Below are 57671 nucleotides of genomic sequence, written 5' to 3' on the forward strand. Positions count from 1 at the left end.
CAAGCGCAACACAATGCAGGGCCCCAGCGACATTATTGGCAATAGTATGGTTTTCAAAAACCACATGCTCTGCGCCACGGGTCGCTTTATTTATCTTTGACAGGCCAATTGAGGCCACGGTGTCAAAAACACACAAATATACTTGCTCATTTATTAATGGCTCTAGGCATTTAGCAAAACGCCTTGCTAATGCAGCGCCTCTGCTAAAACCGGTAAGTAGAACAGTATCGCCACTTTGATAATGCTGCTTAAAATCTGTGATAGCCTGAGTCAAAATGCTGGCCACATCTTCAGATCGTGGGGCAAGTGTTTGATTTAAAATTCGTTTTAAACGACTGCCTTTGGTGCCTATGCCTTGGTAATAAAAGCTTAGTTGCTGTGAAAATGGGGTAGTGGGTGAATCATCAAGTTTACCGCCGAGCAATAAGTGTAGTTTTAGAATATTAGAAATACTGGCGTCTTCTTTAAAATGCTCTGTACTGAACTGATCTGCGTCGCGGGGTTCACTGCCAGTACCATCAAAATTAAAAATAAGCGTTTTAAAGGTCATTACTAAATTCCGTGAGTGGTTTATGTAAATTTATATGGGAATTGTGAAAAATTAAAGACGGCGGTAATAAATATTTGTTTAATCTTATTTATTACCGCGGCTGATGTAGCTATTTAACCTGAAATCTAGTTAAGAGATTTACTAACATATTTAATCAAAATGATATTTATGTTTATTATCCGGAGTTCAGGTTATTTAGTGTAGTTTCATTTTTGGGCGAACAACACGCAGCACCTTTTCGCTGATCCACAAAGCAAAGGTTTTGGCACTGCCGTGGATAGCGCGCTGATGCATTCTATATAGTGAAATATACATAAAGCGGGCAATTTTACCTTCAATAAAAAAGCTACTACTGGTTAGGTTACCCATTAAGCTGCCCACCGTGCTGTAGCGCGATAAATTTACCAGTGAGCCATGGTCATTATATTCAAACTTTTTCAGGGGCTGCTCACGTAATGTAGCAATTAGATTTTTTTCAACGCATTGCGCCATTTGATGAGCCGATTGTGCGCGTGGCGGCACTTGCGTCCCATCGTCTTGGGTAAACGCGCAGCAATCACCAAGCACATAGATTTGAGGGTCTAGGCTACTTTGTAAGTAATCATTCACTTTTATTTGATTGCTACGTGTCAGCTCAAATATGTCTAGCTCTTTAATGAAGTCAGGGGCTTTTACCCCTGCTGCCCACACCATAATATCCGCATTTATTTGCTCGTCATTATTAGTGATAAAGCCATGCTCGGTTGCTTGTTTAACCTGGGTGTTTTCTCGTACGGTAACCCCTAATCTTAATAATTCACGTTTGGCTGAGCTAGCAATTCGCTCAGACAGGGCAGGTAAAATTCTGGGACCCGCTTCAATCAAATGTATGTGCAAGCGTTTCGCCGACATATTGGTTAAACCGTATATTTTGAGTAAATCAGAAACATGATACAACTCAGCTGAGAGCTCAACGCCAGTTGCCCCACCGCCAACAATAGCAATGTTTAATGAATGCAATGGGTCGTCGTCTTGATGAAGGCGAGTAAAGTTATCTAGTAAGGCGTGTTGAAAACGCTCGGCTTGTTGGTTTGAATCAAGGTAAAAGCAATGGTCTTTAATACCCGGGGTGTTGAAGTCGTTACTGACACTGCCAATGGCAATAACTAAATGATCATAGTGAACGGTTCGTTTAGGTAATATTTGATGCCCTAACTCGTCATATAGAGGGCTTAAGGTAATGGTTTTATTATTGTTGTCGAGGTTACAAAAAGTACCAAGTTGGAAGTTATAGTGGTGCTTGGCCGCATGCGCTGAGTATACAACGCCATCTAAATCCGCATCAATAGAGCCGGTTGCTACTTCATGCAATAACGGTTTCCATATATGAGTGCGGTTTTTATCAATGAGTAATATATTTGCGTGTTGTTTCTTTCCTAATTTGTGCCCTAATTGAGTTGCTAGCTCCAGCCCACCAGCGCCACCGCCTATGATGACAATTTTTGGTATGGTTTTGTCCATGACTATGCCCTTAAAAATAATATACCGAAGCAATTTCTGTACGTTGATTTTTAAAATGACTTGGGTATCAAAAAATTATTTTGGCAAAGCATGCTTTTATAGGACTATAGTGTGCGCCTAATTGAAGGATATGTCAGCAATAAATCCAACGATATGCTGTATACTGATATGCAAATATTTCATCTACTGCGCATTTACAGTATTTATGGGCACCGACATAAAAAGGACGCTTTTATGAGTACCTCGCTAGTTCAGTCTCTTGAGCAACATTTTGGTTTTAATCAGTTTAGAGCAGGGCAACAACAAACCATAGAGCAATTGCTAAATGGCCAATCATCACTGGCTATATTCCCAACTGGATCGGGTAAATCCTTGTGCTATCAACTTACTGCGTTACATTTACCGCATTTAACCTTGGTGGTATCGCCATTATTAGCGTTGATGAAAGATCAAATAAGTTTTTTAAACAGTAAAGGCATTTATGCCGCAAGTCTTGATTCAAGCCAAGATCAAATGCAAAGCAGTACCGTAATGAACGACGTGCGCAGTGGTAAGATTAAAGTGTTAATGGTGTCAGTTGAGCGCTTTAAAAACGAACGCTTTAGAGAATTTATTAGCCAAGTGGCACTTTCTATGTTGGTAGTAGACGAAGCGCATTGTATTTCAGAGTGGGGTCATAACTTTAGACCCGATTACTTAAAATTACCGCGTTACCGTGAAGAGCTAAATATTCCGTTAGTGCTACTATTAACCGCCACCGCGACTAAAAAAGTTAAACGCGATATGGCAGAGCGATTTGCTATTGATCCAAAATGCATTGTGCAAACGGGGTTTTATCGCGCTAATTTAGATTTAAATGTACTGAGTGTTAAAACGGCTGATAAAAATACTGAGCTTACTGGAATTGTCCGTACGCAAACCGGCCCCGGTATTGTGTATGTTACGCTGCAGCAAAGTGCTGAACAAGTGGCCAATATGTTAAGCGCACAGGGCCTGCAGGCGGTGGCGTATCATGCAGGGCTTGAAGACACCCTACGCGGACAAATTCAAGATGATTTTATGGCGGGAAAAATAAATGTAGTGGTCGCCACTATTGCCTTTGGCATGGGGGTTGATAAATCAGACATTCGTTTTGTAATTCACTACGATTTACCTAAATCAATTGAAAACTACAGCCAAGAAATTGGCCGTGCAGGACGTGATGGCAACCCATCGAATTGTTATACGCTGGCTAATCTAGATGGCTTAAATACAGTCGAAAACTTTGTGTACGGCGATACCCCAGAGCTCAGCGGTATTGAATATGTTATTAACGATATTCGCCAAGCTCAACAGCAATGGGAAATGCAAGAATATAGCTTATCGAGCGAGAGTAATATTCGCCAGCTTGCCCTTAAAACCTTACTGGTACAATTGGAAATGCAAGGTGCAATAACCCCGCAATATGCGTACTACGCCGATTTTAAGTATAAATTTCTAGTTGATAAAAATGAGTTGCTTAATCAGTTTGATCAGCAGCGCCAAGCTTTTTTAACGCAAATATTTAGCCATACCGACTTTAAAAAAATATGGGGTACACTTAACTTTGACTCTCTAACGCAAGCCGCACAGGTTGACCGTAAACGTGTGGTAGCCGCACTTGATTACTTAGCAGAAAAAAACCTTATCACCCTTGAAACCAAACGTATTACTCAAGTGTACAAAGTGCATAGCGAGGTGATTAATAACCCTGCACTTGCCCAGCAGTTACATGATTACTTTACCGATAAAGAGCAAGCTGAAATAAAACGGATTGCTGCTTTGGTGCGCTTTTTTGAGCTGCAATCTTGCTTAAGCTATAACTTAGCCCGTTACTTTGATGATGCAAATGCGCCACAGCAATGTGGGCATTGTAGTGTGTGCCGTGGACATGCGGTCAAGCTTGAATATTCAATCACTCCTGCAAAAATTGATACAGTACTTATATATCAAAAGGTGGATGAGCTTTTGGCGCATATGGCAACGAAAGGGGTGCATAATGTTGGCATTGAAACCCAATGTCGGTTTTTGGCGGGAATGAGTGTGCCGCTATTTGCACGCAATAAAGTACGCCAACTAAGTGGTTTTGCATTGTGTGAGCAACAGCGCTACAGCGAAATTAAAGCAATATTGCTATCAAGGTCGGCGCCTAATTAATATTAAAAAATCAGTCTAAAATAAAAAGTGTTAATTTTTTGTTTCTTTTTCTCGCTTTACTATACTCAATTTGGCTATGACGGCCATTATAATAATGAGGTGATCAATGAAACTGCAAAAAATTATACTATTGGGGGTATTTGTATCAGCAAGTAGTTATGCTGAAATTAATATTTCAGGTTTTGCGAGTATTAATGCGGGTAAAGTGCTAAGCGGCACCGGTGTCCCGCAATATGGCGTTGAACCAACCTTTCTAGCGGACTATCCAAATGTAAGTGCCTACACTGAAGATTTATCCTTTTCGCCAGAGTCTTTGATTGGATTACAGGTATCAGGCGACTTAGGTGAAGGCCTTTCTGTAACTGGTCAGCTAGTTGCCAGAGGAGTTAACGACTTTGAGGCAAATTTTGAATGGGCTTATATTTCTTACGATATTAACGATAATTGGACTGTTCAAGCTGGTAAGAAGCGTTTACCACTATTTTACTACTCAGACTTTTTCGATGTAGGTTATGCATATGTATGGATGCGGGCCCCTGCCGACAATTATACATGGCAAGTATTTAACTACGAGGGGGTTAATTTACTTTACTCAGGCTCTGTAGGTGACTGGGGAGTATCCGCGAACATTTATACCGGTAAAGAAGATGATGACGATAACAAGCTTTTGTCAGACTTCTTCTTTCAAGAGCCGACAAGAGAAATTTGGGAAGATATGTTAGGCGGCGTACTGTTACTTAATCGTGACTGGCTCGAACTAAGAGTGACCCACATGCAATATACCAACAAGCGTTTTCGCGCGGGTGAACCCGTTTTGTGGGATGGTAAAGACAGCAGAGATGGTAAATTTTATGGCTTAGCTGCAAACCTTGATTTTGGTGATTTTTTTGTTTTAAGTGAACTGAACCGCTTAGACCTAGATGGTAATCTCGATACTTATATGATCAGTGCGGGCTATCGTTTTGATTCAATTACACCCTATGTCATGTTTTCAGACTTTGAACAAGAAGGTGAGGGTGATACAGAGCAGCATAATACATTTGCTGTTGGTGTTAGGTGGGACTTTCATCCGTCAGCTGCATTTAAAGTGCAATACGATAGAGTCAAAGATGACTCGTTTGATTTAGCTGTGGCCGGTGATAGTAAAGCAATCACCCTTGGTGTCGATGTTGTATTTTAAGGAGAAGTAAAATGAAAAAATTAATATTATGTGTAATATTCTTGTTTACTAACTTCGCCTATGCAGAATTTGCTATTATCGTGCATCCTTCAAATGAAAGTAGTTTTGATGAGTCTGTTATTAGTCGAATTTATACAGGAAAAGAAAAGTCATTTAGCAATGGCAATAAGATCATTCCAATATCTCAAGAATCAAGCAGTGCTGCAACCGAGCAATTTAATAGTAAATTACTCAATAAAACGTCTTCTCAGTTAAAAGCATATTGGTCAAAACTGATTTTTACAGGAAAGGGCACACCGCCTAAAGAGTTAGAAAATGACAGTGAAGTAATCAAAATGGTCGCAGCGAACCCTGACACCATTGGCTTTGTTTCTTCATCAGCAGTATCGGATAACGTTAAAGTGGTTTTCACTTTTTAATCTACAACTAATAAGCGTGCTGATTAACCAGCACGCTTTTTTAGTAATTGGTTAATTACATATGACGATGTTTAAAATCTGACAGTTATTTTACTGTCACCGCTGCCTCGCTCGTGTATCCTATAGGTTGTATACCATTTATCAAAAGTCTGTATGTCAAACTCAATCATTGCTGTTGAAAATATCGATACAACCGCCGTCACTTGTGCTAATTGCCAAGCGTGTTGTTGCCAATTAGAAGTGCGTATTGTTAGTGATACTGGTGTCCCTTTTCAGTATATTGATTACGATAAATGGGGCAGCGAAGTAATGAAGCGCGGCGACGATGGTTGGTGCCAAGCACTCGATAGAAATACGTTAATGTGTACTATTTACGAAAATCGCCCATTAACGTGTCGAGAATTCGAAATGGCGTCTGATGAGTGTATTACCGAACGTGAATTAGCGGGTATTTAAAATGCGGGCTGATTAACCCGCGTTAGTGTTGTTAACCAATAGAGAGTTGCGCGCTTGGGTATCTTAGTTTTTTAGTGCGTGGACTTGCTAAAAAGTAGGCGAGAGTGAGCGGGCCTATTCTGCCCATAAACATTAAAAACATAATGATAAACTCCCCCAGCGGTGATAACGATGACGTTAAACCGCGTGAAAGCCCTACCGTACCCAGTGCCGATACCGCTTCAAAAGCAACATCTAAAAAAGGTGCATCTTCAACGACCAGTAATGTAAAAATAGCCAACCAAGTGACTCCCGCTGAAATAACGGTTAAGGCTAATGCTTTATACACTGAATCTTTGTCTATTTCTCGGCGTAACACGGTGACGCCTTTATCACGTCTTAAGTAGCTATAGGTTGCTAGTATTAAAACGATAAATGTAACGACCTTTATGCCACTTGCTGTACTCAAAGAGCCGCCACCGATAAACATAAGCATCATAGTTAAAGCGGTACTGGCATTTTTTAATTCTTCAATAGCAATGGTATTAAACCCCGCAGTACGGGGAGTAACGGCTTGAAACCAAGCTGCTAGCCATTTACCTACTTCAGATAACGGCTGCAGTGTTTTTGGATTATCGTATTCAATTACGTAAATAAGCAACAATGCAATAACGTTAATAATAACAGTGCTGATCAGCATTAATTTACTGTAGGGACTGAGCTTAGCCCAACGCTTTGACTTATATAAATCTGTTAATACGGTAAAGCCAAGGCCACCAATAATAAACAAACAGGTAATTGTTAAATTCACAACAGGGTCTTCTACATACTGCATTAAGCTGTTAGGACTTAATGCAAACCCTGCATTGTTAAAAGCGCTAATAGTATAAAAAAGTGCATGAAAAAAGCTTTTTTGTAAGCCCATTTCGGGTAGCCAATACAGCGTTAAAATAATAATGCCTACAGATTCAACGATTAGCGCAAACAGCAAAACAGACTTAGCGGTATTTACCAAAGTAGATGTATCTGTTTGATTAAAAGCAGCTTTAGTCACTGTTTTTTGAATAAAGCCAACTTTATTACCCAGTGCCATTAAAGTTACAACCGCAAAGGTCATTAAACCTAGACCGCCTAGTTGAATTAATAGCGCAATAACGCCTTGTCCAAAAGGAGTAAACACTGAACCTGTATCGACGACAACCAGTCCAGTTACAGTCACCGCAGAGGTTGCTGTAAACGCACTTTGTATCCATGAAATAGGCTCATAGGTTGCAAAAGGCAGTTTTAACGCCAATGCCCCAAGCGTTATTAATATTAAAAAACTGCAACATAAAATAAGCGGTGGAGCCGCATTGAGTTTTTTATGCCCACTGACTTTTCGCTCAATAGGCGTTTTGAGGGGATGCCATAAAACCATGATTATAAAAGCCTTGGTGCAAGATAGTTTAGTTCGACTCGATTACCTGATAACAGTAAGGTGTCGTAGGTAAGTAACTCAAAGTCATCATCAAGTTTGGCAAACGTTTGCTTGGCGCGCTTAACCAATAATGGGTCTACAGTGCGTTTCATTTCTTTTAGTAAATGCCCTAGTTTTGTTTTATGTAAGTGCGCTTTTATACTTACTTCAACAACGTATATGCCATTGCCTAGGGAAATATAGTCGTTCACTACAGGGTAATTAAGCGCTTGTGCAACTCGCACGCCCATTTCTTCTTCAGGATGAATAATGCGTGTTACACCTAATTTAGAAATAATTGTGTGATGGGCTTTAGTGCTCGCTTTTACCCATATTTGCTTAACAGCTAGGTTTTTTAATGCAAGGGTGCACAGAATGCTCGATTGCATGTCTTCTCCTATTGCCACTAAAACGGCCTGACTGCTCGCTAAATCAAGCTCTTTAAGTGCGGCTTCATCAGTGGAGTCGCAAACAACGGTTTCTGATAAATGCTCAACATATTTTTCAGCTAGTTTAGGGTTACTATCAACCCCAGTGACTGTATGCCCTAAATGAATTAACTCAAGGCTTGCTGCAATGCCAAATCGACCCAATCCGATCACTGTAAAATGTGCCATGTTGATACCTAAATTAAAGTTAAAAGAGAGAAGTGGTAAAGTTCATTTGGTCAATAAACAGTTAATACATAGGCTGTAAGCATCACTATTTTTATCCAACCCAACATACGTATTACTCCTTCTGCTGAAGTTAGAATATGAGTTATTAAAGTAACAATGTAGGTAGGCGTTAAAAGCTTTATAAAGATTTAACGAATCAGATAAAAAACTTTATAAAAACTTTATAGAGGCAATATCGAAAAGGCAGTAATCTAGGTTCTCAAATGTTAGAGGAATAATTAATGAATCAGGCAGAGGCTAAACCACGTTGGTATAACGCATTGTTTTTGGCAGTAATAATGCCATTAATTGTGGTTATTGCCATTTACCCTGTACGTAATTGGTTTACTACCACCGATATCGTGATGCTTCAGTTATTGTGGGTGACTTGGGTTGCTGTGCGCAGTAATCGTCGTCTTGCCATACTGACCACCTTAGTGAGTGTGGCGTGTACAGATTGGTTTTTTGTTGCCCCAAATTTTACTTTTCATATTGAAAACATAGAATATTTAGTAACCTTTATGGTTATGCTGATTGTTGGTTTTGTGATCAGCCAATTGGCAGGGGAGCTCAGTACTAAAGTTAGGGATGTGCAATTACATGCAAGTAATAGTCGCACCTTGTACGAACTGGCCAAAGACTTAAACAGCCTAGATACGCTGGATGAACAAAAAAAGCACTTTGTGCAGCGGATCAGCAAGCATTTAAACGCATCTTGTACATTTATACCTGCAGCATCGCAGGGCAATAGTGAGTTTATATTGCTTAGTGAAGTTAACCCTAGCTGGGGCGGGTTTAATTTTACTAAACGGTTAACGCAAGGGCAAAAATCCTTTGCGGACACCGCTATTTCGCTTCTTTATCAGGTACATGAAAAAACATTATTACGCCAACAGTCGGCTGCTATTTCGGTGCAAGCGGAATTAGAGCGCGCTAAAAATGCACTTTTACGCAGTTTGTCTCACGATTTACGCACACCACTGGCGACTATTATGGGCGCATCGAGCATGCTTGCAGATGATGAGATTACCCTCAGTGACAGCGTGATAAAAGAGCAAGCGAGTAATATTTATGAGCAAAGTAAAATACTAAATGAGCACTTTGATAAAGTAATGGAGTTAAGCCGAGTTAATAAAATGGGTGAAAATCTAAGTTGGCAAACAATAAACTTACAAGCACTACTTAGTGAAGCTAAAGCTAGAAGACAGCAGCAACTCACTGATTTTATCATAAATACCAATATAGACGCTCAGACAACATGCAAAGGGGATGTGACTTTGTTAGAAATTGCGCTGGCTAATATGCTCGAAAATGCATGGCGTTATGGTGATAAAAAGGTGAGCGTTGAATTTACGCAAAGTACTAATCAGCAAAAGGTAGTTTATCAGTTACTTCTAACTAATAACTTGGTAATTAAAGGGCAAACAAGTAACGATGAAGGCGTTGGGTTAGGCAGCATTATTTGTGATGTGGTTGCTAAATTTCACCAGGGCACATTTACATTAACAATTAATAACGAAGCAAATATGGCGCACGCAAAGTTAATCTGGGAAAAAAGTAATGACTAAAATCTTGATATTAGAAGATTCTCCCCCTCTACAAAGCTTTTTAAAAACCTTGTTGCAAGCCAGTGGTTACGAGCTAAGTATTTGTGATAAAGGGTTAGATGGTTTTGCACGTTTAAGTGAGCAAAGTTACGATCTTGTATTGTTAGACTTAGGCCTGCTAGACATGGATGGTCAAGACTGGTTAATTGAGTTTCGACAATGGAGTGCCTTACCTGTTTTAGTGCTATCAGCTCGAGATGGCGAAGTTGAAAAGGTCACTGCGCTTGATAATGGGGCAAATGACTATATTACCAAACCGTTTAGCGCCAATGAGTTGCTAGCCCGGATTCGGGTTTTATTACGTACCCAGAGCCAGCCGAGTGTGGCATTTACCTGCGGGAATATAAAAATAGATCCACAAAAGCACAGAGTAACCTCTTCTGGAAATGAGATAAAACTCACTAAAAAAGAGTACGCAATATTATTATTACTGTTTCAAAATAAAAATACAGTACTCACCCATAATGCAATCTTAAGCCATATTTGGGGAGCGCAGTACATAGACCGTCCTGAATACGTACGAGTCCATGTGGCACAGCTCAGACAAAAATTAGAGGCTAACCCCGCTAGTCCAAAATATATCTTAACTGAACCAGCTGTGGGTTATCGATTGGCCGATTAAAAATAAAAGTTTTGCAGAGTGTTTTTGTCTTTAAACCATACCCTATTTAACAATCTTATCTACTAGGCAGCTGGTATTTTAATACCCTTCTTTCACATTTATTTCTACACAATTCATTTGCCTAGAAAGTTTTTATAGTCTAATTTTTAAGCTTACTACTTCAAATCCTCAGGACATTGGCTTGCTTGTTTAAGCCTAAAATTATGCGACTAACACTCATACATTCTTTGCAAGGAAAAATGCTGCTGTATTTGGCATTGCCCGTTATGCTCATCATCGCGGGTATTTTGAGTTACTGGTATTCAACCAGCCTTAATCAGGCTGTTATGCAAGCAAAGCTTAACTTGAGTCAGACCGCCGATACTATTTCTGCAAAAGTAAATGAAGAGACGCAATTGGCAGTACGCACTACCGAAATTATGGCCTTAGCACAGCAAAATGGGTTGTTTGGTGATAGAGAGGCAAGTATTAATTTTGTTCGTGCAGTGCTTAAAATGAATCCTTCATTCGTGGGGGCTTCTTTTGGTTATGAGCCTAATGCCGATAATCAAGATCAAGCCTATATTAATGCTCCGTCATTAAAAGAAGGCGTTTATGTAAATCAAACCGGTCGTTTTTTACCTTATTGGCACCGTGACTTTAATGATTCTGAACGCTTGTTACTTGAGCCCTTGGTGGACATGGAATCTAGTCTTTATTATGAGGGAGTACGCCAACAGTTTTTACGTGATGGCAATACAGAGACGATGATCACTGAGCCCTATGTTTACGAGGGAAGAATGCTGGTTGAACAAAGTTCGCCCATTATCATTAATGATAAATTTGTCGGTATGGCAAGCGTAGATAGAGCGCTCGCTGACATCACTGAATTCTTGCAAACCATAAAGCAGCAATTAAAAATAGATGTTTTGTTACTCAGTCAGCGCGACAACGTGATTGCAACGACATTAAATCATTCAGGATTAAAAACGAAGGCCATTTTAGATACAGATTACGCAAGTATAGCCAAACAGCTAAAGTTACAGGGGCAAGAAAGAGAGATACTATCTGCGAACGATCCTTTTGATTCCGGGGTTTTCTATTTTGATAAAGCCAAGGTTGCCACTGGTAATTGGACAGTGATAGTGCGCCGCTCTGAAGCCGATATTATTGGGCCTATTCAAGCGCAATTTAAACCATTACTGGCAGCGGCTTTTGCAAGTGTATTACTGGTTTTTTTACTCTTTTGGTATTTTATTAACCGAACAACTAAGCGTATTAATATTGCTATTAAATCTGTTGAACAGTTAGCTAATGGCGATTTATCCATTCATGTTCAAAAATATATGACTCAAAATGATGAGCTTGGCACTATGTTTAGAAGTTTTGAGCGTTTAATTAAAGCCAGTAAAGATATTGATCAGGTTTGCTCTGCGATTGCAGCAGGTGATTTTTCTAAAACAGTTTCAAAGCGCGGTCCTTATGATCGTTTAAGTGATTCTATTAATTTAATGTCGAGTAAACGCCACGAGGCAGAGCAGGCTCTAGTTGAGCAAACCATAGAGCTTCGTCGCACTCAGCAAGAGCTTGTTGAAGCAGAAAAAATGTCGTCACTTGGAAGTTTAGTTAGTGGTGTAGCCCATGAGGTGAATACGCCGTTAGGCGTTTGCGTAACTGCGACGTCGCATTTAAGAGAAATGCTGATTGAAACTAAAAACAAGGTGGCTTCTGGCTCCTTGAGTAAAACGCAGTTTAGCGAGTTTATTAGTGAAGTTGATTTAAGTTGTGACATTTTACTAAAAAATATGCAGCGCGCCGCAGGTTTAATAAGCAGTTTTAAACGTGTTGCGGTTGATCAAACAACCGAAGAATTACGTAATTTATATATAAGTAGTTATTTAAATGAGGTGCAAAAAAGCCTTTACCATACCCTCAAAGCAACACCCGTTGACATTACTATTAGTGCGAAAGAACCTGAGCTTGAAGTGTATTCTGATCCTGGTGCTTTAGCACAAATCTTCACTAATTTAGTAATGAATTCAATTATTCATGGTTTTAAAAATGGCAGCCAAAAAGGGCAAATAAGTGTTCATATAGACTACTCAGATTCTGTTTGCATTCATTATCAAGATAACGGAAGAGGCATGACTGAAGAGGCAGAGAAAAAAGTATTTGATCCTTTTTACACCACAAATAGAGCAGGTGGTGGCAGTGGTTTAGGAATGAACATTGTGTACAACCTTGTTGTACATCGGCTAAAGGGGCAAATTTTTATAAAGGAAAAACAATCAACGGGAGTTTATTTTTTTATTCAATTCCCCTTAACGCTACCGAATTAATAACTAGTAGAGTGTGTTTATGGATTGGTTACAAGATGATGAAGTTGTAAAACAAGCGGTCGACAGCAAGCATGTTGAACCATGGAAAATCTTAGTGGTTGATGATGATGAATCTGTACATCAAGTAACTCAACTTGCAATGAAGCGCTTTGAATTTGAGCAACGACCTATTGAATTACATAGTGTCTACAGTGCGGCAGAGGCCAGAGAGAAACTACAAAGCTCAGAGCGCTATGCATTAATTTTATTAGATGTAGTAATGGAAACTGAGCATGCAGGATTAGATTTTGCACGATTTGTTCGCCAAGACTTACAAAATGTATATAGCCGAATTATTTTACGCACAGGTCAGCCAGGGGTTGCGCCAGAGCGCAGTGTTATTCGCGATTATGATATTGATGGTTATAAAGCGAAGAGCCAACTGCAAAGCCAAGATCTTGAATTGATTTTTTATACCTCTTTGCGCGCCTATCGCGATATTTGTATGCTACAAAACCATCGGCACAACTTAAAAAGGCTAATAATAGCAATTTCTACTATTACCCAAATTGGTGACTTGGTTGAGTTTACCTCTGTTGTAATGGAAGAGCTAAAACTAGTACTGAATATGAGCTCCGCCAATTTGTATATTGATGCGCCTAAGGTCTTTGGTATTTGCCAGTTAGATGAAAAGCTGCAGATGATTGAGGGAGAGCTTTCTGGCATACATTTATTCACGGGCAATGGAATTGACAGTATTCCACAAAAACATCAAGAGTATTTTTTAAGGGCAAAGCAAACTAAGCAGAATTTTATAGCAGAAGATCATTATGTTTATTTTCATCATTCGCAAAAAGGTTTAGATTCCATCTTAGCGTTTCAGTCGCTGCAGCCGGTAAAAAAAGAAGCTCAACAGCTAGTAGATTTATTTTTGGGTAATGTAGTACTGACCTTTGAAAGCCTCTTATTAGCTAATTCAATTGAAGAAACCCAGCAACTGGCTATTTCACTGATGGGAGGAGCGATGGAGTCACGCTCCAAAGAAACCGGCTCACATGTAATCAGGGTTGGTTTATATGCAAAACTATTAGCGCAGCTAAATAATCAAAATCAATCATATTGCGATAAAATTAGTTTAGCAGCACAGTTACACGATGTAGGAAAGGTGGGAGTTCCAGATTTAATTTTAAATAAGCCAGCTAAATTGGATGCTGATGAATGGGAAATTATGAAACAGCACACCACCAAAGGCTGGGAAATCCTCAAAGGAACAGCTAATCCTGTAATTGATATGGCTGCTAACATTGCAATTGATCATCACGAACGTTGGGATGGAGCTGGTTATCCACACGCAAAAAAACAGCAAGAGATCAGTTTAGAGGGGCGAATTACTGCGATTGCTGATGTATTTGATGCGTTATGTTGTCGTCGTTGTTATAAAGAGCCTTGGAGCATGGATGAAGCAAAGGCGGAAATAATTAAAGGCGCAGGTAATCATTTCGATCCGACGTTGGTTGAATTATTTGAATTGAATTTTAATGCGTTTAAACAAATTTATTTAGACAGGCCCGAGTAACGAGGTTGTCGCTCTGATTGCGTTAGCCACAATCAAAGCGAACATAAAATTAATCGTATTTAGCTTCAAGCTCGTTGGCAGTATGAAACTTTTCGTGAGATTGTAATTGCTTATCGTATTTAACTAGGTTTTTAAAGTGCCCTAGTTGGCCAGCGTTTTTAACGATTTCAACAATAAACGACATCATAAAATCGGCACCAGTGAGAGTATCGCCCACTAAATAACGTTTGCCTTCAAGGCGGCTGTTAAAGTAGCTAATTACTTTAGCGGTTTCAGCATCGGCATAGCCCTCTAAAAATTGCGTTTTAGCACCATCTTTCTGGACAAACATTTTTAGCAGAAGAGGTAAAATTGCAGAGCTTTCTGCAAAGTGAAGCCATTGTTGATAGTCTACAAATTCTGCAGTTCCTGTGGCTGGTGCAAACTTACCTTTGCCATATTTAGTGATCAGGTAATCTGTGATAGCGCCAGACTCGGCGATCACTAAGCCATCATCTTCTATAACTGGCGATTTGCCCAGCGAATGCACATTTTTAAGCTCATCAGGGGCTAAAAAAGTTTCAGTATTGCGCTGATAAGCAACAATTTCGTAATCAACCTCAAGCTCTTCTAATAACCAAATAATACGTTTAGAACGAGACTTGTTTAAGTGGTGTAGTTTAATCATTTTCTTCCTTATTGAGCTGTGTTGAATTACAACACAGCCTGAATGTTATTATAGGGGGCTGTTAATCTTTACTACGGTTTTACCGAAGTTCTTCCCGCTGATCATGTCGTTAAATGCGCTGATGGTTTTTTCGAAACCATCTACAAGATGTTCGCGGTATTGAACTTTTCCGTCTTGTAGCCACGTTTGCATGTCTTGTGCAAATTCGTCATAACGATCGCCATAGTCATCAAAAATTATAAAGCCCTGCATTTTAATTCGCTTAGTTAACAATTGTCCCATTAACATACCTAATCTATCTGGGCCTTCAGGCAAGCTGGTGGCATTATATTGCGATACCAAACCACAGATAGGCACGCGTGCTGAGGTATTAAGCAAAGGTAATACGGCATCAAACACTTTTCCGCCCACATTTTCATAATAAACATCAATGCCTTGCTCACATGCTTTTTCTAACTGCTCGGCAAAGTCATCCGCTTTATGGTCAATACATGCATCAAAGCCTAGATTTTCAACAGCATGCGCACATTTTTCGCTGCCTCCGGCAACGCCTACTACTTTACAGCCTTTAATTTTAGCTATTTGACCAACCGTTGCGCCTACTGGGCCTGTAGCTGCTGCAACAACAACGGTTTCACCCGCTTTAGGTGCGCCAATATCTAGTAATCCCATGTAGGCGGTAAAGCCAGGCATACCCATAATACCAAGTGCGTATGACGGATTTGTTGGCTCTTTACCTAATGACATTAAGCCCTCGCCATTTGAGATAGCGTAAGTTTGCCAGCCTGTATATGCTAATACCCATTCGCCTTCGCTAAACTTATCATTTTTAGATGATTCGACTTGGCAAACCGTTGCACCAACCATTACATCACCAATTTCTACAGGGTCGGCATACGATTTAGCATCGCTCATGCGGCCACGCATATAAGGGTCTAGTGATAAATAAATAGTACGCAGCAATACTTCACCATCTTTTAATGATGGTAACTCTACGTTTTTAAGTTCAAAATTTTCATTGGTAGGAGCGCCATGTGGGCGCGATGCTAAAGTAAATTGACGACTGGTTGTGGACATAAAAATCTCCATGATAGAGTGAAAAAACGACCTATATACCGAATGTTTAAGCTTTAAAACTATACATTGCTCAACAATAATGCGCGGATAGGTAGAAAAGATTTGTACCTTGATACACGAGCTTTGGGCGAGAGGTGGTTAATTCAACCGTCGAAAGAATTTAATTAGAACAATTACTCTGTTTTAGCACACTAAATACATGGCTATCTAAATAGTGACCATTTTTATAAATTGCTTTCTTTAAAATAGCTTCGTTATTAAAGCCATTTTTAAGCAACGCGCTCATTGAGCCAACATTACCAGCAAATACAGCCGCATGAATACGGTTTAAGTTAGTACTTTCAAACACTTCTTTAGTAATCAACTCTATGGCTTGGGTAATAATACCTTGCCCCCAATATTGCTGACTAAGCCAATAACCTATTTCGCCACTGCGGCTATACTCAAACTCACCAGGGATAACACCAATACAACCAACACATTGGCCATCAACTTCAATAGCTTTAATGATGCCACATTTTGCTCCTTCGTTTACCCACCAGTTTGCATCTGCTTGAGTATAAGGAAATGGAATTTTAGAGGACAAATAGCGAGCTACTTGTTGATCGTTCAAAATGGTGACTATTTGGCAGGTATCGTGTTGTTTAAATGCTCGTAAAGTGATCATGCTACAAATGAGTTTGTTATTATCAGCCAACAACTTAGCAAGCTTTAAACGCTTAAACAATGAAAAACAATTCATTAAAATTAAAGTGTATACAGGTATAACTTTGCTTAAAACTCTTTTAAAATGTAAAAAACACCCAGACAGAGTCTCTATGCATCCTCATATCGAAGCCCTTTATAATAGCGCTAAAAAGCCCAGCCGTTTAATTATTGGATTAATGAGTGGCACCTCTTTGGATGGTTTAGATGTAGCGCTATGTAAAATAACCGGTGCAGGTTTGCATACACAAATAGAGGTGTTAAATTTTATTACGGTTGAGTATAACGACGAATATAAAACTAAAATAAAGCAGGTATTTGCTAAGCGCGAATGCGATTTAGAAGTGCTAACTTTGTTACACCCTTGGGTAGGAAAACTCCATGGTGCTATGGTTAATCAGTGTTTAATTACATGGGGTATTGACCCTGCGAGTATTGATGCCATAGCAAGCCACGGGCAAACTATTTATCACTGTCCGCAGTCGCAGCATAACCACCATGACTTTAAACATGGCACCTTGCAAATAGGTGATAGTGACCAAATAGCCGTTACTACAGGCATTACCACTGTTGGCGATTTTAGGCAAAAGCATATTGCCGCTGGTGGAGAAGGTGCGCCGTTAGCAGTGTATGGCGATTATTTATTTTTTGCCAGCCCTGACGAAAACCGCATTTTATTAAACATGGGTGGCATTGCTAATTTAACGTTTTTACCTAAAAGCGGTGATGCTAGTAGCGTGTTTAGTAGCGACATAGGCCCAGGTAACACCATTATGGATGCCTACGTACAGTATTACTTTAAAGGAATGCATTATGATGAGGGTGCAAAGCTTGCCAAAGCAGGCAAGGTGAATGTAATACTGCTTAAAGCACTCAGCGATAACGCGTTTTTTAAATTACCACTACCAAAAACAACAGGACCTGAGGTGTTTAATTTAGCCTTATTACGTGCAGCCCAAGCCCAAACCGCAACCCAAGATTTAAGCCATGAAGATGTGTTGGCGACATTAAATGCGCTTTCTGCGACTACGATTGCTAGGGCGTTAAATGACTGTGCTAAAGGGGTTCAAAACTGTGTGGTATATGCCAGTGGTGGAGGTATTCATAATCCATTATTGATGGAGCAATTACTAATACACTGCCCAAATATTAAGGCGTTTAAGAATACTGATGATTTGGGTGTTCACCCTGATGCCAAAGAGGCGGTGCTGTTTGCTATTTTGGCAAACGAATGTTTAGCAGGGCAGCGACAAAGTGCTAAAAATAAAAGAGGTGGAATTTTAGATATTACTATGGGTAAAGTGAGCTTTGCTGATTAACTAATTAAAGCTTAGTGGTAAAATTTATAACAAGAGCTAAAAAAGTGAGATTAAAGCTGTTCCCATACTGGCGAGGTACTGACGAACGCGGTGCGGCTTTGGTGGGGTAATCGAAGTTACTGGTATAGTATATCCACTACCAAATTGGTTAATATGCATATCGAACTGCAAACTATTCTTTAACGTGCCGTGTTTACCGTGCAAAATCATTTGCATTACAAAACCACGACTATGCGCTATTTGGTTCAACCTAAGCGTGACCCGTCCCTGTTCTAAATCAAATTGATTGAGCTTTTTTTCTGTGTAGTACTGAGCTGCTCGTGCATTTGGTAAAGTTGCGCTCAGCGAAATAATATCACCTTCATGGGCCGCTTCAGGCAAAACGCATTGCAAAGTAATTTGATGCTGGCTATTAGCATGCAATGACAGCGTTTCAAATTCCATGCTGTGGCTTAATGCCGCAGACATTGGATCTTCAAATGACGGTAGTGCAAAGGTTAATTGCACCATAGATTCGCTCATGAGGGTCTTATAAAGCTTTGTTGACTAATAATGCAGCTATTATCGCTGATGATTATTGCAAAATTATGACTAAACTAAAGCGCTTGATGCAAGGGTTAATTTGACTTGCAGTTTATAACTAAAGCTATTGTTTTAAATCAATATTATATTTAATAAATAAACTATAATAGTCGCTCAATAACCTCTGCGATAAACGTAAATACAGTTTACCGGGTTCAAATGTATACGAGCCTTGTCTTAACAATAAAATAAAACACTTACCAACTTTATTGTTAATTTATTTTATTTTTAATGTTAAATAATGGGCGTTTTTTTATGTGTTTTTCTCAACTTTGCAATAAAATAGCTTGAAAAAAAACTAAGCTAGCCATAAAGTGCATTTAAGGGCCCAAATACATAACACACTACCAAACGGGTTGTGAGAAATTAGATGGCACTAATAAAAAATAATTTATGGAAACTCTTTTGTTTTTTGCTATTGGGCGGTCTAGTCCTATTAAGTGTTTTGTTGGCTTATGAATGGCGAAATATCGAAAAAGAATACCGCACAAACTCCCAAAACCGTGTCGAATTTTCTGCGCAAGCACTTAAAAGCACCCTTAGAAATAAAGAACTTATGCTGGATTTAATTGGCAGAGACATCCTTTCAAACAATAACTTAACCGAAAAAACATCAACAATTAAACTTCTCGACAATATTTTACTAGAGAATCCTGTGTTATTAGGCTTTGGACTGTTTAATCCCCAAGGGGAAATTATTTACTACAGCTCAAATTTAAATGCCTCAACAATGATTAATCTGAAAGAAAATGAAAAAACCCGCCAAAGTTTTTCACAAACCCTTAGCTCAGACAAAATGGTGTTAGGGCAAACTTATTTTAATCTATCGTTACAAGAATGGGTTATTCCAATAAGGAAGTCATTACGAAACAAAAGTGGCACTGTGATTGCTGTAATGACTGCAGGGATGGCGGTATCAAGAGGCGCTAAATACCTCAATATTTTGCAAAGTAATAGTGACGATTACATAATGCTAGCAAGAGAAATTGATGGTTTTATTCAATACAGTTCCGTAAAAGATGCAGATATAGCTAGCTATACAAAAACCAAAATTAAGCAGGCATTAGGGTTATCTGATAATGCTTTGATAAAGCAAACAGGCAAGGATAAAGAAATATTTAAATCCTCAGAAGAGGTGTTTAGTATTGATACACATGTAGGTGGTAAGCCTTATTTAACCTCTGCAAAATTTGATAATCGCTATCAATTATGGACACTCTCAAATCGGGCAATGGAGCCAATAAAAAACGTCTTTTATTGGAAGGTATGCTGGTATTTTTTAATCTATTTACTGATTTGTACGGTGTTATATTTTGGTTTTAGGTTTATTGCTCGTGCTGAGCAAAAACGAGTTGATGAACTGTTTTACCTTTCTCGGAACGACGATTTAACAAAGTTACCCAATCGAAAAGCACTGCGTGATAGCTTTGAAGCAAAAAAAGAGACATCTTTTAGTCTAGCAATCATAAACATTACCAATTTACGCTCAATGAATAATCGCTTTGGTATGGAGTATGGCGATAAGGCAATTAAAGCCTATGCCGCAATGTTGCAAGCTACATTCGCAGTTCCATACCTAGTTTTTAGAAACAGTGGTAATGAGTTTTGCATTATTACACCGCATTTATCGGATGAGCAAAATAGGCACGCTTTTGAACAAATATTAGCATCTTCTATTGAACAATATGAAACCAAAAATACCGAACGTCCTTTAAATATGAGTGTCGGTGTGGCCAACTACCCAGAGCATGGCATAACCAAAAGTAAGCTGGTCCGCAGTGCGCATTTGGCTAATCAATGGGCAAAAGATACAGGGCAATGGCTGTGCCATTACCATGCAGATATAAAACAAGCTTATTTGCGCCGTTTAAAAGTAGAAGAGCGATTAAATGTAGCGCTAAGTGAACAATCATTCTCTATGGTCTATCAGTGCCAAGTGAATGAACAGGGAAAAATCCATGCTATGGAAGCACTTATTCGTTGGCATGACGGTGAATTGGGTATGGTTTCACCTGCCGAGTTTATTGCTATTGCAGAACAAAGTGATTTAATATTTAAAATAGGTGACTTTGTTTTAGCGCGTTCTATTAGTGAATTTGCAAAGATGCAACAACACAGCGATACCCCTCTTGAATTAGCAATCAACATTTCAGTGATGCAATTTCAAAGCAGTGCTTTCATTACAACATTATTGCAAAGCATAGAAACCCATAATGTTGCCCCGCAAAGTATAATCTTAGAAATTACAGAGTCACTGTTTATGGATAACCTTGAGCATGTGATTGATACGATAAATAGCTTAAAATCTAGAGGGATACGCTTCTCGATGGATGATTTTGGTACAGGTTATTCATCACTGAGTTTATTAAGGCGCTTACCCATAGATGAACTGAAAATAGATAAAAGCTTTGTAGATGATATTTTAATAGACCCTAAGTCTAACAGTATGGTGCAAAGTATTATCGCCATTGCCAACAGCCATAACTTAAGTGTTATCGCTGAAGGCGTGGAAGAGCAGGCACAATTTGATATGTTAGTGGATATTGGCTGTAAACGTTTTCAGGGGTATTACTTTTACAAACCTGTGAATGCGACCTCTGTAATTGAATACCTGCAAGCTAACTAGTAGCCGCGCGACTAAGTCGGTCATTCACTGCAGCCCACTCACTGCCTACTGGCGGTTTTTCGATATAAATATTCAATGGTGTTTTCTCATCAATAAGATGCAGTGCTTTATACATATTTTTAGCGTATTCAATAGGGCAACTACTTAGCTTAGTAATACGTTCGGATGGAATGTCGTTCGCTAATAATTGCTGTTGCACTTGAGTCGAATAGATTAAATAGTGACTTTTACCCTGAGAGTTTTCACTCAAAATTTTAGCGAAATCTTCAGTATTAGCCAACATGGCAGGGGCATTAGGCTGATAATGCGCTTTTACATTACCCGGTACCACTTCGTTATGTGAATGTGGCGTGCTGACATGCAGTCCAGTTTTTTGCAAAATATCAGCTGCTGAAATTGGTCCTGGGCGTAATATGCGTAACTGCTGTGAGCTTGCATCTACAATGGTCGATTCAATACCTACATTACATTCACCTCCTTGTAATACCGCACTAATTCGACCATTCAAATCGCGCATTACATGAGCTGCACTGATTGGGCTCAATTGCTTATAGCGATTAGCCGAGGGAGCTGCAAGACCGGTGTTTAATTGCTTTAATACCGCTAAAAACTCAGGGTGCGCAGGCACGCGAAGCCCAATGGTGGGCAAGCCGCCTGTTACCGGACTGTTTAAATCATCTTTAGCATTTAAAATTAGGGTGAGTGGGCCGGGCCAAAATGCATCAGCAAGCGTGATGGCCGCCTTATTTACATTTTTTGCCCAGTGGTGCACATGCGACTGATTGGGAATATGCACAATGAGCGGATGATTTGTTGGGCGTCCTTTCGCGATAAATATTTTTGCTACGGCATCTCTGTTAGTCGCATCTGCAGCTAGACCATAAACAGTTTCTGTGGGTAAAGCGACGCATTCGCCGGCTTTTAATAATGCAACGGCTTGGTTAATACGCTCTTCAGTATTTAATAATTGAGTTGGTTGTAATGATGTCATAATAACTCTTAAGGATTACAAAACTGGCAATATGTTGCATCAGCCACGTGTTTTTCATTCGCTTCAATATGGTTGTAGCCGCAGCAATCACACAAAGAGGTTGTTGATTTTACTTGTTGTGTGGGCATGTTACACAGCTCACAGAGCAAGCCTTTAGTGAGTTGTTTGGCAACAAAGTTAGCACGCTGGCATTGTGGACATTTTGATGCCAACCGCCTTGCTAAGTCCTCGGCAGCAAGACAAATAATAGCTTGGCGTTGCCCACTATACATAGCTCTTAAATCAGGCGTGATTATGCCGGCTTTGGGCGCTTTCTCTTTAAATAAAGCAACCAAGCCTTCAAAGCTTAGCCCTTTATAAAGTGTTTGAGTGTCATCAAGTATCCAGTGTTGCTCTTTATAACGCTGGCATGCAGCAATAATTGATTCAACATTAGTCTCGCTGTTGATGGTTAAGCTGCTGGGTGAAAAAGGCCCGCCTGCATGTCCATAAATAGCGATGTCTGTGTGTTTATCGTAAAAACAGATTACTTCTTCGTCCCAGTTCATTAACCCAGGGTATGGTCCACCTCCAAAGCTGCCTTCACGACCAAGCCCACATTGCTCGCCAGTGAGTTCACACGCGTTGAGCTTTTGTTAATGCCGCTATTTGGGCGCTACAATCACGCTGCACTTCATTAGTAAACATCCCTAGCGTGTCGGTATCAAATAGACTGGTTGTTACCACATTATAGCCAAGTGGCTTTAATGCAGGGGCGATCAGAGGTGCTTTTTTATGTTTAGTGGCTATGACGGCCTTTAACATTGATCATGCTCGCTCTTTAGAGGGGGCAACTGTAGTGAAGTGCCCGTTTTCAAAGCGCTCTAAGGTGTTGTCATCGCCCCAACGAATGAGTGTTAGCCAGTGGTTATCAATTAGTTCCTTCACCATAGTATGCTTGTTATAAATTGCTGCGATTGCTGATTGTGGCGCAGCAATATATACATTAAGGCGAATAGGTTCGTGCATCCATTTATCGCCATTGTGTAGCGATTGCATGGCTAAGCCTATGCGCAGGTCGCCACCGTTACCTTCAAATAAGCCAATATTACCGCCCACCGCATTGTGAAGTATTTTATTACCACTGCCGTATTTGTGATTATCGTTAACCGAGGCATTATATTGGCTATTGATCCAATGGGTGACTATCATAGGCGCAGTCATAATAAGCTCTAATATTGCAAAGTCGCCATCGCTTTCCCAATCATAATCGTGTAAAAAACAGCGCCCCTGTAAGTTAATACTTCGCGTCCATGAGCGCGGCGCGACAATAAAGGCGGCATTATTTGCAAGCCCCCATTCAGGGCGCACCTGCGACCAATCGCGGGCGCGTTGATGATAAGCGTGATTAATTTCATCCGCTGATTTATCAACCAGCTTTGGCTCTATATTAACTAAGCGCTCGCGCTGAGCGGTTTGTGTTGCCACACTGAGCCATTTTTTTAGATTATCATCCAGTTGAGCATCATAGGTGGTGATCACATCTGTGGTTGTATTATGAATGGCTGCAATAAACTGGGTATTTTCTGACAGTGTGAGTCCCCGAGTTTTAAGCGCTTGACGTACTTGAGCATCGTTAAGTAGGCTTGCGAGTACTCGTACATTTACTTCACCACTTTGTCCGCCACAGGCGCCGCAATCTAGGCCAGCACTGTGTAAGTTATTTGTTGTATGGCTAGCGTGACCCACTAACATTACCTGTGGTGCTAACTCTTTTATACCTAGAGTTGTAAGCACTTTTTGGGCTAAATCGGTTTTGTCTTTTAGGGTAAGTTGCTGCTGGTTTTGTGTTAATTGCCAGTCAGTCGGAGTGCACTTTTTAGCATCGCCTTTAGATAAAAAGGTATTTTTTATTAATTTAAATGCATACAGCCAGCCTGCTGACTCAACCATAGAAAACGATGAAGGGGCCGATTTTGACCAGCTTTGCCATGTGGCACTATTTTGGCGTGATGCTTCAAGTGTCGCGTCTTTGTGAGTTTGCGTGGCATGTATAGCCGGTTTAAGTAGCCCAGGGAGCTGTGAGCGAGTAATAGCACTGCCATTTTCTTGATATTCCAGCGGTAAACCAAAAAAACCGGCAAAGCCAAACGTTTCAATATGTTGACTTTGAGACTCTAGCGCACGGCGAATCACTTCCGAGCGAACATCAATACAAAACACTGCTTGTAATTGAGCGTTTGTCACGGGGGCTTTTGTCGCGGTTTGCAGAGCCTCATTAAGCGGATATTGAAAGCTGAGTTCCATTGCTTTTGCCCACACCCATAATGGCTTTTGTGCTAATTTATGTGCATGTAAGCGCTCAACAACAAGCGCCTTTTCTTGTTGCCACTGGCTTTGCAGTTGTTTAAATGTAGCACTATCGTGATCGGTCAGGTATTGCCAAATTACTAAGTCCCATGCCATGCGCATGGCCAGAAGTTGCTTCATCTCATCTGTTGGGGTGTCGTAAAGCTGACCTTGAAAACGTAAATACGCAAGCCACGATGCCCAACCGTTAATATCTAAGAGCAATGAGTGCGCGTATAACTCTAACGAGTCATTATCTATGTTAAGCGTTTTAAGAGTCAGTGCAATTAGTTCATCAGCGGATGTGGGTAATTGCTTAAAATAGCCATTTAAATGCCGTTCATCCATAACAATGCTAATGCCTTTATCAGCTTGAATAACAGTAAGCCAATGGCGATATAATTCAGATGGGGCTTTAGTATCATTACGATGCAGCATAGGGCCGAGTTGTTGATAATGTGCAGCACAAAACTGACTCAACTGATGAGTAATTTCATCATGCCAAGCCATTTTATGCTTATTACGTTGTTGGTCGAGTAAATCAGCAATGTTGTGCCAGTCTACTAATGGCACATCAACTCTAAGCGCTTGTAATAGTTGCTCTTTATTAAAGTCACTATTAAGTAGCGTTGCGGCATCGGCTAAGTGTTTGTCGGTAATCATGCCAGCATTATATTTTTGTAGATAAAAATCCTTAGACATCAGCATGTTGGCATTACATAAGGTATCTAGTCGTGCGCTTACATCTTCAATTGGCATATGGCGCATTTCCCAAAATGGGTTTACTGCAATCATCTGATCTAACGGCCAGTTTGGTGCTATGTAACCGCATACTTTATTAAGTAGGCTATTTTGACTGTCGCTTAGCGAGAGTGCTCTATTATCTGAATGCGTTAGAGTGCTCATTTTGATTCCTCAATAGTGATCCCAGCGGCATGATTTTTTAAATCAGTGTGGCCATTATTAGGCAAATTTATCGGCCATATTTTTAGTGTTAATCGTGTAAACCACTCATCCAAATACAAGCCTGCAAATAATAAAGTGGATAATGACTTAACCTGAGGTCGCCAAGACTGATAACGCAAATAGTAGCTTGCTATCATTAAGGTTAAAATAAGAGCTATTACCCAACTGTCGGCTAGGCTAAATGCAGGTTCACGCCACTGCTCAAGGGGAAGTGCAAACGCAAAGGTATTTTTAGCGGCCACATAGCTAAAGACCACTAATAGTGCAATTAACAGTTTTTTACTGCGTGTTTTAGCCGTAGCCGTACCATGCTGATTAGCAAGCAAAATGGTTAATGCTGATGCTAAAAGCAACCAAATACTTACCGCTCCCTGATAAGAGCTAATAACCCATGCTGCGCCAACTATTATTATTGAAATTAACGCACTTGTTAACCAAGCAAAGCATGCGGGTGATTGTTTTGGAATATGGCGGCGGATCAGATCTTCATTTACGCCATTACCTGAGTTTAAAAATGCGAAAGCTTTATAAGTTGAGTGGGTAACAAGGTGAAGCAGAGCCAGTTCAAATAACCCCAGCGCACACTCTACCAGCATTAAGCCCATTTGCGCACTGGTAGACCAAGCAAGCCGAACTTTAACGCTTATTCTAGTGGTCATTATTAATGCGCTGATCACTGTAGTTAAACCAGCAACAATTAAAATTAACCATTGTGCTGCGCTAGCTTGAATAAACAAAGGCGCAAATAAAATTAATAAAAAGCCTCCTAAATTAATGACTCCGGCATGTAATAAAGCGCTCACCGGTGTGGGTACTTCAACCACTTTAATTAGCCAGCCGTGTATTGGGAGTTGAGCGCATTTTATTAAAGCCGCAAAGGCAATTAAAAAAGCGGCGACTTGCTCTGCAAAAGACAGTGGTTGTGTGGTGGTGTTATAAAAGGCGGTTATATCACTTATGTACAGACTATTGTGAATGAACCACAAAATACCAAATGCAATCAGTAATAAGGATTCGGCAACACGTGCCACAATAAATTTTTTATGGGCGGCGAGCACCGCTCGAGGGCGCTCAGGGTAAAACATTAATAGTTTATGTAGTGCTAAACTTATCGCCACCCAGCCTAGCCAAAATAGCGCTAAGTGGTTGCTCATAACCACAACTAATACGGCAGTGATGGTAAGTAGTAGCCATCGCCAAAAGTAGTTTACACGTGGCTCACCTTGCATATAGTGCTTACAAAAGCGAATTAATATCAGCGTGATAAATAATATAAGCCCCAGCATAATAATTCGGGTCATGGTCAGCGATAAGAAACTGAGTAAATTAAAAGCATAAATTTGATGAAGCGTAATAGCTGTTATAAATGCAATGCTATTAAACACCATTACTTTAAACAGCACATGACCATTTGAAGCGCGCGATTGTTGGCCAATTAACCAGGCTGCTATAAATGTGCTCAAAGGCATTATTAGCAGTAACAACGAAATAATATACTCACTCATTCAGTGCTCCTTATTTAGTGATCAAAGTATGGCAAACTAGATAACTAAATAAAAATAGATATAATGCATATAAACGTTCTATAAAAGAGAACAATAATGAGCCGTTTAAATTATCATCACTTATATTATTTTTGGTCGGTTGCTCGTATTGGTAACTTAACCCAAGCCGCGAAAGAGCTGCATTTGTCACAGTCAGCGCTCTCTACGCAAATAAAACAATTAGAGCACACCATTAATATTGAGTTATTTGAACGTAAAGGCCGCACACTCGCATTAACCGATATGGGAAAGCGGGTGCAAATGTACGCCAACGATATATTTACTAAAGGTGAGGAGTTATCTTCTTTTATTCATAAAGGAGTGATTTCGCAAACCCAGCATTTATCAATCGGGGTACTCAATACGCTCTCGCGTAACTTTATCGAAGAGTTTATAAATCCCTTAATGAGCAATGACGAAGTGCGCTTTTCGCTGACTGCAGGGCGTATGGATGGGCTGTTAAATGGCTTGGCCGAACACGAACTGGATTTAGTTTTAACTAATAAACCCATCGGGCTTGAGCACTACGATCAGCTTTGGCAAAGTCAGTTGGTATCTCGCCAGCCATTAGCCATAGTGGGTCCAGCTGATAAAAAAATACGTGGCCAATTTCCAGCAGGTTACACGGATGCACAGTGGGTGTTACCCGCTAAAACCTCAGCTATTAGAGACTCATTTAATGCTTTGTGTGCTCGTTGGCAGTATCAGCCAAAAATAAAAGCAGAGGCTGATGATATGGCTATGCTGCGATTACTTGCCCGTGATAGTGGTGCGTTATCGGTATTGCCATCAGTTGTAGTAAAGGATGAAATTGAACAAGGCCTACTGGTTGAATATCAGCGTTTACCCGATGCTTTCGAACACTTCTATGCCATTACCGCGCAGCGAAAATTTGTACCAGACATATTAAAGTCGCTGCTTGCCAAAACCTGCTAATTACTTTTAAAAAATGTTTTTTGCGTTAATACTTTATATTTGAATAATAAAAAAATAATTAAAGCTTTTAATTCGTTGGCCGATACCGTACTTATATTGTACTGAAGATTAAGGATAATCATGGTTAATAAACTACAAGGCAATTATGCTAACTTAAATGCGTTGCTTGCCCAATCGGTCAATAATTCAAACCAAACCAGTATGCCCACAGGTTTGCAATCGCGTGCTCACTTAGCGCCAAGTTCGGCAACAATCACTGATGAAATGCTTAGTCAGTTTAGTGACCAACAAGTCGATGAAATACTTAATCAGCAATTATCCTCGTTACTCACGATTTCCAGCACACCCAGTGGCCCAAATTATAAGCTCTCTAGTGAAGAGGTTGCACTACGTACGGTAATAAGCTCTCAGCAAGAGGGCTTATTAAAAAACGAACGTAGCGATCAGTTAATTGAGCGCTTAAATTCTTCTGTAAAAAATATCCAAGGTGCTTATGCCAACACTAGCGATATTTTATCAAACTTGGGGCAACTGGGATTTAATCAAAAAACATTTTTAGCATCTAGCCAACAGCGTGTTGAACGCTCACTTAATCCTTTCATGGAAAGCTTTAATCGCGAGCGATTTGAAGACGATGATAACTATGGGTTTGAGCTTTCGGTAAAAACCAAAGAAGGTGATGTTATTAAAATCACCTTTCATTCTGCGCAAGGTTATGATGAGGAAACAGGCGAAACCACTGACGAATTTAGCATAAGTTATGAAGTAGATGGCGACTTATCTGAGACTGAACACCAAGCATTAACGCAAGTACTTTCTGGTGTTGGTGAAATGGCGGATGAATTTTTTAAGGCTAAACAAAGCGCTTACAGTCGTTACGTACCCGCAAACCAAGCTGATTTAGATTTAAGTTTTCTGAGCAATTTTGATAATAAAGAACTTTCGGGTTTTGATTTGTACTTTTCAACGTCAGAGGGAAATACTGGCGATGCTGATGGAGCGCTCCTTGGAATAGATAATGAGCTTAATTTAAGTTATACCCTTGATGAGGATTCTGAGCAGCAAATACTGGAGTTTGAATCGGTAAACGGACAAAACAATATTGATTTTTCGCTTGATATGTCAACTATTGGCGCTCAAGACAAAAGCCAAATGCAACAATACATAAAAGCGCTCGATAAAAGCTTAGAAGATAGCCAGCTCAATAGCTCTGAGAAAAGTACACGTTCTGCGTTTGGTCACAAAAGTGATGAAGTGATGAAACAAGGGTTGGCTGTTTTTAAAAGTGCGTTTAGTAGTATGTCATCAGCTGCTGAGCGCTATAGTGAAATTGAGTCGGTTGCTACAAAGCAGTTTAGTAATGGACGCGAGCTTGTCGCTAATTTAGTTGACAACATGATCACCAAAGATCCGCGCTACCAAGGGCTAGGTAGTAGTAATAAAAATTCCTTAGGTGATGGTATTTCTAAGTTAGCTGATTTTGATGCAAAATTCTCTTTTGCAATGGATCAGGGGGATTACATAGCAACAAGCACCACAAAGCTGAGTCAAAATACAGAACACCAAAAATCAGCAGGGTTAACTGGGGTTACTCAAGATAAAACGGCGAGCACGCGTTTTAATTATGAAGAAGGTAACCGCTCAGACATCCCTCCTGATTATTATGATAAACAAGAAAATTACACTATTGGTACCGCTGTAAAAAATAACGAATTGGTTGCCCTTGATCAGGCTCATGAGGTGGATGTAGATAAAAAAGTGTATCAGTTTAATCCCGAAATATCTCAATACGAGCTAAAAAAGGAATTGAAAGAAACATCCACCAGTGAGAGTAATATTCGTCTTATTAACGATATTTGGCTCGAGAAAAATGAAGATAGTCATCGTATGGATGAAAGAAAACGACTCAGTGGTGTGGGGGCGTCGAACGAGTTTAGGACAACATCGAGTTATTCACATACGCAATTAGTAACGTTAATCGGTGATTTAGATAAATTAGAACAAAACAAAGAAGTCAAACGTGAGTACTTAGCCGTTTTATCACAAGTGGATGATTTTATGGATAAAAGCAAGTAACTTTTATTTACTTAAGCTCGATTGTGGGTATAGTAACTAAAACACTATTTAAGTATAAGATTATGTTTAAACAATTAATTTTACTTTTAATGTTGAGTTTACCACTGGCAGTGAATGCAACGCTCAAACCACACTCGGACGCTATTTCTGCTAAGCGTTTATTAAGCGAGCACGATAAATTTGCTAAACAATACCAAACATTTTCGCCCACACCGCAAGACGTTGCATTGATGCAAAAACTAGCAGGTAAAGAGGTGTTAGTGCTTTTAGGTACGTGGTGTCATGACAGTGCCCGTGAAGTACCTCGATTAATAAAGTTACTCGATGAATCGAAGGTTAAACTTTCGAAAATAACCTTTGTTACAGTCGGTTATAATAAACGTGATGAGGCCGGTATTGCTCTCGCGCATGACTTACAATATACCCCCACTTTTGTTGTTAAGCATAACGGGGTTGAAGTTAACCGCGTAGTAGAAAAACCCAGCGGCACTCTCGCCCAAGGTTTAACCTTAGGCTTATAACGAGAGTCAGCTAGCCAATATCATGTTCGAGGTTTTATTTTTACACTGGCCAATCAGCGGCGTCTAAGTCATCTAATTGTGCATCGCAATGCTCATTTCCTTGCCACTTGGCAATGTATACACCGTGCGGATCATATTGCTGGGTTTGTTTTTGCAAATTAAAGTGACGTCCGCCGCGCGGATCAACACCAACTCCAGCAATATATTGCCAATTACCCCAATTCGACGCCACATCGTAATCGATTAACTGTTGCTCAAAGTAAGCCGCACCATAACGCCAGTCTAGTTGTAGTTCGTTTACTAAACAGCTAGCAACGATTTGTCTTGAGCGATTGCTAATAAAGCCTGTTGCGTTTAGCTCTTTCATAATGGCATTAACTAACGGGTAAGGTGTACTGCCTTGGCACCATTTAGCAAAACGATTCGGGCTAAACGTGGTAAGTGGCGAGCTTTGTTTCTTACCTTTAAAGGTAAATAACTGATGCTTAACATTAATCGCATGCCACTTAAAATACTCACGCCAGAGCAATTCAAACTTGATCCAGTAAGTTGACTCATTTGCTCCATACTGCGCTTCATAAGCATCTACAGCACAAAAAACTTGCTTGGCACTAATACAGCCAAAAGCCAACCAACTACTAAATTTTGTTGAGTTATCAAAGCCATCCAGCTCATTGCGAGTGATTTTATAGCTACTCGGTAAAGCCGATGAAAAGTACTGCTGGCAGTGCTCAAGCGCAGCCTGATGCCCACCAAGTAATTGTGTATTCCCTGTTGCTGGCTTTTCTATCGGTTGTTTTGCGCAAAGTATAATAGGTGGAGGCAATCTTGCTGCTGAAAATGCATGTGTGGCTAAACTAATTTCTGCCGCTTCAATTTTTTTTCTAAAAGGTGTAAAGCCGGTTGGTAAATTAGCTAGTTCAAAGGGCAGTTGCTGTTGTTGATATAAAGTATCTTGCATCACAGATTTAAATACCACAGTAGTGCATTTTGACTTAAGAGCACTAATTTGGCGCTGTTCATATACACCTATTTGCTGGCTATATACAACTTCGTCAATACTAAGCTCATTAATACGCTGTGTTAATACCTCAACTGGATCGCCTTCAATAATATGTAAAGTTTGGCCAAGCTCTAAAACAGACTCCTGTAGCTCATATAGGCTTTGCATTAAAAAGCGTTGTTTGTGGACACCATAGGTTTTTTGTTGGTAGTTATTGCTTTTAAACCAAGCAGGGTTAATCACAAAGACCAGGTCCAACTCACATTGTTGCTGTGATAAATCATTGAGTATGGGGTTGTCGTCAATGCGCAAGTCATTTTGCAGCCAATACAGAATACGCTTTTTCATACTTATGCTCTGGTTTTTTAAAATCATTTATTTTACGAAGCAAAAGCGAGCAGAGATTAGTTTTGAGGTGTTTAATAGGGCTTTAAAAAGAGGCGATAATAATACCGCCTCTCAATTTGTTTCCGTTGTATCTTAGATAGCTAATTTTTGCTGTGCTATCCAGTCGTTAATTACATCTTCAAGTACCGCCATAGGAAGTGAACCTTGACCAATAACGGTGTCGTGAAAGCTGCGTATATCAAATTTAGCGCCTAGCTGTTTTTCGGCTTTTGCACGCAGTTCGCGTATTTTAATTTCGCCCATTTTGTATGAAAGCGCTTGGCCTGGCCATGAAATATAGCGGTCTATTTGATCTTCCACGGCGCTTTGTGGCAAGGCGGTATGTTCAGCCAAGTAATCAATCGCCTTTTGGCGGCTCCAGCCAAAGGCATGAATACCGGTATCGACCACTAAGCGCACTGCGCGCCACATTTCGTAGCCTAAACGACCAAAGTCACTGTATGGACTTTGGTAAAAGCCCGCTTCTTTACCTAAACGCTCTGTATAAAGTGCCCAGCCCTCGCCAAATGCTGAGTGACTCAGTGTGCGTCTAAATTCAGGAACGTCTAACTCCATTGCAATGGCGTTTTGTAAATGATGCCCAGGAATAGCTTCGTGCAGGCTAAGTGCTTCTAAATTATATAAAGGCTGCAATTTAGGTGTTGAGGCTAAAAAGTAAGTGCCAGGTGAGCGGTTATCTGGCGGTGGCATATAAAACGCACCACGACTCGCTGAGCCTTTTATAGTAAAGGTGTTACGCGGTAAATGGCCAAAGTAAGTGGGGAGTTTGCCATACATTTTTTGCGTTATAAAAGCGGTTTTTTCTAGCAAGTCTTGGGCGTCTTTTGCGTAAAATTGCTCATCGGTTGCTAAAAATTTTAAAAAGTCGCTGTAGCTGCCTTCAAAACCAACGCTATCAATAATGGCTTGCATTTGTGCTTTAATGCGCGCCACTTCTTTTAGACCAAGTTCATGAATTTGTTTAGGAGTAGCATTAGTGGTGGTGTAGTAATTAACCGTGTACTTGTAATAATCAAGGCCACCTTTGATGCTTGCAATACCCGGCTGCGTTCTACAGTGCGGCATATATTCGTTTTCAAAAAAGTCGTAAAAGTGCTCGTAAGCAGGCACAACTTTTGTGGCAATTAATGTTTTAGCTTTATTTTGGTAAGTTTCTTTTTGCGCTGCGCTAAATGTATTAGGGATGCGGGTAAATGGCTCATATAAGGCGCTATTCTCAGGTTGTTTAACTATATGAGCGTTAATGCTTTGGCCATAATTTTTAAACGTTTCGCAGTAATGTGTAAAACCGGTTTGAATGCCTTGTTTCATTAAATTAATGTTTTGCTGATTAAAACGAGGGTAGTCACTAAGGCTAACTAAAAATGCATCGTAATCCTCGGCAGTTAAAAAGGCCATGTTAGCTGGCGCTTCTGCAAAGTAAGTATGCCAGCCACTTAAAAAATTAACCGGAAAATACTTATCTTGATAAAGGTAGCTTTGCTGCTCTGTTTCTCGCTCATATTTAAATAAGCGGTAGTTCATTAGCTGCTCGCTATTGAGTGTTTTTGGGTCAATGCTGGCTAAGCTTTTTAGTACGCTGTTGTTGTAAGCTTGGCGCTTAGCAATGGCTTGCTCACTCCAATTTGGCAATGTGCCGTTTGGTTTCCAACCGTCTGGATCGGTTCTAAAAAATATTTCTTCTGCTTTCGCATTTTCCCAATGGTTATCAATAATGGTTGTTAAGTCGCTGCTACTGTCGGCTAAGCTTGGCAGCGAGGTGGCTGCTAAACAAATAGCTAAAATTGTTTTTTTAAACATGTTGAATTTCACTTTTTAGAGTTTTAATTGTTATTCATGCGCGTGCCTATTTTACGATAATAACAAGTTCACTCAATTAATGCGTTGGTTTTTAACAGCAGTCTAGCTTATTGTTTTACTGGTGTTTAAAATAAAACATATTGGAGTAGCGATATTTAATAACGTATTTTGCTAACTGATAAGGCGAATAGCCAACACCCAAATATTTATTGAGCATTTCATGCTTAGCTTTGCAGGTTCGAAATCCGATTATGATGAAGAAAAATGGATTGGGATTATTCGCTGTACGTGAAAAAAATGTCAGATGAGGCATATGAGTTTGTATTGGCAGGTCACACTACATTGCTACCACCATTAATTGGCCTGATACACAAAGCGTTAGAATAACTATTTAACTGTAGGTATTAAAATAAAAAGGATTTTGAAAATGTTGTGCCCTCGTACGAATACACCATTGGAGTCTATATTAGTTGGCGGTATCACTGTTTATACATCGTCGTTAGGAGGCGTTTTTTTCGATAACAGCCAAATTTTTAAATTTAGCTCGCCAGAGTTAAAGCATGGTCAGGTTTTACTTAAGTATTTAAGTAATTATGCCGAAGGTGAGGGTGAAGTCGCAATGCGAGTAAATTGCCCTAAATGCCCAAGCATAGTGATGATGCGTAGGTATTTTTCACCGCTAAAAGCAGTTGAAATAGATGAGTGCCCTAGCTGTGCGGGAATATGGCTTGATAGTGGCGAATTAAGCAAAATACATGAAAACCATTTAACACCCAAAGAACGAAAACTGCTAGCCCACGAAATGGCAACCAATCATGGGTTTATAACTATTAAAACGCCAAAATCGAAATATTATCCTAAAGCGCCTAAAAACCTTCAAGGCACCACAGTTGAACGGCTGGTGCAATTGGCATTACTTAACTTTGAATCATAAAAAACGGCGTACTATAAAGTACACCGTTTTATTAAACTGACTTAATCAAAATCGTTATGACTTATTGCGGTTTTCTTTACTAAACGCACGAATTTTACGTTTTTGCGACAGGGTTACTTTATTAGTACGCCCTGCAAATGGGTTATCGCCTTCTCTAAACTCAATTTTGATTGGCGTACCCATAATCTTAAGTGCTTTACGGTAGTAGTTCATGAGGTAGCGTTTGTAGCTATCAGGTAAGTCATGTACTTGGTTACCATGAATTACGATACGTGGCGGGTTATAGCCCCCAGCATGCGCATACTTAAGCTTAACACGACGTCCACGAACAAGTGGCGGCTGGTGGTCGGCCTGTGCCATGTCCATAATACGACGCAACATAGCAGTACTAATTCGCTTAGTTGCCGACTCATACGCTTCGTCAACTGATTCAAATAAATGACCAACACCGGTACCATGCAGAGCAGAGATAAAGTGTAGGCGGGCAAAATCAATAAAGCCTAAACGACGATCAAGCTCCGTCTTAATACGGTCTTTAACGTAGTTATCTAGGCCATCCCACTTGTTCACGGCAATAACCAATGAGCGTCCTGAGTTAAGCGCAAAACCTAACAGGCTTAAGTCTTGATCAGAAATACCATCGCGAGCATCAACCACTAGTAGCACAACGTTACAATCTTCGATTGCTTGTAGTGTTTTAATGACTGAGAACTTCTCAACCACGTCACTTACTTTTTTACGTTTACGCACACCAGCGGTATCGATAAGAATATATTCTTTGTCGTTACGGGTCATCGGAATGTAAATTGAGTCGCGGGTTGTACCTGGCATATCGTATACAATAACCCGATCTTCACCTAGTATGCGGTTAGTAAGGGTTGACTTACCAACATTTGGACGACCAATAATTGCCAGCTTTACCGGCTTGTCGGCAAATGCTTGGTGATCGGTGTCATCTTCTTCACCTTCTTGATATAAGTCGATAAGTTCTTCATCGTCATCGGCTACATCTTCATCAAGAGCGGCAAGTTCAGCAATAACAGGCTGAAGAGTTTGCTCAAGCAGTAAAGTAATACCACGGCCATGTGCGGCAGCGATATGATGAACTTCACCAAGTGAAAGTTGATAAAATTCAGCACAATTTGAGTCGGCATCAATGCCGTCTGTTTTATTGGCAACAACAAAACATTTTTTCTCTTGCTTACGTAAGTGGTTAGCAATAGCTTGATCAGCCACTGTCATACCCACGCGAGCATCAACTAAAAATAAAACAATATCCGCTTCTTCAATGGCTAGTAATGACTGATCAGCCATTTCGGTTTCGATACCTTCTTCTGAGCCATCAATACCGCCCGTATCTACCACGATAAATTCAAAGCCATCGTAATTTGCTTGGCCATATTTTCTATCACGCGTTAAGCCAGGAAAGTCGGCAACGAGTGCATCACGAGTACGTGTTAAACGGTTAAATAATGTGGATTTGCCCACATTGGGTCGCCCTACAAGAGCGATCACGGGAAGCATAAACTACCTCTTTAAAAAACAACAAAAGGCTTCGCAGTGCGAAGCCTTACAAAAAATAATTAACTATTAGTGCCTTACACTAATAGTAGACAGTTAGTTCGGTATTTTTACCGCGCTAACTTCACCATCGCGGGTGTATAAAATCAATTTATCGTCAGCGACAACGGGCTCAACAAAAAAACCTGAGCTGTCAAAGTCTTCACGAGATACTAGCTCGCCAGTGTCTTTATTTAACCAATGTAAATTGCCTTCTTGGTCACCTAACGCTAAATAATTACCGGCAACCGCTGGGCCTGTTAAGTACCAGCCACGTAGAGCGGGTTGGCTCCAACGTTCAATGCCCGAATCTTTATCAAGTGCATAAACAACGCCGTTACTGTCAACAACGTAAATTGTTTGCAAATCCATGCTAATTTCACGGTAGCTGCTGTATTCACGTTTCCATACAACATTACCTGAACGAATATCTACTGCTGATAAGTTACCATTGTATGCAATAGCATAAGCAAATGGACCGCTAATGATCGGCTGCGTATCTACATCAACTAAACGTTCAAACTCTGATGCGCCTTTTGGCACTGCAATTTCTGCACTCCATGCCGAGTAGCCACTCTCAGAAATTAAAACACTTAACTTACCTGTTTCTAAGCCTAGTAACACACCACCGTTAGCCACAGTAGGTGAGCTTTGACCGCGTAAAGTCAGCGGTGGCACTTCTTGCTCAAAGCTCCAGCGTTCTTCACCAGTATCTGGGTGAAGCGCAAGTAACTTACCTGAGGCTAAATTAACAAAGATTAAGCCATCGCCTGCAGCGGGTTTAGAGAGTGATTCGCCAGGTACTTTTTTACGCCAAACTTCTTTACCAGTCTCACGGTCAAGTGCAATTACATAACCATGTTCAGAGCCTAAATAGATTTTACCATAAGCTTGTAATATTCCGCCTGATAATTTTGCACTATCGTTATCGCTCCAAGGCCAAAACGATAAATTTTGGCGAACGTCGGTTTCCCATTGGGTATCGCCATTGGCAAGTGATAAGGCTTCTACTTGGCCTTCACGGCTAGCAACATACACTGTCTCTTTATAAACAGCAGGTGATAAGCGTGAAAAGTAATGCTCTACACCACTACCAATTGATTCTTGCCATACCACATCAGTTTCAAATTGATTGGCTATTTCTGGAAGCACCAGTTCTTCTTCGTCATCACTTGAAGAACACCCCATTAGGGTTGCCATACATAGGGCAAGCGTTGCTGTTGTTATTTTTCTCATGCCTAAAACCTTATGCCGCTGGGCTAGTTACTGCTAGGTCATCTAACTTAATTTGTAAAAGAGGATTACTCGTTAATCCACCTGCATCAACAGCAGCTTGGTAAGCTACGCGTGCTTGCTCTTTATTGCCTTGTTGAGTGTAAATATCACCTTTTAATTCGGCCACATTTGCGTTAAATGCTTCAGGAAGAGGAGCATTTAATGTACTCAATGCATCATCGTATTGCTGCTGAGCAATTTGCACACGTGCTAAACGTGTTGTTGCAATGGCTTTAAGCTGGGCGTTATCAACGTTAGTTACAATCCAGCTTAATTTTTCATTTGCTAAATCTAAGTTTTGGGCATCTACAGCTTCTTTTGCAGCAACAAATGCCGCTAGAGTTGCGTACTTAGTGTCTTTGTTTTCACTGATAAATGCATCAGCAGACGCTAATACGCTGTCGCTTTCAACAAGCTTAGTGTATGCATCAGATGCTTGCTCTGCAGTCGTTATTTGATTTTGGTTGTATGCTTTCCAGCCATATAAACCACCTAAACCAACAATAACGCCTAACGCTAGTGAAAGGCCGTTTTCACGAAAAAAGCGTTTAATTGCTTCTGCTTGTTGTTCTTCTGTTGAATAAATTTCCATGCTTACCTCTGTTAAAGCGCTTCACTACTTACGCTTTATATAATTTAGCTATTAATTAGTTCTGCAAGTAACGTTTTAGCTTGTTCTAGTTCTAGTGTGACTTGTTCTTTACGTTCACGTAAGTATTTAATAGTCACAACGCCTTGCTCTAATTCATCTTCACCGATAATAATTGCGACGAGAGCATCGCTTTTATCAGCACGTTTAAGTTGTTTTTTAAAGTTACCACCGCCAGCGTGCACCATTACGCGTAATCCAGGTACATCACGACGTAAGGTAGATGCAATTATAGGCGCTTGAATACTGGCTTTGTCGCCCATAGCTGCTAAATATACATCAGCACTACGGCGTATGTCACCTACACATTCAAGTGCTTGAAGCAGTAAAACCAAGCGCTCTAAACCCATCGCGAAACCTACCGCAGGGGTTGATTTACCGCCTAATTGTTCTACTAAACCATCATAACGACCACCAGCACATACAGTACCTTGTGCACCTAAGCTGTCGGTTACCCATTCAAATACAGTGCGGTTGTAATAATCTAAGCCACGTACCAGCTTTTCATTAACCGTGTATTTGACGCCTGCGGCATCTAATCGTTCACATAAATTTTCAAAATGTTCTTTTGATTCAGCATCTAAATGTTCAGATAACTTTGGTGCATCGACTAAGATTGCCTGAATATCTGGATTTTTAGTATCCAAAACGCGCAGTGGGTTAGAGTACATACGACGTTTTGAATCTTCATCTAGTACATCGGTATGTTGTTCTAAAAAGGCGATTAAGGCATCGCGATACTGTGCGCGAGCTTCGTTTGAACCTAATGAATTAAGTTCTAAACGCACATGGTCAGTAATGCCAAATGCTTCCCAAAGTTGCGCCGTGAGTAAAATAACTTCGGCGTCAATATCGGCGCTGGCAATACCAAAAGTCTCTAAACCAAACTGATGAAATTGACGGTAACGACCTTTTTGTGGGCGTTCATGGCGAAACATAGGGCCCATGTACCAAAGGCGTTGTTCTTGATTGTATAACAGGCCATTTTCGTTACCTGCACGTACACACACTGCAGTCCCTTCTGGGCGCAGAGTTAAATTGTCGCCGTTACGATCGGCAAAGGTGTACATTTCTTTTTCTACTATATCGGTTACTTCACCAATAGAGCGTTTAAATAGGTCGGTTGATTCTACAATTGGAAAACGAATTTCTTGATAACCAAACGATGATACGGTCTCGCGTAAAATGTGTTCTACTTTCTGCCAAACTTGCGTATCGCCTGGCAGGCAATCGTTCATACCGCGAACTGCCTGAATTTGTTTTGCCACTGATAAATCCTAAATCTGTTTATGTGCAACCCTGGGTTGCAACCACGTAAAACTAAAAAATCGACCCTGCATTATAACCTTAACTATAAGGTAATTGCGAGCGTAGCGGAGCGTACGTAATTTATACTACGTTGTGAATACCGCGACTAAAAAAGGTCATTTAAATACATAGTGTTGTAACAACACATCACTCTACGATTTTTATGTCGATTGGAGTTTGTTGTTGCTTCTGTTCAATGAAATCGCGTACATAGCCTTCAAGTTGATCAACAATATTATTGTTATCAATACGGGCTTTTTGGCGTTCGCCATTAATGTATAAACCTGAGCGACGGTTTGCGCCGGCAAGGCCAATATCACTCACTAATGCTTCGCCTGGTCCGTTAACCACACAGCCAATGACTGACACTGAAACTGGCTCAATAATATCTTCTAAACGCTCTTCAAGTTGATTCATGGTGCTTACTACATCAAACTCTTGGCGTGAACAGCTAGGGCAAGCAATAAAATTAATGCCGCGAGAACGAATACGCAATGATTTTAATATATCAAAGCCTACTTTTATTTCTTGAACTGGATCCGCTGCTAATGATACACGCAGCGTGTCACCAATACCTTCAGCCAATAACATGCCTAAACCAACGGCCGATTTAACCGAGCCAGAGCGCATGCCGCCTGCTTCGGTAATACCTAAATGCAGTGGCTGGTCGATTTCTTTTGCAAGTAGACGATACGCGCCAACCGCTAAAAATACGTCTGACGCTTTCACCGAGATTTTAAATTGGTCAAAGTCTAAGCGACGTAATATATCTACATGGCGCATAGCCGACTCAAGTAAGGCTTCAGGTGTTGGCTCGCCGTATTTTTCTTGTAGGTCGCGCTCAAGTGATCCACCATTTACGCCAATACGAATTGGAATGTTGTGCTCACGGGCTGAGTCGACAACCGCTCTAATACGCTCTTCACTGCCAATGTTTCCTGGGTTAATACGTAAACAATCAACGCCATACTTTGCTACTTTTAATGCAATGCGGTAGTCAAAGTGAATATCAGCAACCAGCGGTATCGATACCTGCTCTTTAATACTTTTAAATGCTTCAGCGGCATCCATAGTTGGAACAGATACACGGACTATGTCAGCACCGGCATCTTGAATCGCTTGAATTTGAGCTACAGTGGCATCAATGTCCATTGTGTCTGTGTTAGTCATTGACTGCACTGCAATTGGTGCACCATCACCAATTGGAACATTACCCACATTAATGCGGGTGGATTTTCTGCGTTTTATAGGAGATTCTGAAAACATAGCGACTACTCTGCTAAGGGTAATTTAAATTTAGCTAAACGGTTTTTAGGAAAAGCCGAAATATCAACTGGCTCACCATTTAGGGTAATACGAACAACATCGTGCTTGCCTAATACCACTGAAAAAGGCGCTACACCAGTCAAGGTCATTTCGTAGCCTGCTTTTTTTACACCAAATGCAATTTTCTCATCGTTGGCATCGTGGATTTCAACCCAGCTTTCGTCATTAAACATCATAATAATAGTGCTTAAATCACTGCTTGTTGGTTCACTTTGGCTTTGTGCATCGTTTAGGGGAGCAGCCTGAATTGTTTGTTGTTCATTGAATACGGTTGAGTTTGCTTGTGGTGCAGGCTCAATCTCATTTGATTGTGCTTCATCGGCAGCTTCTGCTAACAGTTTTGTGCTTTCTTGTTGCTCCGAGATGAGCGAGTTATTTGCATTAATAGTGTTAGTTTGTTCATCAATAGGCATTGCATTTTGCCACCACCATACGGCTGATGAGCCAATAACAATGGCTAAAATTAAATAACTTACCGTCATTAGTCGGCTGTCATGCGCTTCTTTTTCTGTACGTCTTGAAAAGCTTTGCATATCTACAGGCTTATCTGATGTGCTATAGGCTGGCAGCATAGTTAAAATAGCAGTGCTATCAATGTTTAGCGTGCGACAATAATTTTTTATGTAGCCTTTAACAAATGTTTTTGCGCCTAGTAAATGATATTCGTCGTTTTCAATATGCTCAACCTGCGATTCAGTCAACTTTAATAATGATGCAATCTTAGCAAGGCTAATGTTTGCATTTTCTCTATGTGTTTTTAGTATTTGACCTACAGAGGGTTCATCGTTCTGCGGTTGTGTATTATCTTCATTCATAATGTGTATCAGTTTGGATCCACTAGTAAAAGTTTATGTTTTGGCTTAACAACCAGAGTAAGACTTCGTTTTTATTTTTTGGTATTCGTTAATTCTTGTTACTAAGGCGCACTATAAAAAGGGACTACATTCAATATCTTAAAAACTATACCGTGTTTAGATAAAATTTATGTGTTTTTAAGTCCTTTAATACACCTTATTTGTAGCAGTTTAGCATTGTATCACACTGAAATGCTAAATTGCTTTACCCTAGAACAGGCTTTTACACATCATCCTTAAGGCTATATTTTGGTTTACAGCTAAAAGGTGTGTAATTATCTAGCGTATTTTTTTTGTTTGCTCACCTGACGCTTCGCTATTTGAAGCCGGTACTGGGCTTTTTTTACGAATAACCTTTATTTTCGGCTCAGCAATAATTTGATTGTTATTATTGCTTTCTTGTAATTCATCTAACTGTGCTTGGCGATATTTTTCACGTAGTACTTCAAATTCTGTTCGTCTTAACTGGTTATCGCGAATAGCGTTAGCTTGCATACTACTAGGGTAGGTTTGTAATAAGGTTGTCGCAATTTTTTCTGCTTCTTCAATTTTACCCATTCGTTGTTTAACCAAATAGCCAAGCAACAAAGCGCGAGAAGAAACTTGTGCGGTATCGTCATAACGTTTTATTAAGTTACTGGCTTTGTATAAATCACTTTTTGCGTAATATAAAGCGGCTAAACTTATTAATGTAGATGCGCGTTGCGAACTATGGTTTAGCGCCTGCTGAAAATAGCTTTCGGCGTTAGTGAAATCGTTAAACTCAATAGCACATAGGGCCAAATTTTCATAGCTTTGTGCTACACGAATATAACTGGGTATTTCAATCGCTTTTAAAAACTGATCGGTGGCGCGGTCATACTCATTAATACTGCACAAAAACGTGCCGTAGTTGTTTAAGGTGTTAGGATCATTTGGCTTAATGGCCAACGCTTTTTGATAGGCTTTGTCGGCTAATCCGTTCTCGCCAACTTGTTGGTAATAGTATGCTAAAGAGTAGTGTACTTCGGGTAAGTTTGGGGCGTACTCGCTGGCACGTTCTAAGTTATATTTCGCTTGAGAGTTATTGCCTGTATTTAAATACTGTAATGCCAATGCTATGCGCGTGCGAGCTGCACCATCGTTATTAATTTTATTCTCGAGGACCGGTTTATCGCTGCCGTTGTAACTATTCTCGGTAACACAACCGCTTAAAAACAGTGTTGATAGTGCTAACGTAAGTAAAGATCGCATTACTTTGTCTCTTTATTTATATCCATAACCTCTATCTTACCTCAAAGCCTTTGTGTTGCATCATTTATTTAAAAATAAACGATATATCACAAAGGCTCTTGATTACTCAAAAAATTAGGCTTGATGAATATTCACTGCAATTGCATTGTCATCACGCATTTTCTTTTTCGCCATACGCTTCGTACGATCTACAACATCGCCAGCTAGTTGACCACAGGCAGCATCAATGTCATCTCCTCGGGTACGACGAACAATACAGGTAATCCCCGCAGCTTGTAATACTTTAGAGAAACGATCAATTCGACTGTTGCTTGAACGAGTATATTCATTACCTGGGAATGGGTTAAATGGAATAAGGTTTACCTTAGAGGGTGTTCCTTTTAACGTTTTAACTAGTTCATGAGCCTGATCAGTACTATCGTTCACGCCGTTAAGCATTACATATTCAATAGTCACATCTTTGTTGGCTTTTGAACCGTCAATGTAACGACGACACGCAGCTAGAAACTCTTCAATTGGGTATTTTTTATTGATCGGTACTAAAATATCACGCAGGGCGTTATCTGGCGCATGCAGTGAAATTGCCAGTGCAACGTCTATTTTTTCTTTCAATAAATCAAGGGCAGGTACCACACCTGAAGTGCTTAATGTAACGCGGCGTTTAGATAAACCAAAGCCCCAGTCGTCCATCATTAATTCCATCGCCGGTACCACGTTTTTAACGTTAAGTAACGGCTCGCCCATACCCATCATCACTACGTTAGTGACAGGACGTTTTTCGCTGTTGCCATCAAGGCCAATATCTTTGGCTACTCGCCATACTTGGCCAATAATTTCAGACACTTTTAAGTTACGGTTAAAGCCTTGTTGAGCTGTTGAGCAAAAAGTACATTCTAGTGCACAGCCCACTTGAGAAGAAACACACAAGGTGGCGCGATCTTTTTCTGGGATCCAAACTGCTTCAACTTCTTGACCGCCTTCTAAAACGAGTGCGTATTTGATGGTACCGTCGCTGGCTTGTTGGCGAACTGATATTTCTGGTGCAACAATTTCGCATTCATTTTTAAGCTTTTCTTTTAGCTTTTTGTTTACGTTACTCATTTCGTCGAAATTATCTACGCCAAAATGATAAATCCATTTCATCACCTGATCGCCACGGAATGGCTTTTCACCGAATGATACAAATAGCTCTCGCATTGCATCTCGGTTTAAATCTAATAAGTTAATCTTTTTTTGCTCGGTCATGTAACAACCTCAATCGGTGGCGGTGATGGTAAAAATTTACAAGGACGAATTGTACACAATTCATCCACTATAATCATTAAGTAAAACATCATAAATAAACGGCTAATACTTTACGTAATGACTAAAAAAGGGCTCGAAAGCCCTTTTCATACTTTGCATCACAGGGTTAGCTGTGAACTCGAATTAACGAGTACGTGGGCAAAGTTCTTCGTCAGCGAAGAAGTACGCGATTTCGCGAGCAGCAGATTCAACAGCGTCAGAACCGTGAACCGCATTTTCGTCGATGCTATCAGCGTAGTCTGCACGTAAAGTACCAGCTAGTGCTTCAGCAGGGTTAGTAGCACCCATGATTTCACGGTTTTTAAGAACAGCGTTTTCGCCTTCAAGAACGGTAACCATTACTGGGCCAGAAGTCATGAAAGATACTAAAGCGCCAAAGAAAGGACGTTCGCTGTGTTCAGCGTAGAAACCTTCAGCTTTCTCTTGTGAAAGGTGAACCATTTTAGCTGCAACGATTTTAAGACCCGCAGTTTCGAAACGGTTGTAGATTGCGCCGATGTGGTTTTTAGCAACTGCATCAGGTTTTACGATTGAAAAAGTACGCTCTAAAGCCATCTTTGTGCTCCAATAATTTAAATAAAAGGTTGAATATTAACGGGCGCGAATTATACGCGTTTTAGTCGAAAAAACCTAATTTATTCTACGTTGACGAATATTTTAATTTAACAACCTATACTTACTGAACTAAAAAAGTGGCTATAACGTTAATATGAGTTTATAAATTAGTGCCACATCTGATTTGTATTTTTTTAGTCATAGCGATTATCAATGCGTCTATCGACTCCAAATGCATGAAGAATACATGCAAACTTTAAGGTAAAAATATGTTTTTTAACCAACCTTTAAAAACTCAAATTGCTGATTTACAAAGTAAGCTTTCTGTGAGGGAGCAGGTTAAGCAAAGTTTAGACAGTGAAATGCTGGTATTAGAGCTTGATAAACAAGGCGCTATTTTAAGACAAAATAAAAACTTTGAGCGAGAGTTTAACTACTCAAATAATAAAATAATTAATAAAAACATTTTAGATTTCATTTCAGAAAATGCGAGAAATAACGCTGATTTTCATGCCTTTAAAAAAGCGTTAAGTAAAGCCGAACATTTTGCTGGCGCTATTCAAGTATCTCACGAAAACGGACAACGAGATTGGTTACGCTGTATTTTACACCCGATAAAAAATGAGCAAGGTCAGCTTGAGTATTTAACCCTGCATTGCACTGTGCTTACACAAATAATTGAAAGCTCGAGAGAAAACGAAGATTTAATCAAAGCATTGCATCGTTCAACAGCGGTTATTGAGTTCGATACTCAGGGTATGGTTCTGCGTGTTAATGACAACTTCTTAAAAAGTATGAGTTATTCAAGACAAGATGTGGTGGGCAAACATCATGGTATGTTCTGTGATGAGCAAGAAGCGAGTAGTAAAGAGTATCAAGTCTTCTGGCAACGGTTGCGCAATGGCGAGTTTATTGCGAGCAGATTTAAACGTATTGATAAGCACGGTCATGAGGTGTGGTTAGAAGCATCATATAATCCGATTTTTAATGAAGCCAATGAGCTCTACAAAGTAGTAAAATTTGCCACGGTGATCACTGATCAAGTAGAAAGAGAACTGGCTACAGAGCAAGCGGCAAATATTGCGCATGGCACCTCTATCGAAACTGACAATAACGCGGATAAAGGCGCGGAGGTGGTACAAAAAACTGTACAGGTTATGAACGAATTGTCGGTACAAATGGAGCAAGCTGCTCAAGAAATTTCAGCATTAGATAAACAATCGCAACTTATTGCGAGCATAGTGCAGAGTATTAGCAGCATTGCTGATCAAACTAATTTATTGGCGCTTAATGCGGCTATTGAGGCCGCGCGTGCTGGCGAGCAAGGCCGTGGGTTTGCGGTGGTGGCTGATGAAGTGCGTTTACTTGCCTCAAGAACCAGTAAAGCTACCGAAGAAATAGTGGATGTTGTACAGCAAAACCAAAATTTAACTCAATCAACCGTTGCTGTAATTGAGCAAGGTAAAAATAAAGCGCAACAAGGCTTAGACCTTTCCAAAGAATCTGGTGATGTAATGAGTGATATTAAAAAAGGCGCGCAACAAGTTGTTGATGCCGTTAGTCAATTCTCGAACCAATTAAGCAGTAAAAAATAACTTAAATCTGCTGCTCTTCATTTATTATCGTAGAAGAGAAATTTTGATGATCTTGATCAAGGTTTCTCTTTTGCCCCCTCATTATACTTGCGCGGTTTATTTTCCTTAATACCAATTCGCTTAATTAAGTGGTCTATTTTGAGGCTGGAAAAACGTGTTGATAGCTAGGCAAAAAAATTGCTATTTATTTGTTCTAAATGAGATTTTTTTAACGCAGGTAGCGACACGTTTAGCCCCGTAAAATGATTAAGTATTATTGCGGGTTGGTATAATTATTCATGCAACCGACTTGAACTCGGTTCGATGTATGGAGCGCACATGTCAGCAGTTACTTCTTCAACCCCGTTTATTCCTGAACTACTTTGTCCAGCAGGTAGCTTAAAAAACATGCGTTATGCCTTTGCCTATGGGGCAGACGCTGTTTATGCAGGCCAACCTCGTTACAGTTTAAGGGTTCGCAACAACGAATTTGATTTAGATACATTACAACTAGGTATTAACGAAGCACATGCGCTAAATAAAAAGTTTTATGTAGTGTCTAATATTGCCCCACACAATGCGAAAGTAAAGTCGTATTTACGTGATATAGAGCCAGTAATTGCTATGAAGCCGGATGCATTGATCATGTCCGATCCGGGTTTAATAATGCTAGTACGTGAAAAATGGCCTGATATGCCAATTCATTTGTCGGTTCAAGCCAATGCAGTTAATTTTGCAAGCGTAAAATTTTGGGCTAAGCAGGGGATTGAACGGGTAATTTTATCTCGTGAGTTATCGCTTGAAGAAATAAGTGAAATTCGCTCTTTATGCCCAGAAACAGAACTAGAAGTATTTGTCCATGGTGCTCTGTGTATGGCCTATTCAGGGCGCTGTTTACTCTCAGGCTATATTAATAAGCGCGATCCTAACCAAGGCACGTGCACTAATGCGTGTCGTTGGGAATACGATGTTAAACCTGGCACTGAGAACGAAACCGGTGAAATGGTACATAAAATCGATCCTAAAACGGTTATACCTACGTTAGGTGAAGGCGCGCCAAGTAACGATGTATTTATGCTTGAAGAGCAAGGCCGCCCAGGTGAATACATGCCCGCATTTGAAGACGAGCATGGTACTTATATCATGAACTCAAAAGACTTACGCGCCGTGCAATACGTAGAGCAGCTAACAAAAATGGGGGTGTATAGCTTAAAAATAGAAGGGCGTACTAAGTCATTTTATTATGTTGCGCGTACCGCTCAGGTGTATCGTAAAGCGATTGACGACGCCGTTGCAGGTAGACCATTCGATGCTGATTTATTCAAAACTCTTGAGAACCTAGCGCACCGTGGTTACACCGAAGGATTTTTAAAGCGCCACGCCCACCAAGATTATCAAAATTACGAATACGGCCATTCAGTTTCTACCAAGCAGCAATTTGTAGGTGAAGTACTTGGTCGTAATGTTAATGGTTTAGTTGAAATAGATGTAAAAAATAAATTTTGTGTTGGTCATTCATTAGAGCTAATGACGCCAAAAGGCAATATTAGCTTTACCCTTGAGAGTATGGAAAACAAAAAAGGCGAAAGTATTACTGATGCTAAAGGCTCTGGCCATATCGTAAAAATTCCACTGCCTGACACTATCGATTTAGAGCACGCCATACTGATGCGCAACTTGGATGAAAACCAAGACACCCGCAATCCTTTCAAACAAGCTGTTTAACGGGTAAATCATGGCTCTACTCATAAATAGCAAATGCATTAACTGTGATATGTGCGATCCAGAGTGCCCAAATGAAGCAATTTATATGGGCGCTAAAATTTACCAAATAGACCCTGAAAAATGCACAGAATGTGTGGGTCATTACGACAAGCCAACTTGCGTGAGTGTATGCCCGATAGATTGCATAAAGCCCGACCCTAATCATCGAGAAAGTGTGGACGAACTGGCTGAAAAGTATGTGAGATTGTTAGGTTAGTTGCTCAATAAGTAGATTAACGATCTGTTTTTATTAGAAAGCTAAGTGCATTGTAACTAATTAGTTGCTGTGATTGTTGTTATAGTTCTCAATATCTCAACAATTAAAGAAGGCTTTGTAGTGCACTTAAGCGAAACTAAAAGTATAAAGAGTTTCTTTGGTACCCGTGTTTATTTAAGTATATGGCCGTAGCTTAAAATAATTTAATAGCAAAAAAGTGAAGCCTCAAATATACAGTGTCATAAAGTATTATAGGTTTATTGAAAATAAGAGATGGCTTTATGAATACGTTATACATTACAGGTGCTGGAGTGAGTGCCGCTAGTGGCATTCCTACTTTTCGTGGTGAGGATGGCTTTTGGACCATTGGTAGTAAAAATTATACGCCGATGGAAATGGCCAGTCGCGCAATGTATGAAAATAACCCGAGTGAGTTTTTAGCTTGGTATTATCATCGCTTTGCAACTTACCGTAATCATGGCCCTAATGAAGTGCATCATTGGCTTAGTGATAAAAACTTAATTACCCAAAATATTGATGGGCTAGATGGTAAGGCGGGTAATAAAAATTACATTGCGATTCATGGTCGGCTTGATCAAATGACGCTGTTTCACCATCAGGGGGATGATGTTACACCACAAACAACTCCTTGGGATAACGTAGACGAAAGCAGTTTACATGCTTCACTACTGGAGTTGTTTAAAATTGAAAATCAGCAGCCTATGCTTAATCAATCATTAAAACCTTATGTGTTGTTATTTGATGAATACTACACTGAGCTTTATCGTATTAGTGAAGCACAATCGCGGATGCTTGCGGCTGATAAAATGGTATTCATGGGAACCTCTTTTAGTGTGAATATTACCCAAATGGCACTAGATATTGCACGTAATTATGCTATTCCAATTGAAATTGTTGACCCTGAACCTACTCATGTACTGCACTCAAATGTAAGTTATAAAAAAATGACTGCATTGGAGTACATACAGCAACAAGGTTAACTAGGTAACTAGGTTATATATTGCTGCTGGTATACATAATTTATTATGCGTTATTAATAATCAGTACAGCTTACATTATGTTATTGTTGGCATTTAATTCACGCTGGTACTCGTTATTTTAGGTACTTAAATACATTATAAGAAGTCGGTAGCAATGTTAAGTATTTCTCTTGGGCCTTTGGTTATTTCTATTTCACAGTTAATTATTTTTTTAGGGTTAGGCATTTTCTGGGGGCTTACCTATTTATTGACGCGTCAACACCCATTACAAAAAGCGATTTTAGACACAGTCTTTAAAGCGATTGTTGTGGGCTTTCTAGTCTCGCGTTTAGCGTTTGTGTTTACCATGTGGGATGCCTATCAAGGTAACTGGTGGCAGCTTTTTAATATTAGCGACGGTGGCTTTATTGGTTATTATGGCTGGCTCAGCGGTATAGTTGTTTTAGCGTTTTATGCGCGTGGTAAAAAAGCGGTAATGAAAAACTACGCTATTGCTGGGTTTGTAGGTTTTTGTTCAATGATTATTCCTAACTTTGCACTGTCTATTTATCAAACGGGTGTGCAGTTACCACAGTCTGTTGTGCATAACATTCAAGGCCAGCAAGTTAACTTACAAAACTTTAAAGGTAAGCCGGTGGTTATTAACTTTTGGGCGTCGTGGTGTCCGCCGTGTCGAAAAGAAATGCCGGTGCTACAAGCGGCTCAAAAAAATAACCCAAATATTACGGTGGCGTTTGTCAATCAAGGTGAAGACTTACACACGGTAAAAGCGTTCCTTAATGAACAGCAACTCGACCTTAATCATGTGTTTTTTGACCAAAGCAGTAATGTGAGTCGCGAATCAGGTGCTGCGGGCTTACCAACCACTTTGTTTTATAATAGCCAAGGTGAGTTAGTCACCAGTCATATGGGAGAACTTTCTCATGCGAGTTTAGGTTATTATATTCAGGCTATTAGTGATAACAAATAATAGTGTTTGTTGTTTGATCTAGTTACTCCTTCCTAAGCAGCTAAATAGTTATTTTGCTGCTTAACTTCTTGTTTATATTTGAATTGACTATTTATTGGCAAGGTATTCAGTTATTCATCAGTTTGCATTAACAAGCTATTAAGCTTGGTTATGTAAAATACAGCTACTTTTTTCGTACCATCTTTAGCTAGTACGATCATCTTTAAGTATTAACTGTATTTTAAATGGAACTGTTAAAACTATGACCGCTCATCGGAAAACCAACGCTTCACATCACTCACTCCCACTTTTTATTAAATCAACCCTGTGTATGTCTATTTTGTCTGTGATTAATCATGCATATGCGGATGAAGCAGCAGATAAAGCATTAAAAAGTAAAGATATGGAAGTAATTGAGGTACGCGGTATCCGTTCCAGTATGGCGGCTAATTTAGATATAAAACGTTTGTCTAGCTCTGTGGTTGATGCGATTACAGCGGAAGATATTGGTAAGTTCCCTGATAAAAATGTCGCAGACTCATTACAACGCGTACCAGGGGTAGTGATTGACCGTGACGGAGGCGAGGGCTCATCGGTAAGTATTAGAGGGTTATCATCTGAACCCACCTTTTCTCAGTTAAATGGTAACTTTATTGCGTCATCACCAGGCGAGCCATCTCGTTCGTTTGATTATGCATTACTCCCCTCAGCCATGATTGAAAGCGTGGAAGTGTATAAATCACCAGAGGCACGTTTAGATGAAGGTGGAGTGGGCGGCACGGTATTAATGCATAGTCGTAAGCCGCTAAGTATGGATGCAAACTCAGGGGTGATTAATATTGAAAGCACTTATGCCGATGTGACTGAAGAATCTGAGCCGCAAGTAACCGCACTTTATTCTTGGAAGAACGATGCTGATACTTTTGGTGTGTTGTTTGGTTACACCTCACAAAAACGCACTAACCGAACTCTTTCGGGTGGCACCGATGCAAATGTGTGGCGCTTTGCCGGTGAAAACCCGGTTGATGTTAATGGCGCACCGGTTGAAAATAATAATCAGTGGGGCTCAGTAAGCGATTCTCAGGGCAATAATTATGATAATGTCTGGTTCCCTCAAGTGGTTCGAGGTTCAATTGTAAACGAATTACGTGAGCGAGAAGGGGTACAATTTAGCACGCAGTGGCGCCCAACTAGCCGAGTAGAAATTGGTTTTAACTATTTTGGATTTTCACTTGATAAAAATAGAACTGAGTCGGTGATTGATATACCTGAGTGGTCTTTAAATCCTGACTTTTTAACCGATGTAAGTTTGGATGAGTCAGGCACGATAGTTAATGGAATGCAATTTGATGCAGCTGCAAGTGGCATAGAAAATGATATGCAATTGCCGTGGATGCGAGGCAGCTATGTGCGTGAAGAGTCAACCTCTGACACTTTTGATCTCAACTTAACCTACGAAGGTGATTACTTCAAAGCCCGTTTTGTGGCGGGTAATACACGTTCTGAAGGTGGCCCGAAAGAGAGTTGGGAAGCAGCCTATAAAAGTTCTAACGCGGGTGAAAATGAAAACCGCATAGAAAATGCCTCGCAAACAGCGGGTTGGAAAATTAATGAGAACGATATTAGTTTAAATATAGATCCAAATACGTTAGCTAACTTACTCAATGGTGTGGGTGGTGGGCGCGATCCGGGTTCGTCAAATTCAAGTTTTGTGCGTAGTGAACTTGAAGAAGATTACTACCAAGCTGATTTTGATATTTATACCGATTGGGGCATTTTAAGAACAATTAAAACTGGGGTTAAGTATCGAGAAGCTACGCTTCACCGCGAAACCGGTAATACCTTCTTTTTAGATCCTAATTTTGATATTGCCGCAGCAGAAGCCAGTAAGGGTGGGATCACACGCTTTGATAGTTACCAGTGGAATAACGGTATGCCACTAGCACAAGATGTGTTTATCAACGAAGGTAATATTGCGGGTGGTTTTAACATAAACCAAATGCCTGGCATTGATTGGGATAAATACCGCGATATTGTGACCAGTAATTATGTTCCGTATACGCGTAAAGAAGATAATTTCATTTATGATATTGAAGAGCAAATAGCGGCATTTTATTTACAAGGTGATTTTGAATTTGATAGCGTGCGCGGTAATTTAGGGGTACGTGTTGTACGCACGAAAACCATGACATCATCAACCGATCTATACACATATTTGCTGGATCATACTGACGATGAAAGCGGGGAGGCGGTAACCGGAGACGATAGATTTGTTGAAGATTATCAACTCATTACTCAAGAGAATACCGATACCCAAATTTTACCTAGCTTTAATATTGCATGGGATGCCAGCGAAGATATTGTTGTGCGCGGCGCGATTGCAAAAGTAATGTCTCGCCCTGATTATGCCGATTTAGGCGCACAACAACGCATTACGTTTGTCTCAGATGAGTGGGCCGACGACAGAGCTGAATTTAATGAAATTCCGGGTTTTAGTGGCAGTGGCGGTAATAAAAACTTAAAACCGTTTGAGTCGGTGCAAGCGGATTTATCTATTGAATATTATTACAGCGAAGGCTCTGCCGTTGGTTTAGCACTATTTCATAAAACTGTTGATAACTTTGTTGTTCCCTTAGTTATTGACGTACAACAAGATTTTGCAGGTAAAGAGGGCATAGTTGAGGCAGGAAATATTACTGTGTCGCCATATAGCACTGTAGGCAATGGCACTGATGCCGTATCTAAAGGGGCGGAAGTATTTATACAGCATGCCTTTGATAGTGGCTTTGGCTTTTATGCAAATTACACCTATAACAAAACCAATAAGGCCGATGTAGAAGTAGATGGTAAAGAGTTTGGTAAATCGCCTTTAATTGGCAGTGCTAAGTACCAGTACAATACCTCGATATATTATGAGGGAGATGCTTTTAATATTCGTGCTTCTTACAACAAGCGGGGTGAAACCGTGTTGGGTTTAAATAGTGGTTTAAACGTGTATCAAGACCCATACGAGCAAGTTGATGTAAATGCATCAATTACTTTATTAGAAGACTTGAGCCTAACAGCCGCTGTGATAAATTTAACTAAATCTGAGCCAGTAACCCGATTGGGTAACGATACAGAGTCTCGGTTATTAAACTCAAGCTATTCGGGTAGACGATATTATGCGGGCATAAACTATCGTTTTTAAGCTGAGTTTGTTGAGTTTAGGTAAACAAGCTGTTTTGTTGCTGTTTTAGCTTTTTCTTGTAAGTTATTACTTTATAATGAGCATTATAAAAATTATTTAATTAATATTAACAGGATTGAAATGAGTGATTTAACGGCAATAGCCAACTTATCTATTTTATTAGTTGAGCCTTCTGAAGTGCAACAAAAGCTAATAAAAAAATCACTGGCTCAGTGTGGTGTTACACAAATTGAAACGGCCAGCACTCAAGAAAATGCGCTGGCCGCTTTATCAAAGTATCACCCTGACTTGGTGATCAGCAGTATGTATTTTAGCGACGGTACTGCAGACTCTTTATTACAGGCAATACGCAGTAATAGTAATACTGAGCAGCAGGCGTTTATGCTGGTGTCGAGCGAACGTAATAAGCGCCATTTAGAGCAACTTAGGCAATCGGGCGTATTAGCTATTTTACCTAAACCGTTTAATGCCGACGAGATCACCCGTGCGCTTAAAGCGACTCTGGATATTATTAGCGAGCAAGAGGTGGAGCTAGAGCACTTTGATGTCACTTTACTTCGTGTGTTGGTGGTTGATGACAGTCGCTTTGCACGAAAACATATAATACGAGTGCTAGCGGGAATGGGTATTCCTGAACCTGTAGAGGCTGAAGACGGTAAACAAGCGATTGAAATGCTTAATAATCAATCATTCGATTTAATTGTTACAGATTACAATATGCCAGAAATGGATGGTAAAGAGTTAACTGAAACCGTTAGAAAATCGAATGCTTACTCACATATTCCAGTTCTGATGGTGAGCTCAGAGGCCAACGATACTCATTTAGCTAATATTGCTCAAGCCGGTGTGGATGCCATTTGTGACAAACCATTTGAACCTGCAACGGTGCGCGATTTGCTTTTTAAAATCATGAGCTAACTCGCAGCTGTAAAAGCACTTTTTAACTAAAGTGCTTTTAAGTCGCTTTGCAGTAATGTAATGAAAAATTAAGTAACTTGGCACCAGATAAGGGCTTACTTAAATAAAACCCCTGAGCAATATCGCAGTTTAGCTCGTTGAGTAAATCTAGCTGCTCTTTGGTTTCTACTCCCTCTGCAACTACTTTTATTTCTAGGCTGTGTGACATAGCTATGGCCGCTTTTACTAAATTACAGTCGGCCTTGTTATCTGTTATCCCTGCAATAAAGCTACGGTCAATTTTTAGCACATCAAAAGGGTATTCTCGTAAGTAACTTAATGATGAATAGCCTGTGCCAAAGTCGTCCATTGACAGTTTTATGCCCAGCTCATCAATTTGCACTAAGGCATCATGAATTGAGGCTTGGCTATTCATTAGTACCCCTTCGGTAATTTCCAGCTCTAAGCATTCATTATTAATGCTATTTTTATGTAGAGTATGTTTAATTATATTAACCAGTTCCGGATCTCTGAATTGGCGCGGCGATAAATTAATCGCCATGGTATAGTTTTGCTGGTTAATTGATTGCCATTCATTCAAAAAGCGTAAGGCTTGTTGAAGAACAAATAAACCAATAGGCGCAATCAAGCCTGTTTGCTCTGCAATGGGAATAAATTCATCAGGGGTGATTTCCCCTAACACTATATTATGCCAACGTAGCAAGGCTTCAGCGCCAATGATGGTGTTTGTTTTTACATCTATTTGCGGTTGATAATAAAGCTCAAATTCGTTTCGCTCCAGGGCTCCATGCATTTGCTCTTCTATTTCAAAACGCCGGCGCATAGCAACGTTCATTTGCGGGGTAAAAAAAGAGGAGGTATTGCGCCCCATCGCTTTTGCTTGGTACATAGCGGTGTCGGCATTACGTAACAACACCGAGGCACACGTACCGTCTTTGGGAGAAATCGCAATACCAATACTTAATGTCAGTATTAAGTCTCTGCCTTCGAGCTTGAAGGGTTTTCTAAATGCTTGAAGTAACCGCTCAGCAATTGCTAAAGCATCATTTTCATCGTTTAAACTGGATATTAAAACAATAAATTCATCCCCCCCTAATCGACCGACAGTGTCATTTTGCTTTAGTGTTTGCTGTAATCTAGCGGCTGCTGCAATTAACAGTTTATCGCCTACTTCATGCCCTAATGAGTCATTCACTTTTTTAAAGTCATCAAGGTCTAAAAAAAACACCGCGGCTTTTTCATGACTCTTTTGTACTTCCATTAATATTTGTGACAAGCGATCTAAAGACAAAAAGCGGTTAGGCAAATCGGTTAAGCTATCAAAGAGAGCCTGATGACGGATCAATTCTGCTGAGCGGTGTGGTTCGCTAATATCACGAATAATCACCATGATTTGGTTTTTTTTGGGCAGTAGGCGCAATCTCGCCTCATAATAAATTACGCCTTCAGGCATGCTCAATTCATATTCAAAACTGACCATACTGTTTTGAGCTATTGTTTTTTCTATATGAATTTGAAATTTTTCCGCTACTTTTTCAGGCAGTACATCAATCATTTTTTTACCAATAAACTGCTCAGGTGAAATATACAGGTCCTTACTATTATTAACATGGTAATCAGCAATGATGCCATTTTGCTCTAGTACAAAAAATAAGTCGGGAATGGCTTCAAAGATAGTCTTCAACATACTGGCATTAAATGTGGCTTCTGCTTGTGCCTTGTGAACCTCAGAAAGGTCAATATCAATACAGTACATTTGTTTGGTATTGTATTGATTAGTAAACATAACATGGCTTGAAAATACAGCCACATCATTACCCTCTTTATGTTTGAGGATAAGCTCTGAGGCGGGAATTTCAATATCATGCTTAATCCAATTACTATGGGCTTCAATTACGGGCTCTCGCATTGGTGTGGGTATTATTAAATCTTCGAGTTTTTTGCCAATGGCTTCCTGTTGCGAATACCCATAAAGCAATTCACTGCCTTTATTCCAATAAATTACACGCCGTTGCTCATCATAACCTTGCACCGATATAGAATCGACTGCATCAAATAGTTGATGCAACGGATCATTAGTAACATATTGATGGGCTGGCATATTATGGGCTTTATGGGGATCCATTAAATGGGTTCCAGTTATTGAATTACTTTATTTATATATTAGACATAAAGTTGAGATTTAGCATGGTAAGGGAGGTTTCAATGTGTGACTTTTCATTGATTTAGTCGAAAGTAATTTTAACAAAGCACAATTAAGTACTTTTAAAGCAAAGGCCAATAAAGATTGGCCTTTGGATTATCTTGTTAGTTGGTGGGCATTAAATAGATTTCGCGTACGTTATTACGCTGGTTGGCCTCAATAGCAAATAATACCGCATCGGCCACATCTTGTGGGTCGAGCTTATCGGGTTTTGCTTCATCAAAAAAAGGCGTATTTACCATACCTGGCGCAATAGTGGTACAGCGACCATGCCAGGGTTTCATTTCCTCTGCTAAATTTTGACCAAAGCCATGTGCAAACCATTTAGTAGCACCATATATAGAGCCGTCAATGGGTCTTCTTCCTGCTGCAGAGCTGGTTAAAATAAAATGCCCTTGGTTTTCACGTAAATGAGGCAAGGTGAGTTTTGCGGTCCACAACAACGCTTTAATGTTAAGATCAACCATGGCTGACCACTCTTGGGGATCGCCATTCTCTGTGCCTGGTGATGACACACCCATGCCCGCGTTAGCGAATGCTGCGTCTAATCGCCCAAACTTTTCAATGCCCTTACTTACTACACTCTCAAGCTCGCTAAACTGAGTGGCATCGGCTGAAACGCTAAATGCACTTTCATGGCCTAACTCATCAATTAGTTTATTGAGTTTATCTTCACTGCGCGCAGTTAATATTACTTTGTGACCATTATTAACTAATGTTTTAGCGGTCGCCTCGCCAATACCACTAGAGGCACCGGTAATTAAAATTACTTTATGTGTCATAGTTCCTCCAAAACAAAAAGCCCGCAGGTGCGGGCTAGAATTTATAAAGTTG

General features: G+C 40.1%; 45 protein-coding genes and 2 pseudogenes (1 of these 47 running past the window's edge). 21 read left to right on the forward strand and 26 right to left on the reverse strand.

What is annotated here, in order from left to right; all coding sequences use genetic code 11:
- Positions 1-550: the start of a phospholipase effector Tle1 domain-containing protein gene (locus PUND_RS15810; protein WP_010389489.1), read on the reverse strand. 950 nt of this gene lie to the left of the window's left edge; only the first 550 of its 1500 coding nucleotides appear in the window; the start codon lies at positions 548-550; its stop codon lies off the left edge, out of view.
- A 195-nt stretch (positions 551-745) separates the two neighbouring features.
- Positions 746-2050 carry an NAD(P)/FAD-dependent oxidoreductase gene (locus PUND_RS15815; protein ID WP_010389488.1) on the reverse strand — a complete coding sequence of 435 codons (1305 nt, stop codon included), beginning with the start codon at positions 2048-2050 and terminating at the stop codon, positions 746-748.
- A 234-nt stretch (positions 2051-2284) separates the two neighbouring features.
- Here PUND_RS15815 and PUND_RS15820 point away from each other — a divergent pair, with 234 nt between their 5' ends.
- From PUND_RS15820 to PUND_RS15835, 4 genes are all read left to right on the forward strand, one after another.
- Positions 2285-4225 carry a RecQ family ATP-dependent DNA helicase gene (locus tag PUND_RS15820; RefSeq protein WP_010389487.1) on the forward strand — a complete coding sequence of 647 codons (1941 nt, stop codon included), beginning with the start codon at positions 2285-2287 and terminating at the stop codon, positions 4223-4225.
- 106 nt (positions 4226-4331) lie between these two features.
- Positions 4332-5405 (forward strand): porin, encoded by a 1074-nt coding sequence (locus PUND_RS15825; RefSeq protein WP_010389486.1) that lies wholly within the window; start codon positions 4332-4334, stop codon positions 5403-5405.
- Between the two features lie 11 nt (positions 5406-5416).
- Positions 5417-5824 carry a substrate-binding domain-containing protein gene (locus PUND_RS15830; protein ID WP_010389484.1) on the forward strand — a complete coding sequence of 136 codons (408 nt, stop codon included), beginning with the start codon at positions 5417-5419 and terminating at the stop codon, positions 5822-5824.
- Positions 5825-5977: 153 nt separating this feature from the next.
- Positions 5978-6280 (forward strand): YkgJ family cysteine cluster protein, encoded by a 303-nt coding sequence (locus PUND_RS15835; RefSeq protein WP_010389482.1) that lies wholly within the window; start codon positions 5978-5980, stop codon positions 6278-6280.
- 31 nt (positions 6281-6311) lie between these two features.
- Here the strand turns inward: PUND_RS15835 and PUND_RS15840 are convergent, their stop codons facing one another.
- Positions 6312-7676 (reverse strand): TrkH family potassium uptake protein, encoded by a 1365-nt coding sequence (locus PUND_RS15840; protein WP_010389481.1) that lies wholly within the window; start codon positions 7674-7676, stop codon positions 6312-6314.
- A 2-nt stretch (positions 7677-7678) separates the two neighbouring features.
- Positions 7679-8332, reverse strand: a complete 654-nt coding sequence (locus tag PUND_RS15845) for a potassium channel family protein (RefSeq protein ID WP_010389479.1) — start codon at positions 8330-8332, stop codon at positions 7679-7681.
- Between the two features lie 281 nt (positions 8333-8613).
- Here PUND_RS15845 and PUND_RS15850 point away from each other — a divergent pair, with 281 nt between their 5' ends.
- The 4 genes from PUND_RS15850 (at position 8614) to PUND_RS15865 (ending at position 14473) form a co-directional block, all read left to right on the forward strand.
- Complete coding sequence (locus PUND_RS15850) at positions 8614-9939, forward strand: DUF4118 domain-containing protein (protein ID WP_010389478.1); 1326 nt, start codon at positions 8614-8616, stop codon at positions 9937-9939.
- On the forward strand, positions 9932-10600 hold the full coding sequence (locus tag PUND_RS15855; protein ID WP_010389477.1) for a response regulator: 669 nt from the start codon (positions 9932-9934) through the stop codon (positions 10598-10600). Before PUND_RS15850 ends, PUND_RS15855 begins: the two co-directional genes overlap by 8 nt.
- 203 nt (positions 10601-10803) lie before the next feature.
- Positions 10804-12918, forward strand: coding sequence for an ATP-binding protein (locus PUND_RS15860; RefSeq protein WP_240539526.1), 2115 nt, complete (start codon positions 10804-10806; stop codon positions 12916-12918).
- A 19-nt stretch (positions 12919-12937) separates the two neighbouring features.
- Positions 12938-14473: an HD domain-containing phosphohydrolase gene (locus tag PUND_RS15865; RefSeq protein ID WP_010389475.1), complete on the forward strand. Its 1536-nt coding sequence runs from the start codon at positions 12938-12940 to the stop codon at positions 14471-14473.
- Between the two features lie 49 nt (positions 14474-14522).
- On the opposite strand, the gene PUND_RS15870 is transcribed toward PUND_RS15865, so the two are convergent.
- The 3 genes from PUND_RS15870 to PUND_RS15880 form a co-directional block, all read right to left on the reverse strand.
- A complete protein-coding gene (locus tag PUND_RS15870; RefSeq protein WP_010389473.1) occupies positions 14523-15140 on the reverse strand; it encodes a glutathione S-transferase family protein in 618 nt (205 codons plus the stop codon).
- Positions 15141-15188: 48 nt separating this feature from the next.
- On the reverse strand, positions 15189-16217 hold the full coding sequence (locus PUND_RS15875) for an NADP-dependent oxidoreductase (RefSeq protein ID WP_010389471.1): 1029 nt from the start codon (positions 16215-16217) through the stop codon (positions 15189-15191).
- 160 nt (positions 16218-16377) lie between these two features.
- The gene (locus tag PUND_RS15880; protein ID WP_010389470.1) at positions 16378-16884 is read right to left on the reverse strand and encodes a GNAT family N-acetyltransferase; all 507 of its coding nucleotides are present in this window, start codon (positions 16882-16884) and stop codon (positions 16378-16380) included.
- 151 nt (positions 16885-17035) lie between these two features.
- Between PUND_RS15880 and PUND_RS15885 the strand changes: the two genes are divergently transcribed.
- Positions 17036-18241, forward strand: coding sequence for an anhydro-N-acetylmuramic acid kinase (locus PUND_RS15885; protein WP_041709366.1), 1206 nt, complete (start codon positions 17036-17038; stop codon positions 18239-18241).
- 36 nt (positions 18242-18277) lie between these two features.
- Here PUND_RS15885 and PUND_RS15890 read toward each other — a convergent pair whose 3' ends face one another.
- Positions 18278-18763 (reverse strand): hypothetical protein, encoded by a 486-nt coding sequence (locus tag PUND_RS15890; RefSeq protein WP_010389465.1) that lies wholly within the window; start codon positions 18761-18763, stop codon positions 18278-18280.
- Positions 18764-19193: 430 nt separating this feature from the next.
- Between PUND_RS15890 and PUND_RS15895 the strand changes: the two genes are divergently transcribed.
- Entirely contained in the window at positions 19194-21449 is a 2256-nt protein-coding gene (locus PUND_RS15895) for a bifunctional diguanylate cyclase/phosphodiesterase (RefSeq protein WP_010389463.1), read from the forward strand.
- Here the strand turns inward: PUND_RS15895 and PUND_RS15900 are convergent.
- From PUND_RS15900 to PUND_RS15915, 5 genes and pseudogenes are all read right to left on the reverse strand, one after another.
- Positions 21442-22440 (reverse strand): L-threonylcarbamoyladenylate synthase, encoded by a 999-nt coding sequence (locus tag PUND_RS15900; protein ID WP_010389460.1) that lies wholly within the window; start codon positions 22438-22440, stop codon positions 21442-21444. The two genes, PUND_RS15895 and PUND_RS15900, sit on opposite strands and share 8 nt — an antisense overlap.
- A gap of 8 nt (positions 22441-22448) precedes the next feature.
- Positions 22449-23009: pseudogene (locus tag PUND_RS15905) on the reverse strand (DUF6671 family protein); the annotation flags it as partial.
- Between the two features lie 46 nt (positions 23010-23055).
- A complete protein-coding gene (locus PUND_RS18405; protein WP_240539528.1) occupies positions 23056-23244 on the reverse strand; it encodes a hypothetical protein in 189 nt (62 codons plus the stop codon).
- Positions 23245-23247: 3 nt separating this feature from the next.
- Complete coding sequence (locus PUND_RS15910) at positions 23248-25674, reverse strand: YbcC family protein (RefSeq protein WP_010389458.1); 2427 nt, start codon at positions 25672-25674, stop codon at positions 23248-23250.
- A complete protein-coding gene (locus tag PUND_RS15915; RefSeq protein ID WP_010389456.1) occupies positions 25671-27239 on the reverse strand; it encodes an NADH-quinone oxidoreductase subunit L in 1569 nt (522 codons plus the stop codon). The genes PUND_RS15910 and PUND_RS15915 overlap by 4 nt, the downstream gene beginning before the upstream one ends.
- 96 nt (positions 27240-27335) lie before the next feature.
- Here PUND_RS15915 and PUND_RS15920 point away from each other — a divergent pair, with 96 nt between their 5' ends.
- The 3 genes from PUND_RS15920 to PUND_RS15930 all read left to right on the forward strand — a co-directional run bounded on the left by PUND_RS15920 (position 27336) and on the right by PUND_RS15930 (position 30811).
- The gene (locus PUND_RS15920; protein ID WP_010389453.1) at positions 27336-28214 is read left to right on the forward strand and encodes a LysR family transcriptional regulator; all 879 of its coding nucleotides are present in this window, start codon (positions 27336-27338) and stop codon (positions 28212-28214) included.
- A gap of 120 nt (positions 28215-28334) precedes the next feature.
- Complete coding sequence (locus PUND_RS15925; protein ID WP_010389452.1) at positions 28335-30290, forward strand: hypothetical protein; 1956 nt, start codon at positions 28335-28337, stop codon at positions 30288-30290.
- 62 nt (positions 30291-30352) lie between these two features.
- A complete protein-coding gene (locus tag PUND_RS15930; protein ID WP_010389451.1) occupies positions 30353-30811 on the forward strand; it encodes a TlpA family protein disulfide reductase in 459 nt (152 codons plus the stop codon).
- A 40-nt stretch (positions 30812-30851) separates the two neighbouring features.
- On the opposite strand, the gene PUND_RS15935 is transcribed toward PUND_RS15930, so the two are convergent.
- Positions 30852-32162: a DASH family cryptochrome gene (locus PUND_RS15935; RefSeq protein ID WP_010389450.1), complete on the reverse strand. Its 1311-nt coding sequence runs from the start codon at positions 32160-32162 to the stop codon at positions 30852-30854.
- Positions 32163-32294: 132 nt separating this feature from the next.
- Positions 32295-34022 carry a DUF885 domain-containing protein gene (locus PUND_RS15940; protein WP_010389448.1) on the reverse strand — a complete coding sequence of 576 codons (1728 nt, stop codon included), beginning with the start codon at positions 34020-34022 and terminating at the stop codon, positions 32295-32297.
- A gap of 427 nt (positions 34023-34449) precedes the next feature.
- Between PUND_RS15940 and PUND_RS15945 the strand changes: the two genes are divergently transcribed.
- Positions 34450-34956: a TFIIB-type zinc ribbon-containing protein gene (locus tag PUND_RS15945; RefSeq protein WP_010389445.1), complete on the forward strand. Its 507-nt coding sequence runs from the start codon at positions 34450-34452 to the stop codon at positions 34954-34956.
- A 54-nt stretch (positions 34957-35010) separates the two neighbouring features.
- Here PUND_RS15945 and der read toward each other — a convergent pair whose 3' ends face one another.
- The 9 genes and pseudogenes from der to ndk form a co-directional block, all read right to left on the reverse strand.
- Positions 35011-36480 (reverse strand): ribosome biogenesis GTPase Der, encoded by a 1470-nt coding sequence (gene der / locus PUND_RS15950; protein ID WP_010389444.1) that lies wholly within the window; start codon positions 36478-36480, stop codon positions 35011-35013.
- 93 nt (positions 36481-36573) lie between these two features.
- A complete protein-coding gene (bamB, locus tag PUND_RS15955) occupies positions 36574-37752 on the reverse strand; it encodes an outer membrane protein assembly factor BamB (protein WP_010389443.1) in 1179 nt (392 codons plus the stop codon).
- A gap of 10 nt (positions 37753-37762) precedes the next feature.
- On the reverse strand, positions 37763-38383 hold the full coding sequence (locus tag PUND_RS15960; protein ID WP_010389442.1) for a YfgM family protein: 621 nt from the start codon (positions 38381-38383) through the stop codon (positions 37763-37765).
- Positions 38384-38427: 44 nt separating this feature from the next.
- A complete protein-coding gene (gene hisS, locus PUND_RS15965) occupies positions 38428-39708 on the reverse strand; it encodes a histidine--tRNA ligase (RefSeq protein ID WP_010389440.1) in 1281 nt (426 codons plus the stop codon).
- 187 nt (positions 39709-39895) lie between these two features.
- Entirely contained in the window at positions 39896-41014 is a 1119-nt protein-coding gene (gene ispG / locus PUND_RS15970) for a flavodoxin-dependent (E)-4-hydroxy-3-methylbut-2-enyl-diphosphate synthase (RefSeq protein ID WP_008111348.1), read from the reverse strand.
- A gap of 5 nt (positions 41015-41019) precedes the next feature.
- Positions 41020-41889, reverse strand: coding sequence for a RodZ domain-containing protein (locus PUND_RS15975; RefSeq protein WP_010389437.1), 870 nt, complete (start codon positions 41887-41889; stop codon positions 41020-41022).
- A gap of 372 nt (positions 41890-42261) precedes the next feature.
- Positions 42262-43161: pseudogene (pilW, locus tag PUND_RS15980) on the reverse strand (type IV pilus biogenesis/stability protein PilW); the annotation flags it as partial.
- Between the two features lie 114 nt (positions 43162-43275).
- Positions 43276-44406, reverse strand: a complete 1131-nt coding sequence (rlmN, locus tag PUND_RS15985; RefSeq protein WP_010389431.1) for a dual-specificity RNA methyltransferase RlmN — start codon at positions 44404-44406, stop codon at positions 43276-43278.
- Between the two features lie 183 nt (positions 44407-44589).
- Positions 44590-45021 carry a nucleoside-diphosphate kinase gene (gene ndk / locus PUND_RS15990; RefSeq protein WP_008111339.1) on the reverse strand — a complete coding sequence of 144 codons (432 nt, stop codon included), beginning with the start codon at positions 45019-45021 and terminating at the stop codon, positions 44590-44592.
- A 269-nt stretch (positions 45022-45290) separates the two neighbouring features.
- Here ndk and PUND_RS15995 point away from each other — a divergent pair, with 269 nt between their 5' ends.
- The 7 genes from PUND_RS15995 (at position 45291) to PUND_RS16025 (ending at position 54634) form a co-directional block, all read left to right on the forward strand.
- Positions 45291-46616, forward strand: coding sequence for a methyl-accepting chemotaxis protein (locus PUND_RS15995; RefSeq protein ID WP_010389430.1), 1326 nt, complete (start codon positions 45291-45293; stop codon positions 46614-46616).
- Between the two features lie 318 nt (positions 46617-46934).
- Positions 46935-48320, forward strand: coding sequence for a prephenate-dependent tRNA uridine(34) hydroxylase TrhP (gene trhP, locus PUND_RS16000; protein ID WP_010389429.1), 1386 nt, complete (start codon positions 46935-46937; stop codon positions 48318-48320).
- A 10-nt stretch (positions 48321-48330) separates the two neighbouring features.
- Positions 48331-48576 carry a YfhL family 4Fe-4S dicluster ferredoxin gene (locus PUND_RS16005; protein WP_010389428.1) on the forward strand — a complete coding sequence of 82 codons (246 nt, stop codon included), beginning with the start codon at positions 48331-48333 and terminating at the stop codon, positions 48574-48576.
- A gap of 281 nt (positions 48577-48857) precedes the next feature.
- On the forward strand, positions 48858-49577 hold the full coding sequence (locus PUND_RS16010) for an SIR2 family NAD-dependent protein deacylase (protein ID WP_010389427.1): 720 nt from the start codon (positions 48858-48860) through the stop codon (positions 49575-49577).
- 154 nt (positions 49578-49731) lie between these two features.
- Positions 49732-50547 carry a TlpA disulfide reductase family protein gene (locus PUND_RS16015; RefSeq protein ID WP_010389425.1) on the forward strand — a complete coding sequence of 272 codons (816 nt, stop codon included), beginning with the start codon at positions 49732-49734 and terminating at the stop codon, positions 50545-50547.
- Between the two features lie 241 nt (positions 50548-50788).
- A complete protein-coding gene (locus PUND_RS16020) occupies positions 50789-53716 on the forward strand; it encodes a TonB-dependent receptor (RefSeq protein ID WP_010389424.1) in 2928 nt (975 codons plus the stop codon).
- Positions 53717-53836: 120 nt separating this feature from the next.
- A complete protein-coding gene (locus tag PUND_RS16025) occupies positions 53837-54634 on the forward strand; it encodes a response regulator transcription factor (RefSeq protein ID WP_010389422.1) in 798 nt (265 codons plus the stop codon).
- Positions 54635-54671: 37 nt separating this feature from the next.
- Here PUND_RS16025 and PUND_RS16030 read toward each other — a convergent pair whose 3' ends face one another.
- Together PUND_RS16030 and PUND_RS16035 are read right to left on the reverse strand one after the other, a co-directional pair.
- Positions 54672-56759, reverse strand: coding sequence for a bifunctional diguanylate cyclase/phosphodiesterase (locus tag PUND_RS16030; RefSeq protein ID WP_010389421.1), 2088 nt, complete (start codon positions 56757-56759; stop codon positions 54672-54674).
- Positions 56760-56941: 182 nt separating this feature from the next.
- Complete coding sequence (locus tag PUND_RS16035; RefSeq protein WP_010389420.1) at positions 56942-57619, reverse strand: SDR family oxidoreductase; 678 nt, start codon at positions 57617-57619, stop codon at positions 56942-56944.
- Between the last annotated feature and the right edge of the window lie 52 nt (positions 57620-57671).

The organism is Pseudoalteromonas undina (assembly GCF_000238275.3).
In the GTDB taxonomy this organism is placed as follows: domain Bacteria; phylum Pseudomonadota; class Gammaproteobacteria; order Enterobacterales; family Alteromonadaceae; genus Pseudoalteromonas; species Pseudoalteromonas undina.

Bases quoted from the DNA above. Each gene is read 5' to 3' on its own strand.
- PUND_RS15830 (WP_010389484.1), top strand. From the start codon at position 5,417: ATGAAAAAATTAATATTATGTGTAATATTCTTGTTTACTAACTTCGCC.
- PUND_RS15935 (WP_010389450.1), bottom strand. From the start codon at position 32,162: ATGAAAAAGCGTATTCTGTATTGGCTGCAAAATGACTTGCGCATTGAC.
- PUND_RS15940 (WP_010389448.1), bottom strand. From the start codon at position 34,022: ATGTTTAAAAAAACAATTTTAGCTATTTGTTTAGCAGCCACCTCGCTG.
- PUND_RS15865 (WP_010389475.1), top strand. From the start codon at position 12,938: ATGGATTGGTTACAAGATGATGAAGTTGTAAAACAAGCGGTCGACAGC.
- PUND_RS15855 (WP_010389477.1), top strand. From the start codon at position 9,932: ATGACTAAAATCTTGATATTAGAAGATTCTCCCCCTCTACAAAGCTTT.
- PUND_RS15910 (WP_010389458.1), bottom strand. From the start codon at position 25,674: ATGAGCACTCTAACGCATTCAGATAATAGAGCACTCTCGCTAAGCGAC.
- PUND_RS15845 (WP_010389479.1), bottom strand. From the start codon at position 8,332: ATGGCACATTTTACAGTGATCGGATTGGGTCGATTTGGCATTGCAGCA.
- PUND_RS16035 (WP_010389420.1), bottom strand. From the start codon at position 57,619: ATGACACATAAAGTAATTTTAATTACCGGTGCCTCTAGTGGTATTGGC.
- der (WP_010389444.1), bottom strand. From the start codon at position 36,480: ATGCTTCCCGTGATCGCTCTTGTAGGGCGACCCAATGTGGGCAAATCC.
- PUND_RS16005 (WP_010389428.1), top strand. From the start codon at position 48,331: ATGGCTCTACTCATAAATAGCAAATGCATTAACTGTGATATGTGCGAT.
- PUND_RS15895 (WP_010389463.1), top strand. From the start codon at position 19,194: ATGGCACTAATAAAAAATAATTTATGGAAACTCTTTTGTTTTTTGCTA.
- PUND_RS15900 (WP_010389460.1), bottom strand. From the start codon at position 22,440: ATGACATCATTACAACCAACTCAATTATTAAATACTGAAGAGCGTATT.
- PUND_RS15890 (WP_010389465.1), bottom strand. From the start codon at position 18,763: ATGAGCGAATCTATGGTGCAATTAACCTTTGCACTACCGTCATTTGAA.
- trhP (WP_010389429.1), top strand. From the start codon at position 46,935: ATGTCAGCAGTTACTTCTTCAACCCCGTTTATTCCTGAACTACTTTGT.
- PUND_RS15860 (WP_240539526.1), top strand. From the start codon at position 10,804: ATGCGACTAACACTCATACATTCTTTGCAAGGAAAAATGCTGCTGTAT.
- PUND_RS15850 (WP_010389478.1), top strand. From the start codon at position 8,614: ATGAATCAGGCAGAGGCTAAACCACGTTGGTATAACGCATTGTTTTTG.
- PUND_RS15820 (WP_010389487.1), top strand. From the start codon at position 2,285: ATGAGTACCTCGCTAGTTCAGTCTCTTGAGCAACATTTTGGTTTTAAT.
- ndk (WP_008111339.1), bottom strand. From the start codon at position 45,021: ATGGCTTTAGAGCGTACTTTTTCAATCGTAAAACCTGATGCAGTTGCT.
- bamB (WP_010389443.1), bottom strand. From the start codon at position 37,752: ATGAGAAAAATAACAACAGCAACGCTTGCCCTATGTATGGCAACCCTA.
- PUND_RS15960 (WP_010389442.1), bottom strand. From the start codon at position 38,383: ATGGAAATTTATTCAACAGAAGAACAACAAGCAGAAGCAATTAAACGC.
- PUND_RS15945 (WP_010389445.1), top strand. From the start codon at position 34,450: ATGTTGTGCCCTCGTACGAATACACCATTGGAGTCTATATTAGTTGGC.
- PUND_RS15880 (WP_010389470.1), bottom strand. From the start codon at position 16,884: ATGATCACTTTACGAGCATTTAAACAACACGATACCTGCCAAATAGTC.
- PUND_RS18405 (WP_240539528.1), bottom strand. From the start codon at position 23,244: ATGTTAAAGGCCGTCATAGCCACTAAACATAAAAAAGCACCTCTGATC.
- PUND_RS16015 (WP_010389425.1), top strand. From the start codon at position 49,732: ATGTTAAGTATTTCTCTTGGGCCTTTGGTTATTTCTATTTCACAGTTA.
- PUND_RS16025 (WP_010389422.1), top strand. From the start codon at position 53,837: ATGAGTGATTTAACGGCAATAGCCAACTTATCTATTTTATTAGTTGAG.
- PUND_RS15915 (WP_010389456.1), bottom strand. From the start codon at position 27,239: ATGAGTGAGTATATTATTTCGTTGTTACTGCTAATAATGCCTTTGAGC.
- PUND_RS15885 (WP_041709366.1), top strand. From the start codon at position 17,036: ATGCATCCTCATATCGAAGCCCTTTATAATAGCGCTAAAAAGCCCAGC.
- PUND_RS15920 (WP_010389453.1), top strand. From the start codon at position 27,336: ATGAGCCGTTTAAATTATCATCACTTATATTATTTTTGGTCGGTTGCT.
- PUND_RS15975 (WP_010389437.1), bottom strand. From the start codon at position 41,889: ATGAATGAAGATAATACACAACCGCAGAACGATGAACCCTCTGTAGGT.
- PUND_RS15825 (WP_010389486.1), top strand. From the start codon at position 4,332: ATGAAACTGCAAAAAATTATACTATTGGGGGTATTTGTATCAGCAAGT.
- PUND_RS15925 (WP_010389452.1), top strand. From the start codon at position 28,335: ATGGTTAATAAACTACAAGGCAATTATGCTAACTTAAATGCGTTGCTT.
- PUND_RS16010 (WP_010389427.1), top strand. From the start codon at position 48,858: ATGAATACGTTATACATTACAGGTGCTGGAGTGAGTGCCGCTAGTGGC.
- PUND_RS15930 (WP_010389451.1), top strand. From the start codon at position 30,353: ATGTTTAAACAATTAATTTTACTTTTAATGTTGAGTTTACCACTGGCA.
- PUND_RS15870 (WP_010389473.1), bottom strand. From the start codon at position 15,140: ATGATTAAACTACACCACTTAAACAAGTCTCGTTCTAAACGTATTATT.
- rlmN (WP_010389431.1), bottom strand. From the start codon at position 44,406: ATGACCGAGCAAAAAAAGATTAACTTATTAGATTTAAACCGAGATGCA.
- PUND_RS15835 (WP_010389482.1), top strand. From the start codon at position 5,978: ATGTCAAACTCAATCATTGCTGTTGAAAATATCGATACAACCGCCGTC.
- PUND_RS15815 (WP_010389488.1), bottom strand. From the start codon at position 2,050: ATGGACAAAACCATACCAAAAATTGTCATCATAGGCGGTGGCGCTGGT.
- PUND_RS15875 (WP_010389471.1), bottom strand. From the start codon at position 16,217: ATGTCCACAACCAGTCGTCAATTTACTTTAGCATCGCGCCCACATGGC.
- PUND_RS16020 (WP_010389424.1), top strand. From the start codon at position 50,789: ATGACCGCTCATCGGAAAACCAACGCTTCACATCACTCACTCCCACTT.
- PUND_RS16030 (WP_010389421.1), bottom strand. From the start codon at position 56,759: ATGGATCCCCATAAAGCCCATAATATGCCAGCCCATCAATATGTTACT.
- ispG (WP_008111348.1), bottom strand. From the start codon at position 41,014: ATGTTTTCAGAATCTCCTATAAAACGCAGAAAATCCACCCGCATTAAT.
- PUND_RS15995 (WP_010389430.1), top strand. From the start codon at position 45,291: ATGTTTTTTAACCAACCTTTAAAAACTCAAATTGCTGATTTACAAAGT.
- PUND_RS15840 (WP_010389481.1), bottom strand. From the start codon at position 7,676: ATGGTTTTATGGCATCCCCTCAAAACGCCTATTGAGCGAAAAGTCAGT.